Origin of the sequence: Mesorhizobium sp. CO1-1-11 (assembly GCF_020164995.1) — a bacterium.
GTDB lineage: Bacteria > Pseudomonadota > Alphaproteobacteria > Rhizobiales > Rhizobiaceae > Mesorhizobium > Mesorhizobium australicum.
On sequence record NZ_JAIUHE010000001.1, the window covers coordinates 110,805 to 168,066 of the forward strand.

At 63.7% G+C, this 57,262-nt stretch carries 53 protein-coding genes (2 of these 53 only partly in view); 33 read left to right on the plus strand and 20 right to left on the minus strand.

The genetic code is table 11. The features are described 5' to 3' along the window. The 6 genes from hisD to LB554_RS00620 all read left to right on the plus strand — a co-directional run. Positions 1-492, plus strand: partial view of a histidinol dehydrogenase gene (hisD, locus tag LB554_RS00595; RefSeq protein ID WP_224582655.1) — the final stretch only. The gene continues 831 nt to the left of window position 1, outside the view; the window shows 492 of its 1,323 coding nt (coding positions 832-1,323); its start codon lies off the left edge, out of view; the stop codon is at positions 490-492. Between the two features lie 15 nt (positions 493-507). After that, the gene (locus LB554_RS00600; RefSeq protein WP_224582657.1) at positions 508-1,536 is read left to right on the plus strand and encodes a zinc-dependent alcohol dehydrogenase; all 1,029 of its coding nucleotides are present in this window, start codon (positions 508-510) and stop codon (positions 1,534-1,536) included. 1 nt (position 1,537) lies between these two features. Next, positions 1,538-2,269: a histidine utilization repressor gene (gene hutC, locus LB554_RS00605; protein ID WP_224582658.1), complete on the plus strand. Its 732-nt coding sequence runs from the start codon at positions 1,538-1,540 to the stop codon at positions 2,267-2,269. Positions 2,270-2,534: 265 nt separating this feature from the next. Then, on the plus strand, positions 2,535-3,545 hold the full coding sequence (locus LB554_RS00610) for an ABC transporter substrate-binding protein (protein ID WP_015319094.1): 1,011 nt from the start codon (positions 2,535-2,537) through the stop codon (positions 3,543-3,545). A 28-nt stretch (positions 3,546-3,573) separates the two neighbouring features. After that, positions 3,574-4,437: an ABC transporter permease gene (locus LB554_RS00615; RefSeq protein ID WP_041163526.1), complete on the plus strand. Its 864-nt coding sequence runs from the start codon at positions 3,574-3,576 to the stop codon at positions 4,435-4,437. A gap of 10 nt (positions 4,438-4,447) precedes the next feature. Further along, positions 4,448-5,230: an ABC transporter ATP-binding protein gene (locus LB554_RS00620; RefSeq protein WP_015319092.1), complete on the plus strand. Its 783-nt coding sequence runs from the start codon at positions 4,448-4,450 to the stop codon at positions 5,228-5,230. Between the two features lie 35 nt (positions 5,231-5,265). Here LB554_RS00620 and LB554_RS00625 read toward each other — a convergent pair whose 3' ends face one another. Continuing rightward, on the minus strand, positions 5,266-5,595 hold the full coding sequence (locus LB554_RS00625; RefSeq protein WP_224582661.1) for a hypothetical protein: 330 nt from the start codon (positions 5,593-5,595) through the stop codon (positions 5,266-5,268). Positions 5,596-5,875: 280 nt separating this feature from the next. Here LB554_RS00625 and LB554_RS00630 point away from each other — a divergent pair, with 280 nt between their 5' ends. Then, entirely contained in the window at positions 5,876-7,321 is a 1,446-nt protein-coding gene (locus LB554_RS00630) for a DHA2 family efflux MFS transporter permease subunit (protein ID WP_224582663.1), read from the plus strand. 53 nt (positions 7,322-7,374) lie between these two features. Here the strand turns inward: LB554_RS00630 and LB554_RS00635 are convergent, their stop codons facing one another. Then, positions 7,375-9,264: an ABC transporter ATP-binding protein gene (locus LB554_RS00635; RefSeq protein WP_224582665.1), complete on the minus strand. Its 1,890-nt coding sequence runs from the start codon at positions 9,262-9,264 to the stop codon at positions 7,375-7,377. Beyond that, positions 9,264-11,117, minus strand: a complete 1,854-nt coding sequence (locus tag LB554_RS00640) for an ABC transporter ATP-binding protein (protein ID WP_224582668.1) — start codon at positions 11,115-11,117, stop codon at positions 9,264-9,266. The genes LB554_RS00635 and LB554_RS00640 overlap by 1 nt, the downstream gene beginning before the upstream one ends. 262 nt (positions 11,118-11,379) lie before the next feature. Between LB554_RS00640 and LB554_RS00645 the strand changes: the two genes are divergently transcribed. Then, positions 11,380-12,822: an NAD(P)-dependent oxidoreductase gene (locus LB554_RS00645; protein ID WP_224582670.1), complete on the plus strand. Its 1,443-nt coding sequence runs from the start codon at positions 11,380-11,382 to the stop codon at positions 12,820-12,822. A gap of 8 nt (positions 12,823-12,830) precedes the next feature. Here the strand turns inward: LB554_RS00645 and hutH are convergent, their stop codons facing one another. From hutH to LB554_RS00670, 5 genes are all read right to left on the minus strand, one after another. After that, positions 12,831-14,327, minus strand: coding sequence for a histidine ammonia-lyase (gene hutH / locus LB554_RS00650; protein ID WP_224582672.1), 1,497 nt, complete (start codon positions 14,325-14,327; stop codon positions 12,831-12,833). A gap of 148 nt (positions 14,328-14,475) precedes the next feature. Continuing rightward, positions 14,476-15,570, minus strand: coding sequence for an alcohol dehydrogenase family protein (locus LB554_RS00655; RefSeq protein WP_224582675.1), 1,095 nt, complete (start codon positions 15,568-15,570; stop codon positions 14,476-14,478). Positions 15,571-15,578: 8 nt separating this feature from the next. Then, positions 15,579-16,958 (minus strand): aspartate aminotransferase family protein, encoded by a 1,380-nt coding sequence (locus LB554_RS00660; protein ID WP_224582677.1) that lies wholly within the window; start codon positions 16,956-16,958, stop codon positions 15,579-15,581. A gap of 34 nt (positions 16,959-16,992) precedes the next feature. Continuing rightward, entirely contained in the window at positions 16,993-18,486 is a 1,494-nt protein-coding gene (locus LB554_RS00665; RefSeq protein ID WP_224582679.1) for an NAD-dependent succinate-semialdehyde dehydrogenase, read from the minus strand. A gap of 129 nt (positions 18,487-18,615) precedes the next feature. Then, positions 18,616-19,107 (minus strand): Lrp/AsnC family transcriptional regulator, encoded by a 492-nt coding sequence (locus tag LB554_RS00670; protein WP_224582681.1) that lies wholly within the window; start codon positions 19,105-19,107, stop codon positions 18,616-18,618. 83 nt (positions 19,108-19,190) lie between these two features. On the opposite strand from LB554_RS00670, the gene LB554_RS00675 reads away from it, so the two are divergent. From LB554_RS00675 to LB554_RS00735, 13 genes are all read left to right on the plus strand, one after another. Next, a complete protein-coding gene (locus LB554_RS00675) occupies positions 19,191-20,576 on the plus strand; it encodes a PLP-dependent aminotransferase family protein (RefSeq protein ID WP_224582683.1) in 1,386 nt (461 codons plus the stop codon). 179 nt (positions 20,577-20,755) lie between these two features. Beyond that, positions 20,756-21,547: an ectoine/hydroxyectoine ABC transporter ATP-binding protein EhuA gene (ehuA, locus tag LB554_RS00680; RefSeq protein ID WP_015319080.1), complete on the plus strand. Its 792-nt coding sequence runs from the start codon at positions 20,756-20,758 to the stop codon at positions 21,545-21,547. A 91-nt stretch (positions 21,548-21,638) separates the two neighbouring features. After that, positions 21,639-22,490 (plus strand): ectoine/hydroxyectoine ABC transporter substrate-binding protein EhuB, encoded by an 852-nt coding sequence (gene ehuB / locus LB554_RS00685; RefSeq protein WP_224582686.1) that lies wholly within the window; start codon positions 21,639-21,641, stop codon positions 22,488-22,490. 172 nt (positions 22,491-22,662) lie between these two features. Then, positions 22,663-23,322 carry an ectoine/hydroxyectoine ABC transporter permease subunit EhuC gene (gene ehuC, locus LB554_RS00690; protein WP_140791532.1) on the plus strand — a complete coding sequence of 220 codons (660 nt, stop codon included), beginning with the start codon at positions 22,663-22,665 and terminating at the stop codon, positions 23,320-23,322. A 34-nt stretch (positions 23,323-23,356) separates the two neighbouring features. Then, positions 23,357-24,016: an ectoine/hydroxyectoine ABC transporter permease subunit EhuD gene (gene ehuD / locus LB554_RS00695; protein WP_015319077.1), complete on the plus strand. Its 660-nt coding sequence runs from the start codon at positions 23,357-23,359 to the stop codon at positions 24,014-24,016. Between the two features lie 3 nt (positions 24,017-24,019). Further along, the gene (gene eutA / locus LB554_RS00700; RefSeq protein ID WP_224582689.1) at positions 24,020-24,799 is read left to right on the plus strand and encodes an ectoine utilization protein EutA; all 780 of its coding nucleotides are present in this window, start codon (positions 24,020-24,022) and stop codon (positions 24,797-24,799) included. 5 nt (positions 24,800-24,804) lie between these two features. Further along, the gene (gene eutB / locus LB554_RS00705) at positions 24,805-25,797 is read left to right on the plus strand and encodes a hydroxyectoine utilization dehydratase EutB (RefSeq protein ID WP_015319075.1); all 993 of its coding nucleotides are present in this window, start codon (positions 24,805-24,807) and stop codon (positions 25,795-25,797) included. Further along, on the plus strand, positions 25,794-26,786 hold the full coding sequence (gene eutC / locus LB554_RS00710; protein ID WP_224582690.1) for an ectoine utilization protein EutC: 993 nt from the start codon (positions 25,794-25,796) through the stop codon (positions 26,784-26,786). The genes eutB and eutC overlap by 4 nt, the downstream gene beginning before the upstream one ends. 137 nt (positions 26,787-26,923) lie before the next feature. Next, entirely contained in the window at positions 26,924-28,102 is a 1,179-nt protein-coding gene (gene doeA, locus LB554_RS00715; RefSeq protein WP_224582692.1) for an ectoine hydrolase DoeA, read from the plus strand. Between the two features lie 5 nt (positions 28,103-28,107). Beyond that, entirely contained in the window at positions 28,108-29,109 is a 1,002-nt protein-coding gene (gene doeB / locus LB554_RS00720; RefSeq protein WP_224582693.1) for a N(2)-acetyl-L-2,4-diaminobutanoate deacetylase DoeB, read from the plus strand. After that, positions 29,106-29,333 (plus strand): FCD domain-containing protein, encoded by a 228-nt coding sequence (locus tag LB554_RS00725; protein WP_224582694.1) that lies wholly within the window; start codon positions 29,106-29,108, stop codon positions 29,331-29,333. Before doeB ends, LB554_RS00725 begins: the two co-directional genes overlap by 4 nt. 100 nt (positions 29,334-29,433) lie before the next feature. Continuing rightward, complete coding sequence (locus tag LB554_RS00730; protein WP_224582695.1) at positions 29,434-30,222, plus strand: DeoR/GlpR family DNA-binding transcription regulator; 789 nt, start codon at positions 29,434-29,436, stop codon at positions 30,220-30,222. Positions 30,223-30,304: 82 nt separating this feature from the next. Continuing rightward, positions 30,305-32,782: an FAD-dependent oxidoreductase gene (locus LB554_RS00735; RefSeq protein WP_224582696.1), complete on the plus strand. Its 2,478-nt coding sequence runs from the start codon at positions 30,305-30,307 to the stop codon at positions 32,780-32,782. Here the strand turns inward: LB554_RS00735 and LB554_RS00740 are convergent. Then, entirely contained in the window at positions 32,779-33,648 is an 870-nt protein-coding gene (locus tag LB554_RS00740; RefSeq protein WP_015319069.1) for a LysR substrate-binding domain-containing protein, read from the minus strand. The genes LB554_RS00735 and LB554_RS00740 overlap by 4 nt on opposite strands. A 265-nt stretch (positions 33,649-33,913) precedes the next feature. On the opposite strand from LB554_RS00740, the gene LB554_RS00745 reads away from it, so the two are divergent. The 9 genes from LB554_RS00745 to LB554_RS00785 all read left to right on the plus strand — a co-directional run bounded on the left by LB554_RS00745 (position 33,914) and on the right by LB554_RS00785 (position 44,503). Beyond that, a complete protein-coding gene (locus LB554_RS00745) occupies positions 33,914-35,113 on the plus strand; it encodes a 2-aminoethylphosphonate--pyruvate transaminase (protein ID WP_224582697.1) in 1,200 nt (399 codons plus the stop codon). Between the two features lie 24 nt (positions 35,114-35,137). After that, positions 35,138-36,394, plus strand: coding sequence for a phosphonoacetate hydrolase (gene phnA / locus LB554_RS00750; RefSeq protein WP_224582698.1), 1,257 nt, complete (start codon positions 35,138-35,140; stop codon positions 36,392-36,394). 93 nt (positions 36,395-36,487) lie between these two features. Then, complete coding sequence (gene phnY / locus LB554_RS00755; protein ID WP_224582699.1) at positions 36,488-37,945, plus strand: phosphonoacetaldehyde dehydrogenase; 1,458 nt, start codon at positions 36,488-36,490, stop codon at positions 37,943-37,945. A gap of 73 nt (positions 37,946-38,018) precedes the next feature. After that, the gene (locus LB554_RS00760) at positions 38,019-39,377 is read left to right on the plus strand and encodes an aspartate aminotransferase family protein (protein WP_224582700.1); all 1,359 of its coding nucleotides are present in this window, start codon (positions 38,019-38,021) and stop codon (positions 39,375-39,377) included. A gap of 2 nt (positions 39,378-39,379) precedes the next feature. Further along, positions 39,380-40,393 (plus strand): 2-hydroxyacid dehydrogenase, encoded by a 1,014-nt coding sequence (locus LB554_RS00765; RefSeq protein ID WP_140877912.1) that lies wholly within the window; start codon positions 39,380-39,382, stop codon positions 40,391-40,393. A 250-nt stretch (positions 40,394-40,643) separates the two neighbouring features. After that, the gene (locus LB554_RS00770; RefSeq protein ID WP_140724400.1) at positions 40,644-41,672 is read left to right on the plus strand and encodes a 2-aminoethylphosphonate ABC transporter substrate-binding protein; all 1,029 of its coding nucleotides are present in this window, start codon (positions 40,644-40,646) and stop codon (positions 41,670-41,672) included. A 32-nt stretch (positions 41,673-41,704) separates the two neighbouring features. After that, entirely contained in the window at positions 41,705-42,850 is a 1,146-nt protein-coding gene (locus tag LB554_RS00775; protein ID WP_140617479.1) for an ABC transporter ATP-binding protein, read from the plus strand. Further along, on the plus strand, positions 42,843-43,703 hold the full coding sequence (locus tag LB554_RS00780) for a 2-aminoethylphosphonate ABC transporter permease subunit (protein WP_224523802.1): 861 nt from the start codon (positions 42,843-42,845) through the stop codon (positions 43,701-43,703). Before LB554_RS00775 ends, LB554_RS00780 begins: the two co-directional genes overlap by 8 nt. 2 nt (positions 43,704-43,705) lie before the next feature. Continuing rightward, the gene (locus LB554_RS00785) at positions 43,706-44,503 is read left to right on the plus strand and encodes an ABC transporter permease subunit (protein ID WP_224582702.1); all 798 of its coding nucleotides are present in this window, start codon (positions 43,706-43,708) and stop codon (positions 44,501-44,503) included. Positions 44,504-44,514: 11 nt separating this feature from the next. On the opposite strand, the gene LB554_RS00790 is transcribed toward LB554_RS00785, so the two are convergent. The 8 genes from LB554_RS00790 to LB554_RS00825 form a co-directional block, all read right to left on the minus strand. Further along, positions 44,515-44,964 (minus strand): MaoC/PaaZ C-terminal domain-containing protein, encoded by a 450-nt coding sequence (locus tag LB554_RS00790; RefSeq protein ID WP_181171274.1) that lies wholly within the window; start codon positions 44,962-44,964, stop codon positions 44,515-44,517. After that, positions 44,961-46,037 carry a Gfo/Idh/MocA family protein gene (locus LB554_RS00795; RefSeq protein ID WP_224582704.1) on the minus strand — a complete coding sequence of 359 codons (1,077 nt, stop codon included), beginning with the start codon at positions 46,035-46,037 and terminating at the stop codon, positions 44,961-44,963. Before LB554_RS00795 ends, LB554_RS00790 begins: the two co-directional genes overlap by 4 nt. Continuing rightward, on the minus strand, positions 46,030-46,359 hold the full coding sequence (locus LB554_RS00800) for an L-rhamnose mutarotase (RefSeq protein WP_015319057.1): 330 nt from the start codon (positions 46,357-46,359) through the stop codon (positions 46,030-46,032). The genes LB554_RS00795 and LB554_RS00800 overlap by 8 nt, the downstream gene beginning before the upstream one ends. A 9-nt stretch (positions 46,360-46,368) precedes the next feature. Beyond that, positions 46,369-47,481 (minus strand): mandelate racemase/muconate lactonizing enzyme family protein, encoded by a 1,113-nt coding sequence (locus LB554_RS00805; protein WP_224582706.1) that lies wholly within the window; start codon positions 47,479-47,481, stop codon positions 46,369-46,371. Between the two features lie 5 nt (positions 47,482-47,486). Further along, positions 47,487-48,584, minus strand: a complete 1,098-nt coding sequence (locus LB554_RS00810; protein ID WP_140715273.1) for an ABC transporter ATP-binding protein — start codon at positions 48,582-48,584, stop codon at positions 47,487-47,489. Positions 48,585-48,588: 4 nt separating this feature from the next. Continuing rightward, positions 48,589-49,455, minus strand: a complete 867-nt coding sequence (locus LB554_RS00815; protein ID WP_015319054.1) for a carbohydrate ABC transporter permease — start codon at positions 49,453-49,455, stop codon at positions 48,589-48,591. 2 nt (positions 49,456-49,457) lie between these two features. Beyond that, complete coding sequence (locus LB554_RS00820) at positions 49,458-50,354, minus strand: carbohydrate ABC transporter permease (protein ID WP_224582711.1); 897 nt, start codon at positions 50,352-50,354, stop codon at positions 49,458-49,460. 123 nt (positions 50,355-50,477) lie between these two features. Further along, positions 50,478-51,797: an ABC transporter substrate-binding protein gene (locus LB554_RS00825; protein WP_140724430.1), complete on the minus strand. Its 1,320-nt coding sequence runs from the start codon at positions 51,795-51,797 to the stop codon at positions 50,478-50,480. Positions 51,798-51,966: 169 nt separating this feature from the next. Between LB554_RS00825 and LB554_RS00830 the strand changes: the two genes are divergently transcribed. Both LB554_RS00830 and LB554_RS00835 read left to right on the plus strand, forming a co-directional pair. Then, on the plus strand, positions 51,967-52,752 hold the full coding sequence (locus tag LB554_RS00830; protein ID WP_224582713.1) for an IclR family transcriptional regulator: 786 nt from the start codon (positions 51,967-51,969) through the stop codon (positions 52,750-52,752). 63 nt (positions 52,753-52,815) lie between these two features. Continuing rightward, a complete protein-coding gene (locus tag LB554_RS00835) occupies positions 52,816-53,655 on the plus strand; it encodes an amidohydrolase family protein (protein WP_015319050.1) in 840 nt (279 codons plus the stop codon). A gap of 9 nt (positions 53,656-53,664) precedes the next feature. Here LB554_RS00835 and LB554_RS00840 read toward each other — a convergent pair whose 3' ends face one another. From LB554_RS00840 to LB554_RS00850, 3 genes are read right to left on the minus strand one after another with little or no spacing between them, the layout of a single operon-like run. After that, a complete protein-coding gene (locus LB554_RS00840; protein WP_224582715.1) occupies positions 53,665-54,813 on the minus strand; it encodes an extracellular solute-binding protein in 1,149 nt (382 codons plus the stop codon). Then, positions 54,810-55,970 (minus strand): CaiB/BaiF CoA transferase family protein, encoded by a 1,161-nt coding sequence (locus LB554_RS00845; protein ID WP_224582717.1) that lies wholly within the window; start codon positions 55,968-55,970, stop codon positions 54,810-54,812. Before LB554_RS00845 ends, LB554_RS00840 begins: the two co-directional genes overlap by 4 nt. Positions 55,971-55,972: 2 nt before the next feature. After that, positions 55,973-56,524, minus strand: coding sequence for a MaoC family dehydratase (locus tag LB554_RS00850; protein ID WP_224582718.1), 552 nt, complete (start codon positions 56,522-56,524; stop codon positions 55,973-55,975). Between the two features lie 198 nt (positions 56,525-56,722). Here LB554_RS00850 and LB554_RS00855 point away from each other — a divergent pair, with 198 nt between their 5' ends. Next, positions 56,723-57,262: the beginning of a lactonase family protein gene (locus LB554_RS00855; RefSeq protein WP_224582719.1), read on the plus strand. Its footprint extends 558 nt past the window's final position; the window shows 540 of its 1,098 coding nt (coding positions 1-540); it begins with the start codon at positions 56,723-56,725; the stop codon falls past the right edge of the window.

Genomic DNA, 57,262 nt, shown 5'->3' on the forward strand with positions numbered 1-57,262 from the left:
CGAAAGGTCGCCGAGGCAGCCCTTGCTGCACTTCCCGACCACTGGTCGCGGATGACCGAACAGCGTGTGGAATTCTCGCGCGCGGTGCTGACCGGAAAGCGCGGCGGCATCGTGCTGACGGCGTCGCTGGAGGATAGCTATCGCTTCATCAACGACTACGCGCCCGAACATCTGGAAATCCTGTCGAAGGAGCCGTTCGCGCATCTCGGCCACATCACCGAGGCGGCCGAAATCCTCATGGGCCCGCATACGCCGGTAACCATCGCCAACTTCGTCCTCGGGCCGAATGCGGTGCTGCCGACCAGCCGCTGGGCGCGAACCTACGGGCCGCTTTCGGTGACGGATTTCGTCAAGCGCTCTTCGGTCGGCTATGTCACCTCGGCCGCGTATCCGGAACTGGCGCAGCATGCCCGCAGGCTCGCCCGCTACGAAGGCTTCAGCTCGCACGAAAACGCGGTCTCGGAAATCCGCGACCGCTATCTCGCCGGCTGAGCGGAGACGATCGCGATGAAGGCGGCACGACTTTATGGACCGGGCGACCTGCGCGTCGAGGACATCGCCGCGCCGGGTATTCCGGATGCCGGCTGGGTAAAGCTCAGGGTCGATGCCGCCGGCATCTGCGGTTCGGACCTGCACAATTTCCGCACCGGCCAATGGATAAGCCGGGCGCCCTCGACGGCGGGCCACGAGTTGACCGGCACGGTGATCGCGCTGGGCGAGGGCGTCGATACCATTGCCGTCGGCGACAGGGTCGTCGCCGATTCCCGTTTCTGGTGCGGAGACTGCGCGCAATGCCGTGCCGGCAAGCGGCATCTCTGCGCTGCGCTGGGCTTCGTCGGCGAAATCTGCGATGGCGGCTTTGCCGAACAGGCGGTGTTGCCCGCACGTCTGCTGCATGTCATCGATGCGAGCCTTGACGAGAGCGTCGCGGCGATGGCCGAGCCGCTTGCCGTCGCGCTGCACGCGGTGCGGCGTCTGCCGAAGACGGCAGGTTCGGTTCTGGTCATCGGCTGCGGGCCGATCGGCGGTCTTGCCGCGCTGTTGCTTTCGCGAACCTTCGCCGGCACGGTGCTTGTCGCCGACCGCAACCAGGCGCGCTGCGCCCGCGTGGCGCGGGTGACGGGCGCCACGATCGTCGATCTCGACCGCGAGGCCATTGCAGCCGCGACCGCCAATGTCCCGTTGCTGGCGGCCATCGAGGCGACCGGCAGCATCGCGGCGTTCAGCCAGTTGCTCGGCGTTCTCGATCCTGGTGGTGCGATAGCGATGGTCGGCATCTTCCATGGCCGCCTCGACATCGACCCCAATGTTCTTGTCGAACGCGAGATCGCGTTGCTCGGCTGCCATGCTTTCGCGGACGAATTGCCCGACGCTGTCCGGATGCTGGGTGAGCTGAGTGAACCGCTGCTGGCCCTGGTCGATTGCGAGATCGGTCTGGACGACATCCCAGCCGCCTATGAGCGGCTGTTGGCGGGAAGCAGCGATGGCTTGAAAACAATCATCCGCATGCGGCAACCTGCCGGAAAGGATTTTTGAAATGATCGATTTGCCCGACACGGCAAGCCCCCTCTACGAGAAGGTGAAGGACTATATCCTGACCAATATTGGGACGGGCCGGTGGGGCAAGGACCGCAAGCTGCCGTCCGAGAACGAGCTGGTGGCGTCACTGGGCGTGTCGCGGATGACGGTCCACCGGGCTCTGCGGGAGCTGACCTCGGCGGGATTCCTGATCCGGCTGCAGGGTGTGGGAACATTCATCGCGCCGCCCCGGCCGCAGTCGACGCTGATCGAGATCAACAATATCGCGGCGGAGATCGTCGAGCGCGGCAACAGCCACCGCTCCGAAGTCCTCGTTCTCGAAACGATGATGCCGAGCAAGGAATTGGCACTGTCGTTCGAGTTTGCGAAGCGGGTTCCGATCTATCACTCCGTCGTCGTCAATTTCGAGAACGACTTGCCGGTGCAACTGGAGGAGCGTTTCGTCAATCCGGGCCTGATCCCCGACTACGACAAGCAGGACTTCACCAAGACAGCGACCTATGACTACCTGATGCAGAAGACGCCGGTGACCGAGGTCGAGCATATCATCTCCGCCATCCCGGCCGATAAGGAGGCCGCACAGCATCTCGGCATCGATGTCGGCAGTTGCTGCCTTCTCCTGCATCGCCGGACATGGACGGGGGCCATCGTGGCCACGATCAGCAAGCTGACCTATGCCGGCAGCCGCTACTCGCTCGGCAGCCGCTACTCGCCTTCCAAAGCGAGCTGAAGGCGACGGGAGCGAGCTGAAGGCGACGGGCCAATGCAAGCCGCCGAGCTGGATCAACCTGAAATTTGAGTCTCTCCAACTTGTATATGCATGTATGTATTTCAGCCTTGACATCCGCTGCCGCTGCCGCTGAAATATGTCAGCGCTTCAACCATGAAGTGGCGGGCAAGACGCCGAGGCACAGTGCCGCAAGAGCAGAACCCCGCAGTCTCACCAGACCGGATGCCTGGGTAAAAAGCGGTCTGATCATCAAGGGGAACGAAAGATGACGCTTAACCTAGCAGGACAATTTCGCGCGCTCGTGATGGCCGCCGCGATCGGGCTCGCCACCGCCCCGGTGGCCCACGCAGCCGATGCTGCCATCCCGACGACACCTGAAGCTGGATCGTTCAAGATAGGCATCGAGCCCTGGCTTGGATATGGTCAATGGCACGTCGCCGAGGCCAAGGGACTGTTCAAGACAAACGGTCTGTCGGACGTCCAGATCGTCAATTTCGCCGAGGACAAGGACATCAACGCGGCGCTCGCAAGCGGCCAGCTCGACGCCGCCAACATCGCCACCCACACGGCGATGGGCATGGTTGCGGCCGGTCTGCCGGTGAAGATCGTGCTGCTGCTCGATGTCTCCATGACCGCCGACGCCATCGTCGCAGGCAAGGATGTCACCTCCGTCGCCGATCTCAAGGGCAAGCAGGTCGCTTTCGAGGAAGGCACGACGAGCGACATCCTGCTCAAATACGCGCTCGCCAGGAACGGCATGTCGGTCGCCGATATCCAGCCGGTTCCGATGCCTGCCGCCGACGCCGGCGGCGCCCTGATCGCGGGCCAGGTGCCGGTCGCGGTCACCTACGAGCCGTACCTCACTGTCGCCATGGCGCAGAACAAGGACGTCAAGCTGCTGTTCACCGCCGGCGAGGATCCCGGCCTGATCAGCGACGTGCTGGTGGTGCGTGACGAGGTGATCAAATCGCGACCCGGCCAGGTGCTGGCCATGATCAAGAGCTGGGACGCCGCGCTCAAGGATTATAACGCCGACACCGCCGGCGGCCGCGCCATCATCGCCAAGGCGGTCGGTTCCGACGTCAAGGACCTCAACACCGCTTTCGACGGGGTGCGCTACTATTCGCTCGCCGAAAACAAGACGGCGCTCACCGGCGAGTTTACCACCAAGACATTCGCCGATGTCGAAGCGGCCGCCAAGAACGCCAAGCTTCTGCAGGCCGATGTGACGCCGGAGCAGATGATCGATCCGTCCTTCGTCAAGGCGGCGCAGTGACGAGATCCGGATCGCGGTGGTAACGCGGATGTCCGGGGAGCCTCCCGCGAAAACCGGCTTGGCCCGCCCGGCACGAGCGCCCGCCGCAACACAGGCAAGGCGACGCCGATCCTCCGGGATCGGCGTGCCCATCGCCCGGTCGCGTTTCCTTGCGATAGCGGTGGCCGTCTTTGTTGGCCTTGGCCTTGCCTGGTGGGCAGCGACCGGGCTGGGATGGGTGAAACCCATCTTCCTGCCGTCGCCGGGCAGCGTTGCGACCCAGATCGCCAAGCTCGCCGCCGACGGCACCTTGTGGCTCGACCTCAGGGCTTCGATGTACCGCATTTCCATCGGCTTCCTCCTCGCCTCGGCACTGTCCATACCGATCGGCGTGCTGATCGGCAGTTTCCGTTCCTGGGAGGCGGCCATCGAGCCGCTGGTCGATTTCATCCGCTACATGCCGGTTGTCGCCTTCGTGCCGCTCTCCATCCTGTGGGCCGGCACCGGAGATACCCAGAAATTCCTGATCATCTTCATCGGCACTTTCTTCCAGCAGGTGCTGATGATCATGGACAATGTGAAACGGGTTCCCGCCGACTTCATCGGCCTTGGGCGCACGCTCGGCCTGCCGGACCGCAAGATCCTGACGCGCATCGTCGTTCCCAGCGCCTTGCCGGGCATCTGGGACACGCTGCGCATCAGCCTCGGCTGGGCATGGACCTGGCTGGTGCTGGCCGAGCTCGTCGCGGCGACATCCGGCCTCGGCTATCGCATCACCGTGTCGCAGCGCTATTTCCAGACAAACACCATCATCGGCTACATCCTGCTGCTTGGCGTGCTTGGCCTCATCACCGATCAGGTCATGAAGGCCCTGGAGAAGGTGCTGTTTCGGCAGGAAGGCCACCAGCAATGAGGAACCGCCGGTGACTGTTCCCAAATTGCGCATCGCGGGTCTCGACAAGAGCTTCGGCACCGGCGAGCGGCGCACGCAAGTGCTGCGGGACATCAATCTCGACCTCGCCGACAACGAGTTCGTCTCCCTCGTCGGCACGTCGGGCTGCGGCAAGAGCACGCTGCTGTCGATCGTCGCTGGACTGCAGGATTTCGACGCCGGCGATCTCAGCATCGATGGCGCGCCGATCCTGCAGCCGGGCCTCGACCGTGGTGTTGTCTTCCAGTCCTATACGCTGCTCCCCTGGCTGACGGCGCGGCAGAACATCGAGTTTGCTCTCAAGGCCGCCGGCTATGATCGCGCCGCCTGCCGCGAGATCGCGCTCGAGCATCTCGACCTCGTCAAGCTCACGCAAAGCGCCGATCGCTTCCCGTCCGAACTGTCGGGCGGCATGAAGCAGCGCGTCGCCATCGCGCGCGCTCTCTCCTATCGCCCCAAAATGCTGCTGATGGACGAACCCTTCGGCGCGCTCGATGCCTTGACCCGACACCAGATGCAGGAACTGCTGACCCAGATCTGGGAGGAGCACCGGCTCACGGTGCTGTTCGTCACGCATGACGTGGAGGAGGCCGTTTATCTATCGGACCGCATCGTCGTCATGGGGATCGGCCCGGGACGCATCATGCAGACCTTCAACGTCGACATCGAACGCCCGCGCCGGGAAGAAGTGATGGAAACGCCGGCCTTCATGGATTTGCAGCGCGGCGTGCACAAGGCGATTCGCGAGGCGTCGAGACGTCCCGAAATGGCGTGATGCCAGCAACCTTCGTCGGCTCCGGCGGTCAGGCGTTAGGGGCCGTGGGGACCGCACAGGCCGAGCGTCCACTGGATGGTTCCACAGAAGTCGTCGGCACGGCCCCGGTAACTGCCGTAGCCATTGTAGTAGCTGTCCATCCAGTCGTTATTGTCGGCCGAATTCTCGCCGGTCCAGCCCCTGCCGACCCAACCGTCACGGTGGCCGCGTCCGCGGTTCGCGGCGTGCGCGTGGTCATTATGGGCGGCGTTGACGCGGACATAATGGTGCCTGGTGACGGCGGCATCGGCCACAGCGGCAAACGGGACGGCGCTCGCGGCCAACAGCACCACGAGGGAGCCGAGGAATACGCGTCGCTTTCTCATCAGCATGTCTCCTTGCCATTCGAGACATATGGGAAAGAACGCCCGCCTCGCTGCACACGTTCCTTCACGAAATCGGGACGGCGCTCGCTGAAATGGGCAGTGTTTGTCCGCGGCACTCGTGGTGCTGGTCAAGATTTGTTGACTTCCAGCGAAGCGGAAATGACTACCGCTCGCCGATTTGCCGGATCACAAGAGGGCCTGTGATCAGGCCCGGCTGGCCGGCAAGGCAATCTTGCCTTTGAACCGGGACAAGCCACTTTGGCCGATAGAAGCCATCTGCATGACGGAATTGACCAGAGCATTGGAACAGCCTCAATTTGCCACCGAGCGCGACCCGAGGCTGCGGCTGATCATTCCGATCATCGTCGCCATCGCGTTTTTGATGGAGCAGCTCGATTCCACCATCATCACCACCGCGATCCCGGCAATAGCGCAAAGTCTCGACACGACGCCGGTCCGGCTGAACCTTGCGATCACCACCTACATATTGACGCTCGCCGTGTTCATCCCGGTCAGCGGCTGGTTTGCCGACAGGTTCGGCGCGCGCAGGGTGTTCGCACTGGCGCTTTTCACCTTCACCCTTGGCTCGGCGCTGTGCGGCATGGCCGACAGTTTCGGCATGCTGCTGGCGATGCGTGCCCTGCAGGGGCTGGGCGGCGCCATGATGACGCCGGTCGGCCGGCTGATCCTGCTGCGCAGCTTTCCGCGCAGCGGCCTGATCACCGCCATGACCTATATGACCCTGCCGGCCATCATGGGGCCGGTCATCGGGCCGCTGCTCGGCGGCCTGCTGACCACCTACGCGTCGTGGCGCTGGATATTCTATGTCAACGTGCCGTTCGGCTGCCTAGGTATCGTGGCCGCGCTGCGCTTCGTCGACGACTTCCATGGCGAGGCGGTGCAGCATTTCGATGTCCCGGGCTTCCTGATGGTGGGGTTTGGCGTGGCACTACTGCAGTTCGGGCTGGAGAATATCGGCCGGCCGGTCATTCCCGGGTCCGCGACGGTGCTGGTGTTGGCCGCGGCCGCGTTGCTGCTGCTTGCCTTCGGGCGCTATGCACGCCGCGTCGTGGCGCCGGCTGTCGACCTGACGCTGTTTCGGTTCCGCTCGTTCTGGGTCGGCACGCTGGCGGGCGGCCTGTGCCGCGTCGGTCTCAACGGCGTGCCTTTCCTGGTGCCGCTGATGCTGCAGGTCGGCTTCGGCATGAGCCCGGTCACATCAGGCTCGCTGACATTCGTCGGCAGCTTTGGGGCGCTGCTCATGCGGCCGCTGCTGTCGCCGCTGCTGCAGCGCTTTGGCTTCGGTGTGGTGCTGGTCGGCAGCGCGCTCGTCGGCTCCGCCACCGTGGCGGGCTTCGCCCTGATGGGTCCCGATACGCCGCATTGGCTAATCGGTTTCTATGTCTTTCTGTTCGGCATCGTCCGCTCGGCGCAGTTCATGACATCCAACACCCTGTCCTACGCCGATCTTCCGGCCGACAAGCTCAGCCGCGCCACTAGCCTTGGCGGTGTGCTGCAGCAGCTCAGCGTGTCGCTTGGCGTCTCGATCGCCGCCATGCTGCTGGGCCTGATTGCGGGCGAAAGCCATCTCCTCACGCCGGAACGCTTTCACCAGGTGTTCCTGCTGACCGCGATCATCCCGCTGCTCTCGATTCCGGGCTTCCTGTACCTGCGCGCCGAAGACGGCGTTCAAGTTAGCGGCCACGTCAGGGGATCTCGCAAATAGGTCTTGTCGGAGGCATCAGGCAATCCGTCGGCTCGCACCTTGCCAGCACCGGCTCACGTCGCTTTGCCGACCGAAGCGTCCATTCCCATGTCTTCCTCGGAAATGTCGTCGAAGGAAGCGTAGTTCATGTTGTAGAGGCGGGCGTAAAGACCTTTTCTCTTCATCAACTGTTCATGGTTGCCGCTTTCGACGATCTCGCCATTCTGCAGCACGATGATGCGGTCGGCGCCCCTTATGGTCGCCAGCCGGTGCGCGATGACCAACCCGGTGCGCCCTTCGAGCAGCTTGACCAATGCCTTCTGGATCAGCATCTCGGTGTAGGAATCGATGCTGGCGGTGGCTTCGTCGAGCACCAGGATCTTGGCGTCGGCCACCAGCGCCCGCGCGAAGCTGATAAGCTGGCGCTGGCCGAGCGAGAGATTGCCGCCGCGCTGCTCGAGTTCGGTGTCGTAGCCGTCAGGCAGTTGCTCGATGAAGTGGTGCGCGCCGACGGCTTGTGCTGCGCGGACCACCTCTTCGCGGCTGGCGCTGGTCTTGTGATAGCGGATGTTCTCCAGCACCGTGCCGGAGAACAGGAACGGCTCCTGCAGCACCATGGCTACCTGATCGCCGAGCGAATCCTGCGTCAGGTCGCGCACGTCATGGCCGCCGACCAGGACCTCACCCGACCAGACATCGTAGAAGCGGTGCACCAGCGCCATCGAACTCGACTTGCCTGATCCGGTCGGCCCGACAAGCGCGACCGTCTCGCCCGGATTGACGCGGAACGAGATGTTCTTCAGCACCGGCTGGTTCGGCCGGTAGCCGAAGGTGACATTCCGGAACTCGACCGAACCGTCCATGTCGCGCGACAGCGCCACCGCATTTTCCTTGTCGCTGACATCCACGGGCACGTCGAGCACTTCGGAAATGCGCTGGCCTGACGCCATGGCGCGCTGCATGACGCTGTATTGCATGGTGAGCGAGCGGATCGGGTCGAAGAAGCGCTGGATGTAGAACAGGAACGCCACCATCACGCCGATATCGAGACTGTGCGACAGCACCATCGACCCGCCGACGACGATCACGGTCGCCATGGCGATGCCCGTCAGTGTGTCGACGATCGGCACCATCACCTGCGCATATCTCGCCGACCGCAGATGGGCGTTGAGATTGGCCAGCACCTTCTCGTCATAGAGATCGAAATTGACGTGCTGGCGTTCCAGGCTCTGCACCGTACGCACGCCATGGATGCCTTCGGCCAGCGCCCCGTTGGCGATGGAGTTGGTCTCGTGCGCGGCCATGAAGGCGACCTTGGCGCGCGGCAGCCAGAACAGGCGCACGATGAACAGCGCCGGCATGGTCGACAGCGTCAGCAGCCCGAGCCGGAAGTCCAACCACAGCAGGACGGTGACGATGCCGAACAGAAGCACGATGTCGCCAACCGACATCACGGACGTCTCGAGGAATTCCTGCATCGAATTGACGTCGCCCTGCAGGCGCGACATCAGCCGGCCGACCTCGGTCTTGTCCATGAAGCCCAGAGAGACACGCTGCAGGTGGCTGAACATGGCGCGGCGCAGGTCGGACAGCACGTTCTCCGCCACCTTGCCGACGACGCTCTCCTGGACATGGCTGGCGGCGTAGTTGATGAGGATGATCACGGCAAAAGCGGCGATCGCGGTGATCATCACCGAACGGTCGAGCCTGCCTGGCGCCATGCCGTGATCGATGGCGTAGCGGATGACCAGCGGGATCGCCAACTGCGTCAGCGTGAACACCAGCACCGCCGCGACCGAGATGAAGATCCGGCCCCGATATGGTCTGACGAAGCTCCAGATGCGCCTGACGATGCGCGGATCGTAGGCCTTGCCGAAGACCTCTTCCTCATCGCGGTGCGAGCCGACGACGGCCTTGGTCGGGCGTCGGCTTGTGTCTTCCTTCTCGTCGTCCTGTGTCGACATCAGGCGGCTCCCTCGAGCCGATCGTCGTCCGGGCGCAACTGCAGGTCATAAAGCGCGCGGTAGCGTCCGCCGAGCGCCACCAATTCCTCATGCGTGCCGCGCTCCACGATCCGGCCGCCCTCGACGAACAGGATCTGGTCGGCATGCATCAGCGAACTCAGCCGATGCGAAATGATGAGCGTCACGCGATCCCTGGCGAAGCGCTTCATCGCCGCCCGGATCCGCTGCTCGGTGCCGGCGTCGACCGCGGCCGTGGAATCGTCGAAGACCAGCACCGATGGTCTTAGCATCAGGCTGCGCGCGATGGTCAGGCGCTGCCGCTGGCCGCCGGAAAGCGAGGCGCCGCGTTCCCCCACGACCGTGGTGTAGCCGGCCGGAAGCCCGATGATGTAATTGTGCAGCTGGGCATATTCGGCGGCCTGGCCGATGCGGGTCTCGCGCGCCCAGGGATTGCCGTAGGCGATGTTGTTTTCGATCGAGGTCGTGAACAGGAACGCATCCTGCTGCACGACGCCGACCGCCTTGCGCAGCGATTGCAGCGTGACCTTGCGGATGTCCTGTCCGTCGATGGTGATCGCGCCCGAGGTCACGTCGTAGAAGCGCGGGATCAGGTGCGCGATGGTCGACTTGCCGCTGCCTGGCGGCCCGACGATGCCGACGGTCTCGCCGGGCCTTGCTTCGAAGGAAACGCCGGAAAGCGTCGGACGCTCGCCCGCGCCCTGATAGCGAAAACCGACATTGTCGAAGCGCAGCACGCCCTCGGCGATGACGAGCTCCCTGGCGTCGGGCGCGTCCTCGATGTCGAGCTCAGCGTCGAGCAGTTCGAACAGCCGCGTGCCGCAGGTCGAGGCGCGCGCGAAGGAGTTGACCATCAGGCCGAGCTGGCGCACCGGCATCTGCAATATGGTCATGAAGGTGAGGAACTGGGCCAGCGTGCCGACGCTGATCTGACCCGCGATCACCTTCTGGCCGCCGAACCACAGCACCAGGCCCATGGCGGCAAGGAAGGAAAAATTCATGGCGCTGGTGTTCGAGACGCGGATGTCGACACGCTCATTGGCGAGGTCCAGTGCGTCCCGTTTGGCACGGTCGAATTTTGCCAGCTCATGCCGTTGAGCTGCGAAGGCGCGCACGACACGGATGCCGCCGAGATTCTCGTCCATCACCCGGCTCAGCACCGACAGTCGCTCCTGCAGCGTCAGCCAGGTGCTGCGCAGTCGGAGCTGCGTCACTGACGAGCGCCAGGCAACAAATGGCACGAAGCTGAGGCTCAACAATCCGAGCACGAGATCGGTGCTGATCAACAGATAGGCGCCGACACCGATCAGGACGCCAAGCAGCACCACGCGCAGGATACCGGTCGAAAAGAACATGCGCACGCCGTCGAGGTCGAGCAGCCCGAGGGTGATGAGATCGCCGGTATGGACCTTGTCGTGGAAGGAAAAGCTCAGCCGCTGGATCTTCTCGTAGAAGGCGAGCCGCAGCTCATAGCCTGTCCGGTGGCCGACGGCTTCGCCATAGTAATTCTGCGCCATGGTGAAGAGGCCGCGCAGGATGCTGACGACCAACAGCGTCAGTGCCGTATTCCACAGCGCCCGCTCGGCCGCGGTGCCGGCGCCCGCCGCCATCACCCCTTGCGCCTGGTCGATGGCGCGCCCCAGGAGACGCGGAATGAAAAGCTGCAGCGTCGCCGCGATAAAGGTCGAGATGAGGGTGATGGCAACCTGCCAGGGATGGCGCAGCGTCATGCGCACGATGCGCAGCAAGGTGCTGAGGCCCTTGCCCCAGGAGGCTTCCGCCACATGGGCAAATGATTTGCCGCGCTTGGCAGCGCTGGTCGCATCAGTGTGCAAGGAAATACCAGACCAATCCGGACATTAGCCCGAACGAATGTAGCAGACTCAATCAGATAGCGCGATTTTACGCGCGTCCGACCTGCCCGTTCAAGGGACCAATGGCGGCATCGCACTGTACCTGAAACCGGCAAGATCGTGTCGCAACTCGCCGCTGGTCTGCCGCCGGTGATCGATCTCGCGCCGTTCCCGGCGGATAGGTTCTGATTATTCAAAGCCTGCCGGACCAGCAGGACTCCGCTCTTGCACGAAGGAAACCGACGTGATCGCAAATGCCGACACCCGCGCCGTTGAACCGGTCGATCCGCAACGCGCCTACACCGTGCTGGTCTGCGATCTGATCGGCCTGCGCTTCGACGCCGACGGAAAGCCCGACCCGTCGGAGGTGCGTGCGCATATCGAAGCCAAGGGCGGCCGCTTTCATACGGCTGCGCTTGGCGACAAGGCCGCTCTCGAATCTGGCCGCGTGCATTTCTTCTATCAGCCGGACCTCAGCACCCGCGAAGAGCTGATCGAAGTCGCCGGCGATGGACGCTATGATGCCGTCATTGCCGCCGCGACCTTCCTGCCCGCCGAAACCGTCTTTCCGCTCGCCGGCGTCCGCATCGGCACCGGCACCGGCAATATGGGTTCGCACTCCTGGGGCGGCGGCAGCGGCGAAGGCGGTACGGCCGTGCTGATGAATACGCCCGGCATCAACAGCCGCGCCACGGCGCAGATGGTGATGAAGGCGATCCTGAAAGTGCTGCCGGATCTCCCGGTTGACTTGCTTCACAACCGGGTGGCGCGCGGCGCCTTCGACACCGGCAGGGAGCTGCGCGATTTCCCGACCGAAAAGCTCGAAGGCAAGACGATCGCGATCGTCGGCTACGGCAATATCGGCAGGGAGGTGGCCAAACTTGCCCGGGCCTTCGGCATGCGCGTGGTGATCCACGCACGGCCCCGGCATCGGGACTGGATAGAGGCCGAAGGCTTTGTCTATGCGGCGGACCTCCTCGATGCGGCTGATGGTGCCGATGTGTTGAGTGTTCATGTCGGCCTGGGCAAGCAGGATGCGCAGACCGGCCGCTACGCCAATGCCGGGCTCATCGGCGCGGATGTCCTGTCGCGCGTGAACAAAGGCGCGGTGCTGGTCAACTACGATCGCGGCGAGCTTGTCGACGTTGCGGCCCTCGGCGAAGCCTTGTCCTCGGGCAGGGTGCGTCATGCTGCGGTCGATGCCGACCTGTTCAAGGATGCCGCGACCGGTCGCCTTTCCGGACCGATGCTGCCCTATCTGGGCCTCGTCGAGAAGCACAGCGGAAAACTCGAGCTTCTGCCGCATGCGGCAGCCGATACGGATCATCCCTCGCGCGTCGCCGGCGCCAAGCAGGCCGTCGACCAGATTTTCGATGTCATCTGCCGAAAGTCGGTGACGAACGCAAAAGGCAGCGTGCCGCCGGCCTATCTTTCCCTTGGAGCAACCACGCCTCCAGGCATTGGACCGGTGACCTCCGGCCACCTCTTGAAACTGACCGCCAGCGAATGTTCCGATCTGGCGGATCTCTGCGATCGGCAAGGCCGGTTGTGGAAGGCTCTCTCCGATACCTCGCCTGCCGAGCGAGGCGCCGTTGTCGCCGAGCAGGGCGAAGACCTTGTCCGGTTGATCGACCGCTTCTGCCTTCTGGCCGAGAACCTCAATCTCAGGGGACCTTTCCAGCGATAAGCCGGAACTCAGTCTCGGGGACCAGCCACCATCCGGGCGACCCGCGTCATATCCGCGCTCATCTCGCGGTCGTCGTCGAGCGGGCTGACGAGCGCACGCACGGCGGCGTAGGTGCGCCGTGGTCCTTCGCCCATACTGTCGACGACGCCGCGCAACTCCACGCCCGTCGCCGCGAAGATCAGCTCCATCGCCACGAGATAGCGCAGGCGTTCGACAATCTCGGCTGTCTTGGCCACCACCCGTGGTGCCATCGACGACTGGTCCTCGATCCCGTCCGATACGGCAAGCGGGCTGAGCGACATCGGGTTGGCCAGATGCCGGATCTCGGCCTCCAGCGCGGCAAGCGGTTTCTGCAATTCGGCGTAGCCTTGGCGGCTGCCGCCCCTGGCCGACAGGAAGCGCGGCAGTTCCGCCACCGTCGGCGACATCAGCTTCATGCAGCGATTGGCGGTGCCCACGGCGCAATGCGCAAGCGCCTGGCCGAGCTGCTCCCAGGCCAGCGTCATCGCGGTGAGGTCGAAATTGCCGTTCGAGACGACGCGTCCGTCCTCGGGTAGGATCACCGGGTTGTCGCCGGAATGGGCCAGTTCGATCTCCGTTGCCAGCTTCGCCTGTTCGAACGCATGCAACAGGCCGCCCCACACCTGCGGCACGCAACGATAGCTGAGCGGATCCTGGAGCCGCCGCGCGGCGTTCTCCCTCCAGAGCCCGCTTCCAGCGAGTTCCGCCCGCAGCCGCGCCCCGATCTCCCGCTGGCCGAACGCCGGTCGCGCCGACAGCGCAGCTTCATCGATGGCGGTGAGTGACGAGCGGAACGCTTCGTGATTGAGTGCCACCGCGGCCAGCGACCAGCCGATGAGGTGGGCGACATCCTCCAGGCAGAGGCAAGCCGTGCCGGTCGACAGGCTGTTGGCGACGATGATGGCATGGCCGTCCTTCTCGCGCAGGTCGAGCCGTTCGAGCCCGGCGAGCGCGAGCGCCTCGGCCGACGGCATGATCCTGCCCTGGAACTCCGTCTCGCCGTCGCCGCGCAGCGCTCGCGCCATGTGGCCGAGATGGGCAAGGTCCGCCGCTCCGATCGATCCCCAGGTCGGGATCACCGGATGGACGCCGGCGTTGAGTGCCGCCACAAGGCCCACCACCACGCGTTCGGAAGTGCCGGTGCCGCCGGCGGCCATGCCCGAAATGCGCGCGGCCATCAGCGCGCGGACTGCCTCGGTCGGAAGGGCCGGGCCGATGCCCATGCTGTGGCTGAGCGGCACGCTGTGCTGGAAGGCGATCAGATCGGCCTGCGCGAGCGGCGTGTCGACACAGGCGCCGAGGCCAGTGGTGACGCCGTACATCGGCTTGCCGAGTTGCGTCAGCTGCTCGATGAGCGTGCGGCTCGCCCGGATGCGGCGCATCGCCTCCTCGCCCAACATCAGCCGCGCATTGCGCCGCGCGATCTCGGCGACATCCTCGATGCCAAGCGGCTTGGCGTCGAGCAGTATCATTCGGGCTGTCATGTCTCGCCTGTATCCGTGACCGTATGCCCGGGCCGACGGCGCGGCGGGCGTCACCGTTTGTGGCGGCTTACCGGCTGGTCTGCAAGCCATTCCGATTGTGGCGGCAGCAGGCGAGGGGAGCTTCAGGCGAAATGCAGGTTTCGGCAGGTCACCTCGCGACGGCGTCGGGCACCACCACCAGCTTGCCAACGAAATCCTTGGCGACGAAATCGGCCTGCGCGTGGTGGAAATCGGAGAGTTTGTAGACGCCGCCGACAAGCGGCCGGATCTTGCCCTCTTCGATATAGCGAACGATGCGGCGGAAGTCGGCGCGCGAGCCCTGGCTCGAGCCGTGCAGCTGCAACTGTTTCAGATACATGGTCCTGAGATCGAGCTGGACGACCGGACCTGCGATCGCGCCGGCGGTCGTGTAGCGGCCCTCGGGCCTCAGGATGCGCAGCAGATCGTTGAAGATCGCGCCGCCAACGAGATCGGCGACCACATCGATCGGCTGGCCGCCGGTCGCCTCGCTCACGGCTTGCGGCAGGTCCGCGACGCCACGGGTGACGACCGCCTCGGCGCCGATGTCGAGCACCGCCTGTTCCTTGCCCTTGCCGACGACGGCATAGGGAATGGCGCCGCGCGCCCGCGCCAGTTGCACGATGCCGGAGCCGACGCCGCCCGACGCGCCGGTGACCAGCACCCGCTCGCCTGCCTTGAGGTTGGCCCGTTCCAGCATCTGTTCGCCGGTGAGATAGGCGCAGCAGAAGGTGGCGAGTTCGACGTCGCTCAAAATGGTGTCGACAACATGCGCGTTGTCGGCCGGCACGGTCTGATACTCGGCATAGCCGCCGTCGCGGCCATGGCCCATATAGTCGATGTCGGCCAGGGAATCGTCGTCGCGGTTGTAGATGGAGAAATCGACCATCACCCGTTCGCCGATTCGATCCGACGAAACGCCTTCGCCGACGGCAACGATGGTGCCGACAGTGTCGGTGCCCTGGATGCGCGGGAAGGTCAGCGTGTTGCCCTGGCGGCGCCAAGTCGAAACGGCGGCCGCGTCCTCTTCAGTGCCATAGGCGCCCTGGCGCACCCAGACATCGGTATTGTTCATGCCGCAAGCGGTGACTTTCACCAGTACTTCCCCTGACGCAGGCGCGGGCACTTTCACATCGGTTCGGTAGACGAGCTTTTCCGGTCCGCCGTGCCCGGTGAGCAGCACGGCGGCCATGGTGGCGGGGAGGGTTTTGGTCATGACATTCATCGGTCGTCTCAGAGATTGGCAAATACGCTGTTCACGGCATCGGCGGTCTTGGCCACCACGATGTCGGCTTCCTCTCGGGTCAGGCACAACGGCGGCGCGAAGCCAAGAATGTCGCCCTGCGGCATGGCGCGGCCGATGACGCCGCTCGCGGCAAGGGCCGTGGCAATTTGCGGCCCGATCTTCAGCGAAGCATCGAAGAAGACACGGTCGTCACGGTCTTTGACGAATTCCACTGCCGCCAGCATGCCGTCGCCGCGCACCTCACCGACGTGTTTGTGACCCCCGACGGCCTTGGCCAGTTCGGCACGGAAATAAGCGCCGGTCTCGCCGGCATTCCGCACCAGGTCCATCTCATCGATCAGTTCGAGATTGGCGACGCCGGCGGCAACGCAGATCGGATGCGCCGAATAGGTCCAGCCATGGCCGAGCGAGCCGAGCTTGTCGGAGCCTTGCACCAGCACCTGCCACATCTTGTCGGCCACGATGACGCCCGACAGCGGCGCATAGGCCGAGGTCAGGCCCTTGGCGATGGTGATAAGGTCGGGCTTCATGCCGTAATGGTCGGAGCCGAACATGGTGCCCAGCCGGCCGAAGCCCGTCACCACCTCGTCGGCGACCAGGAGCACATCATACTTCTTCAGCACCGCCTGGATCTTTTCCCAATAGCCGGCGGGCGGCGGCACGATGCCGCCGGTGCCGAGGATCGGCTCGCCGATGAAGGCGGCGACGGTTTCGGGCCCTTCGGCGAGGATCATCTCCTCGAGCTTGTCGGCGCAATGCTGCGAGAACTGCTCCTCGCTCATCGAGCGGTCGGCGCGGCGGAAATAGTAGGGCGCCTCGGTGTGCAGGATCGGCGCGCGCGGCAGGTCGAAGGCATTGTGGAAGAGGTCCAGCCCGGTCAGCGAGCCCGTCATGACACCCGAGCCGTGATAGCCGCGCCAGCGCGAGATGATCTTCTTCTTCTCCGGCCGCCCCAGCACATTGTTGTAGTACCAGATCAGCTTGATGTTGGTTTCGTTGGCATCCGAACCGGAGAGGCCGAAATAGACCCTCGACATGCCTTTCGGCGCGCGGTCGATGATCATCTTGGCGAGCGTGATCGACGCCTCGGTGCCGTGCCCGACATAGGCGTGGTAATAGGCCAGGTTCTTCGCCTGGGTCGCGATGGCATCTGATATCTTCTGGCGGCCATAGCCGACATTGACGCAATAGAGGCCGGCGAAGGCATCGATGCTCTTCCTGCCATTGTTGTCCCAGACGGTGACGCCTTCACCGCCGGCCATGATCCGCGTCGGCGATTCACCGCGTGCGTGCGTGCCCATATGCGTTGAGGGATGGAAGAAATGGTCGCGATCCCATGCGGCGAGTTCGTTGGATTGGTCGAGCATTTTTTAACTCCTTGAAAGAGATCCGGGTGCGAGCCTACGCCACATCCAGGCAAAGGTATTTGAGGTCGGTGAAAGCTTCTAGCCCGTGGCGCGAACCTTCGCGGCCGATGCCGGACTGCTTGACGCCACCGAACGGGATCGGCGCGCCGGTGATCTTCACACGGTTGATGGCGACCATGCCGTAGTCAAGCGCGCGGCCCATGCGCTGCTGGAGCGCGCCGTTCTCGGTCACCACATAGGCGACCAGGCCATATTCGGTCGCATTGGCGCGTGCGATGACTTCGTCCTCGCTGTCGAAAGGCGTGACGGAGGCGACCGGACCAAAGGTCTCTTCGCGCATGATCAGCGCGTCGTCGGCGACATCGGCCAGCAGCGTCGGCTGGTAGAAGAGCGGTCCGGCCTGATGGCGCTTGCCGCCGGCGAGGCAACGCGCGCCGAGGACCACGGCGTCGGCGACCTGTTCCTCGACCTTCTTGACGGCGCGCTCATGCATCAGCGGCCCGATGTCGATGTCATCGGCCAAGCCATTGCCGGCCCGCAGCGCCTCGACGCGCTTGGCGAAAGCGGCGCAGAAGCGGTCATAGAGCAGACGCTGGACATAGATGCGGTTGGCCGCAAGGCAGTCCTGGCCTGATGTGGCGAATTTGGCGTCGATGGCAATGGTCACCGCTTTGCTGAGATCGGCATCGGCAAAGACGATCAGCGGCGCGTGACCACCAAGCTCCATCACCAGCCGCTTCATCGTCGGCGCGCTTTGGGCGGCGATCAGCCGGCCGATCTCGGTCGAGCCGGTAAAACTCATGGCGCGCACGCGCGCATCTTCGCACATGCGCCCAACGATCGTCGCGGCCTTGCCGGTGACGATGTTGAAAACGCCGGCCGGCAGTCCGGCGCGTTCGCCGAGTTCGGCCAGCGCCAGCGCCGAAAGTGGTGTCTCAGAAGACGGGTGCGCAACGATGGTGCAGCCGGCGGCAAGTGCGGCGGCTGCCTTGCGGGTCAGCATCGCCGAAGGAAAATTCCACGGCGTGACCACGCCGACGACACCGAGCGGTTCGCGCCGCACCATCATTTCCGCGTTCGGCAGATGGCTGGTGACGCTCTCGGCGTTGAGGCGTTTTGCTTCCTCGGCATACCACTCGATGAAAGAGGCGGCGTAGTCGATTTCGCCAAGCGACTCCTTGAGCGGTTTGCCCTGCTCAAGCGTCATGAGCAAAGCGAGGTCGTCTTTCGCTGCGATGATCAGCTCGAACCATTTTCGCAGAATTTTGGAGCGCTCCTGCGGCAGCAGCGCCCGCCAGGCCGGAAAGGCGCGCGCGGCGGCGTCGATGGCTTTTGTCGTCTGGCCGGCATCGAGCGCTGCGACGAAGGCCACGGTGGTGCCGGTCGCGGGATCGGTGACCTCGAAACTCTCGGCCGCCTCGCTTGCCGTCCAGTGGCCGTCGATATAGGCGAGTTCGCGCAGCAGCCGGCGGTCGGCGAGCCGGTCGAGCGCTTCGTGGCGATGCGAGCGGGCGAAATGCGCGGACATGGTCTAAGCCTCCCGGTTCGGTTTGATGCGGGGAGACTACCCATCACCGGCAGACAGAGAGGCTGTTTGGACGCCTGGCCGTAGAGAGAGTCTCTCTATTGCGGCGAGGGGGCAGTCGATCTCTCCGGTCTAGATCGACGCCGGCAGCAGGTCCGCTATCGGCAGCGCGATGTCATCCTTCACCGTCTTGATGACGATGTAGGTGAAGTAGCGGTCGATGCCGATCTCGCGATCGAGCAAGCCGTCGACCAGCCGCTGATAGGCGTCGATGTCGCGCGCCATCACCTTCAGCACATAGTCGACGCCGCCGCCCACCGACCAGCAGGCGACGATCTCGGGAATGTCGCGGACGACGCGCTCGAAGCGGTCGAAATCGGCCTGGCGATGGCTGGCCAGCGTCACCTCCATCAGCACGGTGGCGACTGGCGCCACAACGCGCATGGCGATCCGGGCATGATAACCCGAGACGATGCCGGCCTTTTCCAGCTTGCGCAGCCGCATCCAGCACGGCGTCGGCGACAGCCCGACCTGCTCGGCCAACGCCAGCTTGGTGATGCGTCCATCACGCTGGATGGCGTCGAGGATTTTGAGGTCGATCGCGTCGAGTTTCGCAGCAGTCATCAGCGCTCACTTTTTCGTCGATCGTACCATGACGGCGCATTATTTCGATTGTCAATTGCACTGATTTCGATCTCTAATAAGTCATGACATTGTGGCACCCTGATCCCACGCTCATCCGGCGGCCGGCCTATCAATCGTTGGCCGACCAGTTCGCGCGCGCCATCCACGACGGCCGCCTCGCCAACGGCACGCGGTTGCCGACCCATCGCCGCCTGGCCGACGACCTCAAGCTTTCAGTGCAGACGGTCAGTCGTGCCTATGAGGAACTGATCCGGCGCGGCCTAATTTCGGGCGAGATCGGCCGCGGCAGCTTTGTGCAGACGCAGCGCCGCGAACCGGAGCCGCCTTATCTGCCGGAGCGCCTGGGCGAAGTCATCGACCTGTCGATCCTGAAGCCGGTCTGCGAGCCGATGCACCTGGAGCGGATGAAGCAGGCGCTGGGCTGGCTCGCCGAAAACCTGCCGTCGAGTTCGGCACTGTCGTTCCGGCCAAATATGGTGTTCCCGCGCCACCGTGCCGTGGCGGTCGAATGGCTGAAGCTGTGCGGACTGGACGCCTCCGCGCAGAATATCAGCCTCACCAATGGCGCCACCGCCGGCATGACGGTGGCGCTGATGAGCGTGGCGCCGCCCGGCTCCACCGTTGCCACCGAGGCGATCGGTCATCATACGCTGGTGCCGCTGGCGCGCTATCTCGGCTTCAATCTTCAAGGCCTGCCGATCGATGGCAATGGCCTGATTCCGGAAGCGCTGGACGAAGCCTGCCGGCTGTCCGACATCCGCGCCGTCTTCGTGCAGCCTTCGGTAATCAATCCCACGGCAACGCTCATGGATGCGGAGCGTCGCGAGCAGATCGCGGCGGTGGCGCGCAAGCACGACATCGCCATCATCGAGAACGACGTGCTGGGTCCCTTGGTCGAGGATCGACCGCCGCCGGTCGCCGCTTTCGCGCCGGAACGGACGCTCTACGTCACCTCCTTCACCAAGATCACCGTGCCCGGCCTGCGCATCGGCTATCTCGCCGCGCCCGATCGCTACGTTGCCGCTGTCGCCAACCGGCATCTCGTCTCGAACTGGATGGCGACACCGCTGGTGGCCGAGATCGCCACCAAATGGGTGACCGACGGCACCGCGATGGAGCTGGTGCGCTGGCAGCGCGCGGCGTTGCGGCGGCGACAGGACATCGCGGGCGAGGTGCTGGCCGGCGTCGACTACCGTGCCCGTCGCGACGGGTTGCATATCTGGCTGCAACTGCCGGCCGACCGTTCCGAGGAAAGCTTTGTCGCCCAGGCTCGGCTGCAAGGCGTGGCCATTGCGCCGGGCACCTCCTTCCGTATTTCGGATACCCCCTGGCATCCGGCGGTGCGCATTTCGCTGGGTTCGACCACCGAGGGGGAACTGCGCGCGGGTCTCGGCGTTGTCACCAAGCTCTTGCTTGGCGATCCGGAGCATCTGCTGCTTGCAATCTGAGCATGCCGCCCAATACACCAAGGCGTTCTGACAAAGGCATGTCCAAAAAGCCGGCTGGGATTGACCGGAAAATGTGCGCAATCAGAATAATTGTCATGATATTATTTTCCCAATTGACATGATTTGGCGCGTTCCGCATCGTTAGGGGCACCAGGCTTCTCCAGCACGGGGAAATTCATTTGTCCGCAACCGCGCCCATCATCAAGATCGACAGCATCTCGAAGAGCTTTGGCAGCTTCAAGGTTCTGGACGGCCTGTCGATGCAGGTCATGCCGCGTGAGAAGCTGGCGCTGATCGGCCCCTCCGGCTCGGGCAAGACGACGATCCTGCGCATCCTGATGACGCTGGAGCGCATCGACGGCGGTCACATCCAGATCGACGGCGAGCAACTCTACCACATGGAGCGCAACGGTCAGCTGCTGCCGGCCGACGAGCGCCACCTGGCGCGAATGCGCCAGAAGACCGGCATGGTCTTCCAGCTGTTCAACCTGTTTCCGCACAAGAGCGTCATCGATAATGTGACCCTGGCGCCGATGCTGACCAAGGGCACGCCGCGCGCCGCGGCGCAGAAGCGGGCGATGGAACTGCTCGAGATGGTCGGCATGGCCGACAAGGCGAAGGCGATGCCGGCGCAGTTGTCAGGCGGTCAGAAGCAGCGCGTGGCGATCGCCCGTGCGCTTGCTTTGCAGCCGAAGATCATGCTGTTCGATGAGGTGACGTCGGCGCTCGACCCGGAACTGGTCGAGGAGGTGCTCAGTGTCTTGTGGCGGCTCTGCGCCGAGACCGACATGACCATGCTGCTGGTCACCCACGAGATGGGTTTCGCCCACGACTTCGCCGACCGGGTGCTGTTCTTCGATCGCGGCAGAATAGTCGAGGAAGGCAAGCCCGACGAGATTTTCCGCAATCCCAAGCAGGAGCGCACGCAAGGGTTCCTGAAGAAGATCATCGCAGCCGGACATCGTGTCTGACCGCATGCCAAAGGCGGCAATGCCGTCCCCATGGGCGGTTGAGCCGTCCTAAGATCACGCAAACCAAGACAAGAACAAGGAGTTGGGAACAATGAAGAAACTTGGCACTCTGGCCGGCGTCGCCGGTCTCGCGCTTTCGGCGGTTCTGGCCGCCTCGATCCCGGGTTCGGCCGACGACAGCAAGCTCGAACAGCTGAAGTCGCAAGGCTTCGCTCGCTTGGCCATCGCCAATGAGCCGCCCTATACGGCTGTCGCCGCCGACGGCAAGGTTTCGGGTGCCGCGCCCGACGTCGCGCGCGAGATATTCAAGCGGCTGGGCGTTGCCGATGTCGCCGCCTCGATCTCGGAATATGGCGCCATGATTCCCGGCCTGCAGGCCGGCCGCTTCGACGTCGTCACCGCCGGCCTGTTCATGAAGCCGGAGCGTTGCGCCGCGGTTGCCTATTCCGAGCCGGTTCTGTGCGACGCCGAAGCGATGCTGGTGAAGAAGGGCAATCCGAAAGGCTTCAAGAGCTACGAGGATGTCGCCAAGGACACGTCAGCCACCATCGGCGCGCCGGGCGGCGGCACCGAGGAGAAGCTTGCGCTCAACGCCGGCGTGCCACGCGAACGCGTCATCGTCGTGCCGGACGGCCAGAGTGGCCTGAAGATGGTGCAGGACGGCCGCATCGACGCCTATTCACTGCCTGTCCTTTCGATCAACGACCTGATGAAGAAGGCCGCCGATCCGAACCTCGAAGTCATCGCCCCGGTGCAGGGCGCGCCGGTCTATTGCGACGGCGCGGCCTTCAAGAAAGGCGACGAGGCGTTGCGCAATGCCTTCGACGTCGAACTCGCCAAGATGAAGAAGTCGGGTGAGTTCGCAAAGATTATCGAGCCCTACGGCTTCTCGGCGGCGGCGGCTATGTCGACCACGCGCGACAAGCTCTGCGCGGCGAAATAAGGGCGTCTTTCTTGCCTTCTCCCCGTTCACGGGGAGAAGGTGTCACGAAGTGACGGATGAGGGGCGGCGCCATATTTGGACAAGCTAGCGCTGCCCCTCATCTGCCTGCCGGCATCTTCTCCCCATAAACGGGGAGAAGGAAGCTGAAACCAACGTTGGAAACTTCAACTCTATGACCCAGTGGTCCGGCTATTTCGGCCTGATATTGCAGGGAGCGCTTGTCACCATCGAGCTGACGCTGATGGGGTCGGTGCTCGCCCTGATCATGGCCTTTTTCGCCGGCATGGGGCGCCTGTCGCGCTTCTTCGTGCTGCGGGCCCTGGCCACGGCCTATATCGAGTTCTTCCGCGGCACCTCGATCTTCGTGCAGCTGTTCTTCGCCTATTTCGTGTTGCCGCTGGTGGGTTTCGAACTGACCCCGCTGCAGGCCGGTGTGTTGGCGCTGGGCTTGAACGTGGGCGCCTATGCAGCCGAGGTGGTGCGCGGCGCCGTGCAGTCGATCGGCCGCGAACAGCATGAGGCCTGCGTCGCGCTCAATCTCGGCCGTTGGCAAGGCATGCGCCACGTCATCCTGCCGCAGGCGTTTCTGGTGATGCTGCCGACCTTCGGCAACAATGCCATCGAGCTGCTCAAGGCGACATCGGTGGTCTCGCTGATTTCGCTCGCCGACCTGACGTTCCAGGCACAGGTGGTGCGTGCCCAGACCGGCAACACCATGGTGCCGTTCACCACGATCCTCATCATCTATTTCATCCTGGCGCTGCTCATCTCGTGGGGTGTGCGCTCGCTGGAACACCGCATGGCGCGCGGCCTCGACGGAGTGCGCGTCTGATGGCCAGAGCATTCCTGATGAATTGGGTCCACTGATGGATTGGGACTGGGACTTTGTCCGGCAGATCCTGCCGACCCTGATCCAGGGGGTGAAGATCACCATCCTGGCGACGCTGCTCGGCTCGGTACTGGCCGCGATCGTCGGTCTGGGCATCGCGCTGGCGCGCCGCTCGCCGAACAAGGCGCTGTCGCGCACCGTCGGTTGGGTGGCCGAATTCATCCGCGGCACACCGCTCCTGGTGCAGCTCTATTTCATCTTCTACGTCTTGCCCGACATCGGCATTCTCTTGCCGCCGCTGGTCGCCGGCGTCATCGGACTTGGCTTGCACTACGGCACCTACACGGCGGAGGTCTACCGCGCCGGCATCGACAATGTGCCGCGTGGTCAGTGGGAAGCCGCCAAGGCGTGCAATCTCAGCGCGCGGCAGACCTGGTCCCACATCATCATCCCGCAGGCTATTCCGCCGATGATCCCGGCGCTGGCCAATTACTTCATCGCCATGTTCAAGGAGACGCCGCTGCTCTCGGCGATCACAGTGCTGGAGCTGATGAACCAGGCGAAAAGCGTCGCCAACACCTACTATCGCTACCTCGAGCCGATCACGCTGGTCGGCGCCTTCTTCCTCGCCATCAGCCTGATTTCGGTCGTGCTGCTGCGCTGGCTGGAACGCCGCTACGGCAAGATCGAAAGATAAAAGATGAAGCCCTTGTCCGAGATCAAGCTTGTGCCCGACCGGCCAGCGCTCGATGAGCGTCCGCTGGAGCGGCGTGTCGGGCTGATCATCCTGGCCACCGACCACACGACCGAGCCGGATTTTCGCCGCATGGTGGCGAGCGAACGGATCGGCGTCTATGTCGCGCGCATTCCCTACGCCAACCCGACGACGCCTGAGAACCTGCGCAAGATGCAGCCGGCGCTGACGGCGGGCGCTGCCTTGATCCTGCCCGACGAGCCGCTCGACGCCATCTGCTACTCCTGCACGTCGGCCTCGGTGGTGATTGGCGATGCCGAGATCGAGACGGCGATCCAGGCCGCCAAGTCAGGTATACCCGTTGTCACTCCTCCGATGGCTGGCGTGCGCGGGCTGAACGCCTTCGGCGTGCGCCGGATCAGCATCCTCACGCCCTATACCGTGGAAACCTCCAGACCGATGGCGACCTATTTCGCCGAACGTGGCTTCGAAGTCCTAAGCTTCACCTGTCTCGGCTTCGAGGACGACCGCGAGATGGCGCGCATTGCCCCGGCAGCCCTCATCGATCTCGCGCGCCAGGCGACGCATCCGCAAGCCGATGCGCTGTTCGTGTCGTGCACGGCACTGCGCGGCGCGCTGGCGGTTACCGGCATGGAAGAGGCGATCGGCCGCCCGGTGGTGACCAGCAACCAGGCGACCGCCTGGAATTGTCTGCGCCTTTGCGGTGATGAGACAGCCCATCCCGAATTCGGCCGTCTGATGACGCTGCCCTTGCCGCGCGGTTGACGACCATGGCGACCGTCACCCTTGGCGATATCCGTGCCGCGGGCGAGCGAATTGCCGGCAAGATCGAGCGCACGTCGATCGTGCTTTCGGCAAGTCTCTCCGAAAGGCTGGGCGTCCCGGTTCAACTCAAGCTCGAGCACCGCCAGACCACCGGCAGCTTCAAATTGCGGGGCGCTTCCAACGCCGTCGCTTCGCTCAGCGCAAGGGAGAAGGCGCGCGGCGTCGTCGCGGCATCGACCGGCAATCATGGCCGTGCGCTTGCGCATGCGGCAAAGCTCGAGGGCATGCGTGCTGTGATCTGCATGTCTCGACTGGTACCCAGGAATAAGCTGGACGAAATTCGCCGCCTCGGCGCGGAAATCCGTATCGTCGGCAACAGCCAGGACGATGCCCAGCACGAGGTCGAGCGGCTGGTGACGGAGGAGGGGCTTGTCATGCTGCCGCCCTTCGACCATCCGGCCATCATAGCCGGTCAAGGCACGCTCGGGCTGGAGGTGATGGACCAGGTCCCGGATGCAGCTCTGGTGCTGGTGCAACTGTCCGGAGGTGGGTTGGCCTCGGGTGTAGCGGCGGCCGTCAAAAGTGTCCGTCCCGGAACAAGAGTCGTCGGCGTGTCGATGGCGCGGGGCGCCGCGATGAAGGCCAGCCTCGATGCGGGCCGCCCTGTGCTGGTCGAGGAACTGCCGACGCTGGCGGATTCGCTCGGCGGCGGCATCGGCCTCGACAACCGGCTGACCTTCGCCATGTGCCGCGACCTGCTCGACGATGTCGTCCTGCTCAGCGAGGATGAAATCGCTGCCGGCATTCGCCACGCCTATGAACAGGAACGCGAGATCGTCGAGGGAGCCGGTGCGGTAGGCATCGCGGCGCTGCTCGCCGGCAAGGTCAAGGCGGAGGGGCCGGTTGTGGTTCTGCTTTCCGGCCGCAACATCGACATGCAACTGCACAGGAAGATTGTCTGCGGGGAAATGCCATCGATTTCGGAGCGCGCCGCATGAGCAGGATGACCATCCTCACCGAAGCTGAACTGCGCGCAATCGTGACGCTCGATCTCGACGCCGTCGCCTGTGTCGAGAACGCTTTTCGTGCGCTCGCCACGCTGCCGGTGGCGATGCCGCCGATCCTGCGGCTCGATATCCCGCAGCATCGCGGCGAGGTTGACGTCAAGACCGCCTATGTGCCTGGTATCGATGGCTTCGCCATCAAGATCAGCCCCGGCTTCTTCGACAATCCCAAACTTGGCCTGCCCAGCGTCAACGGCATGATGGTGCTGCTGTCGTCGAAGACAGGGTTGGTCGAGGCTTTGCTGCTCGACAACGGCTATCTCACCGATGTCCGCACCGCTGCTGCGGGAGCCGTCGCGGCCAAGCATCTGTCGCGGCCGGACTCGTCGGTCGCCTCGATCTTCGGCGCCGGCGTGCAGGCTGGGCTGCAACTGCAAGCGCTGATGCTGGTGCGGCCGATCACGCAGGCCCGCATCTGGGCGCGCGATGCCGCCAAGGCCGAAGTGACCGCGGCCACCTTACGCGAAAGGCTCGGCATCGACGTGCGCGCCGAGACTGACGCAGCCAACGCTGTTGCCGGTGCCGACATCATCGTCACGACCACCCCGTCGACCGAACCACTGATCAAGGCAGGGTTTGTCTCGGCCGGCCAGCACATCACCGCCATGGGTTCGGACGCCGAGCACAAGAACGAGATAGCGCCGGCGATCCTGCGCATGGCCGATCTCTATGTCGCCGACAGCGCGAAACAGACGCGGCGCCTGGGCGAATTGCACCATGCCATCGCGGCGGGCTTGATGGCTGGAGACGCGGAGGTGACCGAGCTCGGCCGGATCATCGCCGGCGCGAGGCATGGCCGGCGCTCGGCTGGCGACATCACCATCGCCGATCTGACCGGCACGGGCGTGCAGGATACGGCGATCGCCACGCTCGCCCGCGACCGTGCGCTGGCCGCGAAAGCCGGAACGATCTTTGAAAGCTGACGCCCGCCGCAGGAGCATGATCCGGAAAATGGCAACCGGTTTTCCCCCGCAGATTATGCTCAATCAAAAAATTCCCTGGAGCCGGATTCAACGGAGTTGAAACCGGGCTCCAGCCCCAACAAACGAGGACCAACAAAATGCTGCCAAACCTGAAATTCTCGCGAAGCGAATATGCGGAACGCCTCGCCAAGACGCGGAAAGCCATGGAGGCGAAAGGCGTCGATCTTTTGATCGTCAGCGATCCCTCCAACATGGCCTGGCTCACCGGCTATGACGGCTGGTCGTTCTACGTCCACCAGGCGGTCATCGTGCCGCCATCGGGCGAGCCGGTCTGGTACGGCCGTGGCCAGGACGCCAATGGCGCCAAGCGTACCGCATACCTCGCCCATGACAACATCGTCGGCTATGCCGACCACTATGTGCAGTCGACCGAGCGCCACCCGATGGATTTCCTGTCGAGTGTGCTGACCGATCGCGGCTGGGGCAAGCTCACCGTCGGCGTCGAGATGGACAACTACTGGTTCTCCGCCGCCGCCTTCGCCTCGCTGCAGAAGCATCTGCCCAACGCCCGTTTCGTCGATGCCACCGCGCTGGTCAACTGGCAGCGCGCGGTGAAGAGCCCAACCGAGATCGACTATATGCGCAAGGCCGCTCGCGTCGTCGAGGCGATGCACCAGCGCATCGTCGACAAGATCGAAGTCGGCATGCGTAAGAACGATCTCGTCGCCGAGATCTACGATGCCGGCACGCGCGGCGTCGACGGCATTGGCGGTGACTACCCCGCGATCGTGCCGCTGCTGCCCTCGGGCGTCGACGCCTCGGCGCCGCACCTGACCTGGGACGATAAGCCGATGAAGTCGGGCGAGGGCACTTTCTTCGAGATCGCCGGCTGCTACAACAGGTACCATTGCCCGCTGTCGCGCACCGTTTTCCTCGGCAAGCCGACGCAGGAATTCCTCGATGCCGAGAAGGCAACGCTGGAAGGCATGGAAGCTGGCCTTGCCGCGGCAAAGCCGGGTAATGCCTGCGAGGACATCGCCAATGCCTTCTTCGCCGTGTTGAAGAAATACGGCATCGTCAAGGACAACCGCACCGGCTATTCGATCGGGCTTTCCTATCCACCGGACTGGGGCGAGCGCACGATGAGCCTGCGCCCCGGCGATCGCACCGAACTCAAGCCCGGCATGACCTTCCATTTCATGACCGGCCTGTGGCTGGAGACGATGGGGCTGGAGATCACTGAATCCATCCTGATCACCGAAACCGGTGTGGAGTGCCTGGCCAACGTGCCGCGCAAGCTGGTGGTGAAGGATTGAGCCCGATGTCCAGTCTTCGCCCGTCGCCGGTCACGCCGACCGTCGATTTCGATCGTGACGGCGTCCAGCATGGTTTCCTGCGCTTGCCTTATAGCCGCGACGACTCGGCCTGGGGCTCGGTGATGATCCCGATCTGCGTCATCCGCAACGGCAAGGGGCCGGCGGCGCTGCTGACCGGCGGCAATCATGGCGACGAGTATGAAGGGCCGCTGGCGCTCTACGAACTCGCCCGCACGCTCGATCCCAGCCAGGTCAGCGGCACCGTCATCATCGTGCCGGCGATGAACTATCCTGCTTTTCGGGCCGGCACGCGCACCTCGCCGATCGACAAGGGCAACATGAACCGCAGTTTCCCCGGCCGGCCCGACGGCACGGTGACGCAGAAGATCGCCGATTATTTCCAACGCGAGCTGCTTCCCCGCGCCGACATCGTCTTCGACTTCCATTCCGGCGGCAGGACGCTGGATTTCGTACCGTTCTGTGCCGCCCACACTTTGCCCGACAAGGCGCTGGAGCAGAAAGCCTTTGCCGCGGTGGCGGCATTTTGGGCACCATTCTCGATGCGCATGACCGAGATCGATGCGATCGGCATGTATGACACGGCGGCCGAAGAGATGGGCAAGGTCTTCGTCACGACCGAGCTCGGCGGTGGCGGTACGTCGCGAGCCGAGACGGTGCGGATCGCGCGGCGCGGCATCCTCAACGTGCTGCGTCATGAGGGTATCGTCGCCGGGGCGGCCGAGACGGGCGGAACGCAGTGGCTGGACATGCCCTCGGGCGATTGCTTCTGCTTCGCCGAGGATGACGGCATGATCGAAACCATGGTCGATCTAGGCGAACCTGTCGAGGAGGGCGCGGTGGTGGCCCGCATCCATTCCACCGGCCGCACCGGCGTCGCGCCGCAGGAAATCCGGGCCAAAATGTCGGGCATGCTGGCGGCGCGGCATTTCCCTGGCCTGGTCAAGGCCGGCGACTGCGCCGCGGTGGTCGCCGTAAAGGTCGATTGACTGATTTCTCCGCCCGGACCATGCCGGGCGGACCCACTCTTCTGCTCGAGCTGTTGAATCCGGATTATCGCACCCGCTCGCAGAGCGAACACCGCGATCTGCTGGCCGCCTGCCGCCGGCGCGACGGCAAGAAGGCGGTGAGCGTTCTGAGACAGCATCTTCGCGAGGGAAGCGACACGCTGGTCAACGCGACGGAGGGCGGCGGGCTGGGGCGAAAATCCTAGGCCCGAGGGAAAGGGGGCAGCCCGCAAGCGTGGCGCGTGGTTGCCACCGCGCCGGTTCGCTGCCACATATTGCAACATCAATACTCGACACGAGGATGCCATGTCTCCCGTCAGCCACCTGCCGGCACGTGCCCTTGCCCCGCGCCGCCATGACGAGATCCTGCGGCGGCTGGGCGCCCAGGGTTCCGTTAGCGTCGCCGAACTGGCTGGGTTCTTCGACGTCTCGCGCGAAACCATCCGCCGCGATTTGAAGCTGCTTTCCGACCAGGGCAGGCTCGGCATCGTGCATGGCGGGGCCGCCCGCTTCGAACCGAGTGAACCCGCGATGACCCAGCGCAGCCAGGAAAATGCCCAGGGCAAGGCCGCGATCGGCAGGGCGGCCGCCAGGCTCGTCAGGGACGGCATGGTGGTCTTTCTCGATTCCGGCACCACCACTTTGGCCATCGCGCATGCAATGACGGAACTGCGCGATCTGACGATCTGCACGGCCAGCCTGAAGATAGCGCTGCACCTATGCCATGTTCCCGGCATGCGCGTGCACATGCTGGGCGGCGAAGTCGACCCGGGCGAGGAGGCGGCTTCCGGCATCGACACGCTCGATGCGATGGCGCGCTTTCGCGTCGATATGGCCTTTCTGGGTGGCGGAGCGCTGTCTCCGGTCGGCGAGGTGACCGATTTCACCCGCGCCGGGGCCGAACAGCGGGGCCGGATGATTAGCCTCGCCGGCAAGGCCTATTTCGTGCTCGACAGCAGCAAATTCGGCAAGCTGACGCCGCTCAGAATTCCGAATTTCGAACGTGCCGCTGGGGTAATCGTCGACACCGACCCCGAATTCGCGCTTGCCGAGGCGCTTTCGCATAGGGGGCCTGAACTCATCGTTGCAGCTTGATGTGATATTTTGTGATATTGTGAGTTGATATTTGGTTTTCCCATGGTAATGTCTCGACCATCCCTTAAATGGCGGAACGCTCATGGCACATGAATTTCCCACACAGGCTCGAATTGTCATCGTCGGCGGCGGCATCATCGGCTGCTCGGTCGCCTATCATCTGACCAAGCTGGGCTGGAGCGATGTGGTGCTGCTCGAGCAGGGACAACTCAGCGGCGGCACCACCTGGCACGCGGCCGGTCTTGTCGGTCAGCTGCGCAGCCATTCCAACATGACCAGCCTGATCCGGTACTCCACGCAGCTCTACAGCGAACTGGAGGCCGAGACCGGCCTCGCCACCGGCTGGAAGAACTGCGGTTCGCTATCCGTCGCGCGCACCACCGACCGCATGGCGGTGTTGAAGCGCACGGCCGCGTCGGCGCGTGCCCAAGGGGTCGAGATCGACGTCATCTCGCCTCGCGAGGCAGCCGAGCTCTGGCCGGTGATGGCGACAGACGATCTGGTCGGTGCCGTCTGGCTGCCCGGAGACGGCAAGGCCAATCCCACCGATCTCACGCAATCGCTGGCCAAGGGCGCGCGCAATGGTGGCGTCAAAATCTTCGAGCGGGTGCAGGTCACCGGCATCACGGTGAAAAACGGCGTCGCCTGCGGCGTCGAGACGGACCGCGGCGACATCGCCGCCGAGATCGTCGTCAACTGCGCCGGCCAATGGGCCCGCAAGGTCGGGCTGATGTGCGGCGTCTCGGTGCCGCTGCATTCGGCCGAGCACATGTACATCGTCACCGGCCGGATCGAGGGTGTGCATCCGGACCTGCCTGTCATGCGCGACCCCGATGGCTTCATCTACTTCAAGGAGGAGGTCGGCGGTCTGGTGATGGGTGGCTTCGAGCCGCACGCCAAGCCGTGGGGCATGAACGGCATTCCCGAAAATTTCGAATTCGCGCTGCTGCCCGACGACTGGGACCAGTTCGAGATCCTGATGGAAAACGCGCTGGTGCGCGTGCCGCAGCTGGCGCAGGCCGAAGTCAAGAAATTCTACAACGGACCCGAAAGCTTCACGCCGGACAACAATTTCCTCCTCGGCGAGGCGCCGGAGTTGAAGAATTTCTATGTCGGCGCCGGCTTCAATTCGATGGGCATTGCCAGTGCCGGTGGCGCCGGCAAGGCATTGGCCGAATGGATCGTCAACGGCGCGCCGACCATGGATCTGTGGCCGGTCGACATCAGGCGCTTCGCTGCTTTCAACAACAATCCGCGCTGGCTGCATGACCGCGTCAAGGAGACGCTCGGCCTGCATTACGCCATGCCGTGGCCGAACCGCGAATTGGATACCGCGCGGCCGTTCCGCCGCTCGCCGCTCTATGATCGGCTCACCGCCAAGGGCGCCTGCTTCGGTTCCAAGATGGGCTGGGAGCGTGCCAACTGGTTCGCTGCGCCAGGAGAGAAAGCCGGGAACGACTATGCCTTCGGTCGCCAGAACTGGCACGAGGCCGTGCGGCGCGAGATGAAGGCGACGCGCGAAGCCGTCGCCATCTTCGACCAGACCTCCTTCGCCAAGCTTCTTGTCCAGGGCCGCGATGCCTGTGCCGTGTTGAACCGCATCTGCGCCGGCGACATCGATGTGCCGGTCGGCACGTCGGTCTACACCGGCGTGCTCAATGCGCGCGGCGGCTACGAAAGCGATCTCACTGTGATGCGGCTTGGCGCGGAAAAATTCCTCATCGTTACCGGTTCCGCCCAGGCGGTCCACGATGCCGACTGGATCGTCAAGAACATTCCGGCCCATGCCCACGCCGTCCTGACCGACGTTACCTCTGCTTACGCGGTGCTGGCGTTGATGGGGCCGCGTTCGCGCGATCTCCTCTGCAAACTGTCGTCGGCCGATCTTTCCAACGCCGGCTTCCCCTTCGCCAGCATTCGCGAAATCGATATCGGCTACGCCACTGCCTATGCCAACCGCATGACCTATGTCGGCGAACTCGGCTGGGAACTGATCGTGCCGGCCGAATTCGCCGTCGGCGTCTACGAGGCGTTGCACGAGGCCGGCCGTGAATTCGGCTTGGCCGACGCCGGCTACTACGCGCTCGACGCCTTGCGCATCGAAAAAGGTTTTCGAGCCTGGGGTCGGGAACTGACGCCTGATATCAATCCCTGGCAGGCGGGGCTTGGCTTCGCCGTTGCTATGGACAAGCTGGGTGGGTTCATCGGCCATGACGCGCTTGTTGAGGCAAAGTCGTCGTCGGCACCGGCAAAGCGTATCGTGCTCCTTACGCTCGACGATACCGAGCCGATGCTGTGGGGCGGCGAGTTGGTCCTGCGCGACGGCAAGCCGGTCGGCGAGGTTCGCTCGGCCGCCTACGGCCATACGCTTGGCCGGTCAGTGGCGCTCGGCTTGATCGAAAACGAAACCGGCGTGGATGCTGTGTTCCTGAGCGGCGGCCATTTCGAGATCGATCTAGCCTGCGTACGCCATGCGGCTACCGTGCATCTGCGCAGCCCCTACGATCCGAAGTCGGAGCGGGTGAAAGCCGATGCAATGGAGATCAGGGCCGCGGCTTAATCCGTCGACATAGAGCGCGCCATGTCGAGAAAGGCGCGCACCAGTTTGCCGCCGCTGCGCTCGCGCAGGCAGATCAGCGCCTCGTCCATCAAGGTCTCGGGCGCGTCGATGGTGATTGGGACGAGCCGCGAATCCTGGCCGAATTCGGCCGCCGAGACAAAGCCGATACCGGCGCCCGAGGCGACGATTTCGCGCACGGCTTCGCGGCCTTCTGCCTCGATCACAGGCCTGAGTTCGACCTTCGACGCGGCGGCCAGGTCTTCGAGCTTCTGGCGCGTCTTCGAGCCGCGCTCGCGCATGACCAGGGATTCCTGTGCGAGCTGCGCGAGCGTCAGCGATTTCTTCCCCGACAGCGGATGATCGATCGAGGTGAAGGCTATGATCGGCGTCGAGTTCAGTTTCAGCACCTCGAAGTCGCGTCCGGCGGGCACCTCGCCCAGCACGCCGATATCGGCATCGTAGCTGTAGAGGCTGCTGATCACCGTCTCGGTGTTTCCGGCACGCACCGAGACCTGCACTCCGGGATAGCGGGCGCGGAAGCTGCCGAGAATGTGAAGCAGATGATGCGCGGCGTCGGCGACGATGCGCAGCGTTCCGGAGCGCAGCGCGCGCGACTCAGTCAGAAGCTCAAGCGCCTGCTGCTCGGTGTCGAACATGCGGTGGGTTATTTCGAGCAGTTTCTGGCCGGAATGGGTCAGCGTGACCTGCTTCTTGTTACGATTGAACAGCAGGACATCATACTCTTCCTCGAGCTTGCGGACCTGATCCGATATCGCCGGCTGGGTCAGGAACAGCGCTTCGGCCGCCCGCGAAAAGCCGCCGGAGATCGCCACCTGATGAAAGGCCCGCAACTGAACATAGCGCATCTTCTTCGCTCCCGAGCCTCTCTGGTTACCAGCAGCCTATCATAAGCCCTGCTATGCAAAAGCCGGAAACAAACGATTCGGTTTATGTCTTGGAATGGGCCTGCCGGGTTTCACGAAGCTGTCACGAGCGCCATGCAGCTTCTGCTGTCTGGATCGGATCATCACTGAAATCGATACGTCGATACAAAATAACGATTTTACAAATATGTGCCCTCAGCCAACAATGGCGCCAGATCAAAAAAGCAGCGACCTGTCGGAGGACATCATGCTCGCCGAAACGAAATTTGCCGCGGAGCCGCTGGCCAAGCCGGCGCTGGGCGAGCCCTATCTGTTGACCCCCGGGCCGCTCACCACGGCCTATTCGGTCAAGGAGGCGATGCTGCGCGACTGGGGATCGTGGGACGGCGACTTCCGCGCCATGACATCAGATATGCGCCGCCGCCTGCTGGCGCTGACCGGCGACACCAACGGCGAGTTCGACTGCGTGCCGATGCAGGGCTCAGGCTCGTTCTGCGTCGAGGCGATGCTGGGGTCGTTCGTGCCTAGGGATGGCAAGGTTCTGGTGCTGGCCAATGGTGCCTACGGCCTTCGTGCCGCACAGACCATGCAGTATCTCGGCCGGGCCTATACGCTGATCGACAAGGGCGATTACCTGCCGCCGCGCGGCGACGAGGTGGCGGCAGCGCTCGAAGCCGACCACGCCATCACCCACGTCATAGCCATTCATTGCGAGACCAGCTCCGGCATTTTGAACCCGGTCGCCGAGATCGCCGAGGCGGTGCACACCAAGGGCCGCAAGCTGCTGGTCGATTCCATGAGCGCGTTCGGCGCCGTCGCGCTCGACGTCAACGAGATCCGCTATGAGGCGATGGTCTCGTCGGCCAATAAATGCATCGAGGGCGTGCCCGGCTTCGGCTTCATCATCGCCCGCAAGAGCGAACTCGAGGCAGCCAAGGGGCGCAGCCATTCCCTGTCGCTCGACGTCCACGCGCAGTGGGCGCACATGAACAAGACCGGCCAGTGGCGCTACACGCCGCCGACGCATGTCGTCGCCGCTTTCCTGGAGGCGCTGCGCCAGCATGAGGCTGAAGGCGGCGTCGCCGGCCGTGGTGCCCGCTACACCAGGAACCGCGACGTCATGGTGTCGGGCATGCGCGAACTCGGCTTTGAGACATTGCTCAAGGACCGCTGGCTGTCGCCGATCATCGTCACCTTCTTCAACCCGGCCCACGCCAACTTCGCCTTCGATCGCTTCTACGAACTGATGAAGGACAAGGGCTTTATCATCTACCCCGGCAAGCTGACGGTCGTGGACTCCTTCCGTGTCGGCTGCATCGGCCAGATGGACGAACATGTCATGCGTCGCGTCGTCGAGGCGGCGGCGCAGTCGCTTGATGAAATGGGCGTCGACACCGCCGCTCCACCCGCCGCGGCAATCGCCGAGCGCGCTAAACTCGCCGCCTGAAGCGGCCGATTTCGAGGATTTTTGATGAACCAGATGTCTCCCATCAACGTCGCGGTCAACGGCCGCACCTACGCCTGGCCGCGCGTGCCGGCGATCGCCATCTGCCTCGACGGCTGCGAGCCGGCCTATATCGATGAAGCGGTCAAGGCCGGGCTGATGCCGGCCCTGGTCAGGATCAAGGAGAAGGGCACGGTGCGTTTCGCACACTCGGTCATTCCGAGCTTTACCAATCCCAACAATTTGTCGATCGCCACCGGTCGCCCGCCCTCGGTGCACGGTATTTGCGGCAACTATCTCTACGAGCGCGAGACCGGCAAGGAAGTGATGATGAACGACCCGCGCTTCCTGCGCGCGCCGACCATTTTTCAGGCCTTCTATGATGCGGGCGCCAAGGTTGCCGTTGTGACCGCCAAAGACAAGCTGCGTGCGCTGCTCGGCAAGGGTCTGTCTTTCGACGAAGGGCGCGCGCTGTGCTTTTCGGCGGAGAAGTCCGATACAACCACGGTTGGCGAGCACGGCATCGACAATGCCTCGAAGCATTTCGGCCTGCCTGTGCCGGAAGTCTATTCGGCCGAATTGTCGGAATTCGTCTTCGCCGCCGGCGTCCAGTTGCTGAGGGAATTCCGCCCCGACATCATGTACCTGACGACGACGGACTACGTGCAGCACAAATACGCACCGGGCGTGCCGCAGGCCAACGCCTTCTACGAGATGTTCGACAAGTACCTGACCGAACTCGATGCGCTGGGCGCCGCGATCGTTGTCACCGCCGACCATGGCATGAAGCCCAAGCACAAGGCCGGCGGTGCGCCCGACGTCGTCTACGTCCAGGACCTGCTTGACGAATGGCTGGGCAAGGATGCCGCGCGCGTCATCCTGCCGATCACCGACCCCTATGTCGTGCACCATGGCGCGCTGGGCTCTTTCGCCACCGCCTATTTGCCTGATGGCGCGGACCAGGCGGGCATCATGGCGCGGCTGGCCAAGGTTGACGGCATCATGCTGGTCGTCGATAGCCGGACGGCCTGCGAGCGCTTCGAACTGCCGGCTGACCGCATCGGCGACATCGTGCTGGTCTCGACCGAGAACAAGACGATCGGCACATCGGAACATCGCCATGATCTGGCGGCGCTGAACGAGCCGCTGCGCTCGCATGGCGGACTGACCGAGCAGGAAGTGCCGTTCATCGTCAACCGCGTGCTGCCGGATTTGCCTGATGAGCCGGCGCTGAGGAACTTCGACGCCTTCTACTACGCCACGCTTGCCGCGGCGCTCGCGTGACGGATGGGTCGGGTGCCGGTAGGTGTCGCCTCCATGATGGCGCTGGTCGACCCCTCGCCGCGACGTACCCAAGAATCTGCTGGAGCAGAGCACATGACCCAACTTGACCCCGCCATCAAAGTTCGCCACGAGCCGATGCGCATCGCCGGCAGGAAGATCGATGCCGATGGTGTCGTGGAGGTGCGTTACCCCTGGAACGACACCGTCATCGGCACCGTCCCTGCCGGCCGCGCCGAGCATGCCCGCCAGGCCTTCGAGATCGCTGCCGGTTACAGGTCGAAGCTGACGCGCTACGAGCGCCAGCAGATCCTGTTTCGCACAGCCGAAGCACTGGCGTCGCGTCGGGAGGAAATCTCCGATCTCATCACGCTCGAGCTCGGCATCTCCAAGGCGGATTCGCTCTATGAGGTCGGCCGCGCCTATGACGTGTTCACATTGTCGGCGCAGATGTGCATCCAGGATGACGGCCAGATATTCTCCTGCGATCTCACCCCGCACGGCAAGGCACGCAAGATCTTCACCACGCGTGAGCCGCTGAAGGCTATCTCGGCGATCACGCCATTCAACCATCCGCTCAACATGGTCTCGCACAAGGTGGCGCCGGCCATCGCCACCAACAATTGCGTGGTGGTGAAGCCGACCGAACTGACGCCGATGACGGCGTTGGTGCTGGCCGACATTCTTTATGAAGCCGGCCTGCCGCCGGAAATGCTTTCGGTGGTGACCGGCTGGCCGGTCGACATCGGCAACGAGATGATCACCAACGAGAATATCGACTTGATCACCTTCACCGGCGGCGTGCCGGTCGGCAAGATGATCGCCCGCACCGCCGGTTACAGGCGCCAGGTGCTGGAACTCGGCGGCAACGATCCGCTGATCATCCTCAACGATCTCTCCGATGACGATCTGGCCAAGGCCGCCGATCTCGCGGTCGCCGGTGCGACCAAAAACTCCGGCCAGCGCTGCACGGCGGTCAAGCGCATCCTCGTCCAGGAAAGCGTCGCCGACCGCTTCGTGCCGCTGGTGCTGGAGCGGGCCAAGAAGATCCGCTTCGGCGATCCGATGGACCGCTCGACCGATCTCGGCACCGTCGTGCATGAGAAGGCGGCGGCGTTGTTCGAAGCGCGCGTCCACATGGCGGCCGAGCAGGGGGCAGAGATCCTCTATAATCCGGGTCGTCAGGGTGCGCTGCTGCCGCCAATCGTCGTCGACCGCGTGCCGCACACATCCGAACTGGTGATGGAAGAAACGTTCGGGCCGATCATCCCGATCGTGCGCGCGCCGGATGACGATGAAGCACTGATCGCGTTGTCCAACTCGACCGCCTTCGGCCTGTCGTCGGGCGTCTGCACCAACTCGTTTCCCCGCATGCAGAAATACATCGCCGGCCTGCAGGTCGGCACGGTGAACATCTGGGAAGTGCCGGGCTACCGCATCGAGATGTCGCCCTTCGGCGGCATCAAGGACAGCGGCAATGGCTACAAGGAAGGCGTCATCGAGGCGATGAAGAGCTACACCAACGTGAAGACATTTTCGCTGCCTTGGTCCTGACCGGATCACATAAGCTGGCAGAACAAACCGAGGGAGCGTCCCACGCTCCCTCATTCGCATTTCGGAGACAATGATGGCCGCGATATCAGAGCTTGTGCATACCGAAGGCGATTCCAACACGACGGCGGCGCGCGGCCGCTGGGATGCCGGCCAGGACGATCCCCGCATTCGCGGCCTGCTCGATCGCGACGCCGCCGCCTTCATGCACCAGAGCCTGTCCAGCCCCTGTCTTTCGACGATCGCTAGGGCGGAAGGCATCTGGATCGAGGACACCGCCGGCCGCCGCTTCATGGATTTCCACGGCAACAGCGTGCATCACCTCGGCTACGGCCACCCGAGATTGGTGGCGGCGATCAAGAAGCAGCTCGATGACCTCTGCTTCGCGCCGCGCCGCTTTACCTGCGAGCCCGCCGTCGAATTGGCCGAGAAGCTGGCCGCGCTGGCTCCCGGCGATCTCGGCAAGGTGCTGTTCACCACCGGTGGCTCCGATGCCATCGAGGTCGCGCTGAAGATCGCGCGCGCCGCCACCGGCCGTTTCAAGACGGTGTCGTTCTGGGATGCTTTCCATGGCGCCGGCTTCGGCGCTGCCAGCGTCGGCGGCGAGGCGACGTTCCGCTCGCATATATCAGGCCCAATGATGACCGGCGCCGAGCATGTCGCGCCCTGGGATGGCTATCGCTGCCCCTATGGTCACGATTCCCTGGAGGCATCGGGGCTCGCTTGCGCCAACATGATCGCCTATGTGCTCGGCCGCGAGCAGGACGTGGCGGCGGTCGTTGCCGAGCCGATGCGCGCGACGCCCAATCCGCCGCCAGCCGGCTTCTGGAAGCGGGTGCGCGAGGCCTGCGACATGCACGGCACGCTGCTGATCTTCGACGAGATCCCGACCGGCCTCGGCAAGACCGGAAAATTTTTCGCCCATGAGCATGACGGCGTAACGCCCGACATCGTTGTCCTCGGCAAATCACTCGGCGGCGGCATCCTGCCGATCGCCGCCGTCATCGCGCGCCGCGACCTCGACGTCACTGGCGGCTTTGCCATCGGTCACTACACCCATGAGAAAAACCCGGTCACGACGCGTGCGGCGCTGACGACCATCGACATCATCCTGGAGGAGGGGCTGGTCGAGCGTTCGGCTGAGCTTGGCGGCCATATGCTTGCACGTATGCAGGACCTGATGGCGCGCTCGCCCCATGTCGGCGACGTCAGGGGCAGGGGGCTGATGGTCGGCGTCGAACTCGTCGAGGACCGTGCTTCACGCCAGCCGGCGCGGGACCTCGCCGAACGTGTCTTCTACGCTTGCCTGGAACAAGGCCTGAGCTTCAAGGTCAGCCACGGCAACGTGCTGACGCTCTCGCCGCCGTTGGTTATTTCCAAGACCGATCTCGACCGCGCGCTCGACATTGTCGAGGACGCCGTGATGGCCGCCTGATCATGAAGGCCGTCCGCACCGACCGCGAACTCGAATGCCCTGAAATTGATGCCGGCTTGCGGGCGAAGGGCGTCGACCTGGTGACGCTGCCGGATGGCATTCCCGAAGCCGATCTCGCCAACGCGGTGGCCGACGCGGATCTCCTGCTCATGTGCTACACGCCGATCACGGCGCGGGTGATCGATGCCGCTCCCAGGCTGAAGGGTATCGTCAAATACGGCGTCGGCATCGATGCCATCGATATTCCCGCAGCGATGCGGCGCGGCATTCCCGTGGTCAACGTGCCCGACTATGCCGAGGAAACCGTCGCCGAAGGCGCCTTCGCGCTGATGATTGCGCTCGCCAAGCGGCTGCCGGGGATCACCCAGGCAATGACGCGAGACGGCTGGATCTGGCCCGAACAGCGCTGGCTGGGACGCGATATATCAGGCGCCACGCTTGGGCTGGTCGGCTGCGGCAAGATCGGCCGCAGCATGGCGCGCATGGCCGGCCGGGGATTTCGCGCGCGCGTCGTTGGTTTTGATCCCGGTGTCGATGCCGCGACGATGCGCGCCGCGGGCATCGAGAAGGCCGACGACCTGCACGCCATGTTGCGTGCCTGTGATTTCGTTTCGTTGCATTGCGTGCTGAATGACCAGACACGCGGCCTGATCGGCAAGCATGAGCTCGCCTGCCTGAAACCGTCGGCCATCATCGTCAATGTCTCGCGCGGTGCGCTGATCGATGAGGCGGCGCTCGTCGAGGCGATCGTTGCCGGTCGCATCGGTGGTGCCGGGCTCGACGTCTATTCGGTCGAGCCGCTGGCGAGGTCAGGCCATCCGATGAGCGCATTGTTCGGTCGCGACAATGTGATCCTGTTTCCGCATCTTACCTTCTTCACCTACGAGGCGATGCGCCGGCTGGAAGACGACACGCTCGCGCGCTGTTTCGAAATTCTCGAAGGCCGGCCAGTGACCATCCGCTCGCATGATCCGCGATTGCGGGCGCAGACCGCAGGCATTGTGTTCGGCCGATAACCTATATTTTCAAACCGATAGCCGCCATCGGCGCAGCATATTTGTATCCACGACATCGATGCGACAGTTCCATGACAAATATCAGAGAAAGTTTGGGTCTCATAAAATAAATAGATTTTACTTATCGATGCCCAATCCCCAGAGTTGTCACAACGAAGACATCCAACCGGCTCAACGTCCGCCAGAGACCCAAAGGCCGGTTGGTCCTAGTGCATCGCAGAATGTGCCTTCAATCAAAGGGGAACTGGTTATGAAATCAAGAAACGCAACCATGGTCGGGGCCTTCGCCGCATTGCTCGCGTCGGCGGCTCTCATTGGGCCGGCACTCGCCGACGGCGTCGTTACCGTCTACTCCGCCGATGGGCTGCATGATGGCAATGGCAGCTGGTACGAGACCGAATTCGCAGCCTTCACCAAGGCCACCGGCATCACCGTTCAGTATATCGAGGCAGGCTCGGGCGGCGTCGTCGAGCGCGTCGCCAAGGAAAAGTCGAACCCGCAGGCCGACGTGCTGGTGACCTTGCCGCCCTTCATCCAGCGCGCCGCCGCGGACGGTCTGCTGCAGGATTACAAACCCGAAGCCGCATCCCAGATCGACGGCGGCACCGACAAGTATCGGCCGCTGGTCAATAACTATATGAATTTCATCTACAACAGCGCCGTGCTGTCCGAAGCGCCGAAGAGCTATAACGATCTGCTCGATCCGAAGTTCAAGGGCAAGATCCAGTACTCGACCCCCGGCCAGGCTGGAGACGGGACGGCCGTCATGCTGCAGATCATCCATGCCTTTGGCGGCGAGGATGCCGGCTTCGAATTCATGAAGAAGCTGCAGGACAACAATGTCGGCCCGTCCGCCTCGACCGGCAAGCTGACCGCGCTGGTCAACAAGGGCGAGCTGCATGTGGCCAATGGCGACCTGCAGATGAACATGTCGCAGATGGCAGACAATCCCAACATCAAGGTGTTCTGGCCCGCTGGCCCCGATGGCACCCGCTCCACCTTTGCGCTGCCCTATGAAATCGGCCTGGTCACCGGTGCGCCAAATAGCGACAACGGCAAGAAGCTGATCGACTTCCTGCTGTCCAAGGAGGCACAGTCGACTGTAAGTTCCGTTGCCCTCGGCATGCCGGCCCGCAAGGACGTGACGCCGTCCGACGCCAATTTCGCCAAGCTGCAGGAGGCGATGAAAGGCCTGACCATCTGGTCGCCGAACTGGGACGAGGCGCTGAGCAAGCTTCCCGACTACGTCAAGAAGTGGAACGAAGCGACCGGAAGTTGATCCGCACGGGAAGCAATCCGGAGAACAATGCCATGTCGGCCGCCGCCTTCACGGGCCCTAGTGTCACGGACATCGACGCCGCGAAGGTTCGCGGCGCCGGCTCGAACGTCCACTTCGACAAGGTCGTTGTCGCCTATGGCGCCCATGTCGTCCTGCATCCGCTGACCCTCGACATCGCGCCTGGCGAAATCCTGGCGATGATAGGCCCGTCCGGCTCCGGCAAGACGACCGCTCTGCGTGCCGTTGCCGGCTTCGTGCGGCCGGCAAGCGGCCGCATCCGCATCGGCGCCACCGATGTCACTGATCTGCCGCCCTATGAGCGGGGGCTCGGCATGGTGGTGCAGAACTACGCGCTGTTCCCGCATATGCGGGTCGAGGACAACGTCGCCTTTGGCCTCAGGGCACAAGGCGCCGACAAGGCGCTGATCGGCGAACGGGTGAAGGATGCGCTCGCCACCGTCGGTATGGCGACGTTTGCCCGGCGTTATCCGCGCGAGCTTTCGGGGGGCCAGCAGCAGCGCGTCGCGATTGCGCGGGCGCTTGCCGTGCGGCCGCGCGTGCTCCTGCTCGACGAACCGCTTTCGGCGCTCGACGCGCAGATCCGCCGCAACATGGTCGAGGAGATCGCCCGTCTGCACCGCAGCCTGCCGGGCCTGACGATCCTCTACGTCACCCACGACCAGACCGAGGCGCTGACGCTTGCCGACAAGATCGCCATCATGCGCGACGGCAGGGTCTGTTCGCATGGGCCGACGACCGAACTCTATCGCCGTCCGCCAAACCGCTTCACCGCCGAGTTTCTCGGTCGTGCCAACCTTCTGCCGGTGACGGTTGCCGATGCTGCCGGCCCGAAAGGCTTTGCCATGGCCAGGCATGGCGATGCCGTGCTCGCCGGTGCCGGTCGCGGCGAGAAGGTTGGCGACAAGAGCCTGCTTTGCATCAGGCCGCAGCATCTGAGCCTGACGGCCGACAGCGAGCACACCAACCGCATTGTCGGCACGCTCAGGGAAGTGCACTGGCAGGGTGAACTCACGCATCTGGTGCTCGATGTCGACGGCACGCCGGTGCGCGTCTCGGCAACGAAACTGCCAATGGCCTTGCCGGAACCCGGCACAGAGGTGCCGCTGTTCTTTGCGCCGGCCGATACGTCGCTTCTTCCGGAAGACGCCGGTGTCTGAAGCGCTCGCCATTGGTATGCCGACGGCCAGAAAGCGAGAGCCGGGCCGGCTGTGGATCGTGCCGCCGGCGGCCCTGCTGGCACTGCTGTTCTTCTACCCGCTGGCGTTGATTGTACGCCAGGCCTTCCTCGACGACAGCGGCGTCGCCAATGTCGCCGAGATCGTCCGCGTCCTGCATTCGCGCTTCTTCCTCAACGCGCTGGTCAACACGGTGACGATCTCGGTCACGGCGACGGCCGGATGCCTGGTCGTTGGCCTGGTGCTGGCGCTGATCCTTGCCTTCGTGCCGTTTCCAGGCAGCGGCTTCATCGCCAGGCTGATCGACACTTTCATCGCCCTGCCGACCTTCCTGGTGACGCTGGCCTTCACCTTCCTTTACGGCTCCGCCGGCATGCTCAACTCCGGGCTGATGGAAGCCTTCTCGCTGCCGCTGCCGCCGGTCGACTTCCTTTATTCGACATGGGGCGTCGTTCTGGCCGAGGTCACGGTCTACACGCCCTTCATCCTGCGGCCGCTGCTTGCCGCCTTTTCGCTGGTCGATCGCGGCCAGATCGAAGCGGCAAGCGTGCTTGGCGCGCGACCGTTCCGCATTGTCCGCCAGGTCATTCTGCCGGCGGCGGTACCCGCGCTCATCGCCGGCGGCAGCCTCTGCCTGCTCCTCACCGTCAACGAATTCGGCATCGTCCTGTTCATCGGCGCCAAGGGCGTCATCACGCTGCCGCTGCTGATCTATGGCAAGGCGATCCAGGAATCGGCCTACCAGGTCGCCTGCATCATCGCCGTGGTCAACATAGCCCTGTCGCTCGGCCTGTTCGGTCTCTACCGGTTCGCTGCCGGCCGGTGGGGAGTCTAGCGATGCTGGTCTGGTCGCGTTCCGGTCGCTTCGTCATCTGGGTGATCTTCGCGCTGATCTTCGGCGTGCTGTTCCTGGCGCCGCTGGCGGTGATCCTGCTGTCCAGCTTGGCCGACCAGTGGAACGGCGTGCTGCCCAATGGCTTGACCACGGAGCACTACACCGATGTCGCGCGCGGCGCGGCCTGGAACGCGGTCAAGGCCAGCCTTGTCACCGGCTTCCTGGCCAGCGCGCTGGCGCTGGTCAGCGGCACCTGGGCAGCACTTGCGCTGCGCATCCAGGGCGCCACGCTGGCGAGGGCACTCGGCCTGCTGTTCTTCATCCCGAGCGCTGTGCCTTCGGTGTCGGTCGGCCTTGGCCTGCTGGTTGCGTTCAGCCATCCGCCGCTGTTGCTCAACGGCACGATCGCAGTCGTCATGATCGCGCATTTCGTGCTGATCTCGGCTTTCACCTTCGGCAATGTCTCGGCCGGGCTTGCGCGGCTGTCGCCCGATTTCGAGCAGGTCGCGTCGAGCCTTGGCGCACGCCCTGCCTATCGGCTCCGGCATGTCACGCTGCCCTTGCTCGCACCCTATCTGGTCGCGGCCTTCGGGCTGAGCTTCGCGCTGTCCATGGGCGAGCTTGGCGCGACCGTGATGGTCTATCCGCCGGGTTGGGTGACGCTGCCGGTGTCGATTTTCTCACTGACCGATCGCGGCGACATCTTTGCCGGGGCGGCGCTCACCATGATCCTGGTGGCGGCAACGCTGGTCCTGCTGCTCGGTCTGGAGCGCATCACCAAGCGCGCTACCGGCGCATAGCGGACATTGCCTCAGGCCGGCTGGCGTTCGACGATGTAGATGTGGTCGGCCGCCAGCACCACCTCGCCGCGCTGGTTGATCACTTCGCAGCGCTCGATCACGCGTCCGGAACCCGGTCGCTTGGGGTCGTCCTCCTTGGCCGCGATGGTGGTGCGTGTGCGGATCGTGTCGCCGATGAACACGGGCTTGATGAAGCGCAGCCGGTCGTAGCCATAGGAAAAGGCGACGGGATTGATGACCGTTGCCGTCAGCCCGATGCCGACCGAGAACACCAGCGTGCCATGCGCGATGCGCTGGCCGAACGGTGTTGTCTTCATGAACTCGGCGTCCATGTGGTGCGGGAAGAAATCGCCGGTGTGACCGGCATGGACAATGAAGTCGGTCTCGGTAATCGTGCGGCCGTTGGTCAGCCGCGTCGAGCCGATCTCGTACTCCTCGAAATACTGGATCTGTTCCATCAGGGCCTTTCCGCGACCGGCGTCGCCGGCGCCGCGCTTGAACGATAGGCGGCTTCCACCAGCGCCATTGTGTTCCATGCATCCTCGACCGAACTGATCAGTTCGGCGTCTTCGCCGGATGCAAAGCGCTGGACATTTGCCATGCGCCCGACAAAGGCGTCGGGAAACCACTCGCCGGCCAAGGGCACCGCGATCCAGTCCGATCCGCCCTTCGGATAGATTTCCAGAATATCCGGCTCGCCCCGGGGATAATCGAGATTGAGACCGAGCTTGAGATAGGCGGCACCCTCGGTGCCGCAGACGCGAAATTCGCAGGCTTGATGCCGGCGCCCGAACTTGTGGTCGTGGTTGATCGACAGCGCGCAGCGCACGGTGTCGCCATAGTCGAGAATGGCGCTGGTGCGCGTCTGCGCCACGGAATGATTGGGATGGCCGAGCGTCTTGGCATGCACGCCCTTGGGGTCACCGAGCAACTGCCGGATCAGGTCGAGATAGTGGATCGAGTGCATGGCGATCTCGACGCGCGGCGCCTTGAGCAGGAATTCCCACAACTGCCACGGCGTCGCCAGCGCCAGCCAGGCGTCGAAATCGACGACCTCGCCGAGCCAGCCCTTGGCGATGGCGTCCTTCAGCGCCAGCATCATCGGCGCGAAGCGGAGCTGGAAATTCACAGCCGCCTTGAGCTTCTTGGCGCGGCAGATTTCGAGGATTTCGCTTGCCTCCCCGAGGTAATTGCCCATCGGCTTCTGGATCAGGGCGACCGCACCGCCGGGCAGCGCCTTCAGGATATCGGCGTGCCGCCCCGGTGGGGTTGCCAGATCGAAGATCGCGTCCTTAACTCCAGCGGCTTCTTGCACCGAACGGAACGCCGTCACGTCCCATTTATCGGCCAGGGCCTGCGCCTTGGCCTGGTCCGGATCGTAAAGACCGGCGATCGGAAATCCCGCTTTTCGGTAGGCCGGGAAATGCGCGTCGCCGACAATCGACCCTGCACCGAAAGTGACGATCGGTCGGGGTCGTGAGGGTTTGGCCCAGGCCTGGACGAGTGAGGCAGGGTCGAAACCGGCCTCAGTCATGGTGGAAGACCTCGTCCATCGAAGCCCACCATTCACCCTCCTTTCGGGTCGCAAGCGGCTCCTGGCAAGGTATGCAGACGGCCCACCATTCCTGCGTCCTCGGATCGGCCGCCATCTTGGCCATGTCGGCCTCGTAGTCGGTGCCGTGGTATTCGAAGGTGCTGAACAGCAGGTTCTCCGGCCGCTTCAGGTAAATGGAATAGTTCTTGATGTTGCATGCCGAAATCATGGTCAGCACGTCAGGCCAGACGGCGGCATGGAGGCGAACATAGTCCTCGACCTTCTCCGGCTTCAGCCCAAGCACAAATCCCATCCGCTGCATATCAGCTCCTTATCTCGTGATCGCCGTGGTGAATTCGGCGATGCTCATGGCCTTGACCGCGTCCCAGTCCCAATCGATGCCGATACCGGGCTCGTCGGGCGCCAGCGCATGCCCATCCTCGATGCGCATGTGCTTGCCGGTCAACTGGTCGAGTTGCGGAATGTACTCGACATACCTGCCGTTCTGAACAGCGCAGGTCAGGCTGACATGCAATTCCATCAGGAAATGCGGGCAGACCGGAATGTCGAAGGCCTCCGCCGCATGGGCGATCTTGAGCCAGGGCGTGATGCCGCCGATGCGGCCGACATCGACCTGCACGATCGAGCAGGCGCCTTTCTGCATGTATTCGCGGAAGTGCCTGACGGAATAGAGCGACTCGCCGATGGCGATCGGCGTCGGCGTCGAATTCGACAGCCTGATATGCCCGTCTATGTCGTCGGCCGGCAGCGGCTCCTCGATCCAGGCGAGATCGAGTTCTCGAAGCCTCGCCGCACGCCGGATCGCCTCGTCGACGGAGAAACCCTGATTGGCGTCGGTCATGATCTCGTAGCCGTCGCCCACCGCCTTGCGCACCGCCGACAGCCGCGCGAGATCCTCGGAGCCATGCGGCCTGCCGATCTTCACTTTCGAGCCGCGAAACCCCTTGGCCTTGGCGGCCACCGCATCGTCGACCAGCGCCTGCGTCTCGATGTGCAGCCAGCCGCCTTCTGTCGTGTAAAGCGGGCAGCGGTCCTTGGCGCCGCCGGCGAGCTTCCATAGCGGCAGGCTCTGTTTCTTCGCCCTGAGGTCCCAGAGCGCCGTGTCGATCGCCGCGATGGCGATTGCCGTGATGGCGCCGATCGTGGTGGCGTGGGTGGCGAATTCGAGATCGTGCCAGATCGCTTCGATCATATCAGGATCGCGGCCGATCAGGCGCGGCGCCAGGTGATCGGACAGGAGCCGCATCACCGACGAGCCGCCGGTGCCGATCGTGTAGCTGTAGCCAGTTCCGACCGCGCCATCGGAATCGGTGATGGTGACGATTGGCGTCTCTTGGCTGACGAAGCTCTGGATCGCGTCGGTGCGCTTGACCTTGGGCACAAGGTCGACCATGCGCAATTCTATCTTTTCGATCTTGGCCATGTCGGTCAGCTCCGCAATGTCTTTCCGGTCTCAGCGGCAAACAGATGCGCCTGCGACAGGTCGAGGCTCATGGCGACGCGCTCGCCTGGCTTCAGCGGCCTGGGGTTCAGCATGCGAGACACCCAGTCACTGCCGTTGAACTCGACGAACACCAACGTCTCGTTGCCGAGCGGCTCGGTGACGGTGATCGGCAGTTCGATCTGATGCACGTCGGCCGCGCCGCCGGAGCTGATACCATGGCCGGTCGGATAGATGTCGTCTGGCCGCAACCCGAACACGACCTTGGCGCCGCCAGCGACGTTGGCCTTGAACTGACCGGGCAGGGGCAGCTTGGCGCCGCTGGCGAAAACCAGCTGGCCGTCGTCGACCGTCGCCTCGTGCAAATTCATCGGCGGTGAGCCGATGAAGCCGGCAACGAAGCGCGTGGCTGGCCGGCGGAACACTTCATCTGGGGTGCCAACCTGTTCGATATGTCCGTCGCGCATGATAACGATACGATCGGCAAGCGTCATCGCCTCGACCTGGTCGTGGGTGACGTAGATCACCGTCGATTGCACCTTGGCGTGCAGCTTCTTGATCTCGGTGCGCATCTGCGTTCTGAGCTTGGCATCGAGATTGGAAAGCGGCTCGTCGAACAGGAAGACGTCGGGGTCGCGCACGATGGCACGACCCATGGCGACGCGCTGGCGCTGGCCGCCGGACAGTTGCGACGGCCGACGGTCGAGCAAAGCATCGAGCCCCAGGATAGCCGAGGCCTCGGCGACGCGGCGATCCATGTCGTCCTTGGCGGCGCCGGCGATCTTCAAGGAGAAGCCGAGGTTTTCGCGCACCGTCATATGCGGGTAGAGCGCATAGGACTGGAACACCATCGAGATGTTGCGCGAACGCGGCGGCAAATCGTTGACGACGCGCCCGCCAATCTCGATCGAACCGGCGCTGATCTCTTCCAGCCCGGCTATCATGCGCAGCGTCGTCGACTTGCCGCAGCCGGAAGGACCGACCAGCGCGATGAATTCGCGGTCGGTGATGTCGAGGTCGATGCCATGCACGATCTCGATATTGCCGTAGCGCTTGGTCAGCTTTTTGAGGGAAACCGTTGCCATGAGATCAGCCTTTCACCGCGCCGGAGGTCAGGCCGCCGACAAGGTGCTTCTGGACGATGAAAGTGAGGGTGAGCGCCGGAATGATCATCACCACGGCGAGCGCGCACATGCCGCGCCAGTCGATGGTGAACTCGGCCGTGTAGTCGAGCAGGCCTACCGGCAGCGTCTTGGCGCTGACCGAGCGCGTCAGTTGGGAGGCGAGCGCGAACTCGTTCCAGCAGGTCAGGAAGGCGAAGATCGCGGCTGATGCGATGCCTGGTCCGGCGAGCGGGAACTCGACCTGCCAAAAGGCCTGCCAGCGCGTGCAGCCGTCGATTTGTGCGGCTTCGGCGAGATCCTTCGGCACCTGGCGGAAGAAGCCGTCGATCAGCCAGATGGTGAAAGGCACGTTGAGCGCGACATAGGCGAGGATCAGCCCGAAATGCGTGTCGATGATACCGAGCCGCACATAGAGGAAGAACAGCGGCAGCGACAGCGCGATACCGGGCACCGTGCGTGTCAGCATCAGGCCGAGGAAGGCGCTCGATTTACCGCGAAAGCGATAGCGCGCGAAGGCATAGCCGCCCGCCATGCCGATGGCGACCGCGATCACCGTCGAAGTCACCGATATGATCAGCGAGTTGCGGAAATATTCGATGACAGGGATGCCGCCCTTGCCGATGCCTGAGAACATCGCGACATAGGCGTCGAACGAAATATCCTGCGGGATCCACACCGGCGGCTTGGCCATGATCTCGACCGTCGGCCGCAGCGACGACAGCACGATCCACAGGCCCGGCAGGCAGATGGTCAGCATCGCCAGGAACAGGCCGATGCGATAGACGATATCAAGCAGCCTGCGCTTAAGGCGGGCGGAAGAATTCTCGTCCATCTTCACCACTCCGCGCCGATTTGCGTGCGCGCCGCGGCGAGCTTGTTGAAGAAATAGACGGTGAAGGCGATCGACAGCAGGATCGAGAAATAGGCCATGGCGTTGGCCATGCCCATGCGCCCGTCGCTGTAGGCGGTGCGCGCCACGAGTGTCCAGAGCAGCTCGGTACGGCCGGCCGGACCGCCATCGGTCATGATCTTGACGATGTCATAGGCACGCGCCACGTCGAGCGAGCGGATGGTCATGGCGATGTAGGCGAAGGGCATGACGAACGGCCAGGTCACATAGCGGAAGGTCTGCCAAGGCGTGCAGCCATCGACGCGCGCCGCCTCGATCGGCTCCTTGGGCATGGCGAGCAGCCCGGCGAGGATCAGGATGGCGAAGATCGCCGTCGACGACCAGATCTCGGCAACCGAGATGGCGATGAAGGCGAGGTGGCCCTCGATCAGCCACGGAATGGCGTCGCTGGTGATGCCAAGCGACTGCAGCGCATTGTTCACCAGGCCGATATTATCGTTGAACATGAACTTGAACTGGAAGCCGACGAGGATCGGCGAGAACATCATCGGAAACATCATTAGCGTGCGCAGGATGCGCTGGCCGCGCGTCGCCTTCTCAACCAGCATGGCGAGACCAAGGCCAAGCAGCATTTCAAGATTGAGCGCGATCGTCAGCAACAGGACGGTACGGCCGAATGCCCACCAGAAATCGGTGTTGGCCAGGATCGACAGGTAATTCCTGAGGCCGATGAAGACGAAGAACGTCTCGGGCTTGGTCAGGCGGAACGGCGTGAAGCTTGAATAGAGCGACAGAAGCAGCGGCACCACGACGACCGCCGCCAGAACGACGATGGCCGGAAGCAGCAGCAGGAACGGCGCGGGTGGCTTGAGGCCCTTCATCGGGCTCCTCTGGTGTCTGGCATTCAAATTTGGGCAGAGGCCCGACATGATGAAACGGGCAACGCCGGCAAAGGCGATCGCCTCCCCCATTCACGATGGGGAAGGCAATCTTGGGAGCAATGCTTACAGTTTGCCAGCGTCCTGCAGGATCTGCGTCGCCTTGGCGGCGGCTTCGTCCAGTGCCTGCTTGGAGGTCTTGTCGCCGAGAATCGCGGCCTGCAACTCGGGATAGACGGCGTTCGAGATCTCGATCCACTCAGGCGTCTGCGGCACGGCGAAGGCGTGCTTGGCTTCTTCCTGGAAAGCCGACAGAACCTCCTTCTTGTAAGGGTCGTTGGCGGCTTGCTGCAGGTCCCAATCCCAGACCGCGGTGCGCGTTGGCAGCGGGCCGGCGGTGGCCTCGAGCTTCTGGCTGTCCTCGTTGGTCAGCCACCATACGAGCGATGCCGCTGCCTCCTTGTTCGGGCAGTTCTCGGTCACCGAGAAGCCATGGAAGCCCGACCAGCCGGTGCGCACCCCGGCGGAGCCTTTCGGCGCGACCTTGACGCCGACATTGCCCGCGACTTTCGACGATTTCGGATCGTTGAAGAAGCCAGCCCAGCCCGGCCAGTCCAGATTGATGGCGACGGTGCCCGAGGCAAAGCCCTGGCCGAGATCGTCCCAGAGGTAGTTGGTGGTTCCGGCCGGCACGGCCTTGGCCTTGTAGAGGTTGACGAACCAGTCGAGCGCCCGGATGCCGGCTTCGGAATTGAAGACCGGCTTGCCGTCCTTGTCGAGATATTCGCCGCCCTCGGCGACGACCATTTCGTAGAAGCGGCCATTGATCGCCTCTTCCTTGCCGGCAAACTGCGTGCCGTAGAAATTCGGCGGGTTGGCGAAGAACTCAGCCTGGTCGGTGACTTCCTTCCAGGTGTCCGGCGGCACCAGATCATAGCCGTATTTGGCCTTGAACTTGGTCTTGTTGTCGGCGTTCTCGTACAGGCTCTTCTGGTAGTAGAGCGCCGAGACGTCGAACTGCGCACGCGGCAGCATTTCCAGCTTGCCGTCGATGGTTGCCGCCTTGATCGTCGACGGCACGAAGGCGTCGATCTCCGACTTCGGCAGGAGCTTGCTGAGGTCGGTGTAGAGGCCGGTGTATTGCGGCGCGAAGGAGGAATGATTCCAGCCGACGCACCAGTTGGTGCTGCCCGAGGCGATGTCGGACTTCAATTCCTTGTCGATGTCGAAGCCGTTCTTCTTGGTCAGGATGTTGACCTTGGCGCCGGTCGCCTTCTCCCATTCGGGAATGCGCTCGTAGAGCTTTTCATATTGCTGGCCGCCGATCAGCTTCACGTCGACGGTCACGCCGTCGAACTTGCCGGGCAGGTCGCCGGCAAGGGCGGTGCCTGCGCCTGACGCAAGCATCAATGCGCCGGCGCATACGCCGGAAAGCAGTCTGTTCATTGGTATCCTCCCTGGGTACGCCTCGGTGGCGCCCGCAACTCGTCACGTGACAAGAAATGCTACATTCATATACAAACAAAACATTCATCAGTACGTCAAGGCGAAATTTGTTTCCGCCTGGCCGCGTTCCTGCGTATATGAAGAGTTGAATTCACTGGAGGGATGAGCCATGGACGACAGCGAAGACGAACGTTATCGCGCGCCGGCGCTCGACAAGGGGCTCGACATCCTTGAGCTTCTAGCGGGCGTGGACGGTGGCCTGACCCAAGCGGAAATCGCCAAGAAGCTCGACCGCAGCCCCAATGAATTCTACCGCATGCTGGACCGGCTGGTGCGGCGCGGCTACGTCACGCGGCTCGATGGCGACCGCTATTCGCTGACGCTCAAGCTGTTTGGCCTGGCACAATTGCACGCGCCGGTGCGGCGGCTGGTTTCCTATGCGACGCCGCTGATGCGCGAACTGGCCGAGACCTCGCAGCAGGCCAATCAACTCGTTGTTTTTGATCGCGGTTCCGCCGTGGTGATAGGCCAGCAGGAGGCGCCGAACTACTGGGGGATTTCGATCCGAGTCGGCTCCCACATCAGCCTGTTCGACACCGGTTCGGGACATGTGCTGCTCGCCTTCCGTTCGCAGGAGGAGCGCCAGATGATGATCTCCGAACATGTCCGCAGCACCGACAAGACCGCGCAGCCGCCCGAGTTCTTTGCCCGCCTCGACCAGATCAGGGAACGGGGATATGAGATGATGGCCTCGATGCAGACCGCCGGCGTCTACAATCTGTCGGCACCGGTGCGCAGTTCCGACGGCAAGGCCATCGCGGCGCTTTCAATTCCTTACATCACCGTCGTCAACGCTCCGTCCGCGCCGGACATAACGCGCACCATCGAGCTGCTGCTGGCAACGTGTGAGAAGCTTTCGCGTTTGGCCGGGTCGGCCGTCGGCTCATCGACATAATTCTTATTTGAATGAAGAATTCCTTCGTGAGAGGATCGAAAAAGCTACAGGGAGGAGCCCGCCATGATCATCGACACCCATTTGCATCTCATCGATCGCTCGGCGCTTCGCTACCCCTGGCTTGCCGGCGTACCGGCACTGAACCGCGATTTCTCCTATGAGGAATACGCCACGGAGGCAAAGCGTGCCGGTGTCGAACGCGTGCTGCACATGGAGGTCGATGTCGACCCGGCCGACATCGAGGCGGAGACCGCCCGTGTCGAGGGCCTCTCGCGGCAAGCGGGCAGCATGCTCTCTGGGACAATAGCATCCTGCCGTCCCGAAGACGCTGACTTTGCCGTTTATCTCGAACGCCAGCGGACAAACCCCTTCGTCAAGGGTTTCCGCCGCGTCCTTCACGTCGTGCCGGACGATCTTTCGGAAGGCGCGCTGTTCCGTGACAACATCAAGCGGCTTGGCGGCACCGGCCTGACCTTCGACCTCGTCGTGCTGCCGCATCAGATTCCCAAGGCGATCGCGCTCGCCGAACTGGCGCCCGACGTCCAGTTCGTCCTCGACCATTGCGGCGTTCCCGACATCAAGGGCGGAGCCGAGCATCCCTGGCGCGAACACATGAGCGAGATCGCACGGCGCCCGAACGTGATGGCCAAGATTTCCGGCGTGGTCGCCTATGCCGACGCCGCCAATTGGACCGTCGATACGCTGCGGCCTTACGTCGAACACACCATCAATTCGTTCGGCTGGGACCGTGTCGTCTGGGGCAGCGACTGGCCGGTCTGCACGCTTGGTGGCGGTCTCTCGACCTGGGTGGCGGCGACCCATGCGCTGCTCTCGGGTTGCAGCGTTTCGGAGCGTGACAGGCTGTTGTCGGGCAATGCCCGCAAGCTTTGGCGGTTGAAATAGCGACCTCGCTCAGCTCTCGCCAGGCGAGGGGGAACTGGCCCGGAACAGGCTGATGAGATCGGCGACGACCCGGCCGGCAGGATGGCCGGAGGTCAGGCCGGAATTGATGCGGTCTGACGCCGCCTGCTGGAACGCCATGTAGCCGTCATGGCGCGGCCGCACCCAGGCGCCCTCCAGCGTCGCGCGCGTGCCTCGATAGAAGTTGCCGGCCACTTCATTGATAGTCTGGTCTTCCCAGGCAGCCGCATGGCCCGGCTGGCCGCCGGCGGCGGCATAGATGCCACGCTGGACATCGCCGCTGGCGACCCAATAGGCAAAATCGATCGCTGCCTCTTTAGCCTTGGAGAAGGCTGATACCGCTATGCCTGTGCCGCCGAGCGCCGAGCCGATCGGACCATTGGAACCGACCGCCGGGATGTCGGCAAAAGCCAACCTGTTGGCGCGAAAACCCGACGCCGCATAAGAGACGTAGCCATAGATCAGCGGCGCGCAGACAATGCGGGAACCAGCCTCGGCCATGCGTTCCGAAACGGCGATCGGGTCCATGTCGAAGCACGTCGGGTCGACCAGCGCGGCGATCTCACGCATCGTCTCGAAGACTTCGCAGCCCGTCTCGACAGCGATGAGATCGCCCGACGGATCGGTCGCGCAGGGATGCCCGAGATTACCGGCCAGCGTGTAGAAGGTCATCAGGCAATGCGGCGGTCGCAGCGGCAGCAGCACGCGGCCTTGCCGGGCGAGATCGAGCACTTCGCTCCACGTCGCTGCCGGCGCATCGAGCGCGTCCGGCCGCCAGGCCTGCACTTGGCTGGCCGCATCGATCGGAAACGCCCATTGCCGGTCTTGCCATGTGTAACTCGGATAGGACTGGCCAACGCTCCCCGACGCAAGCGCGGCGCGTTCCGCCTCGCGGCCGGCGACGTCGAGAGGCTCGAGGCAGCGCTCCGCGGTGATCTGGCCGACATGCGGATGGTCGATGACGATGAGGTCGTAGGCGCGCGCCAACTCCTCGACCGGGAAGGACTCGAAATCCTGCAGCGAACGCTTGTCCCATTCGATGGCAACTCCTGTCCGCTCGCGCCATAGCGCCGAGCAGGCAGCCATGGGATCATAGCCACGCGGATGGCTCCAGGTCATACCCCTAAGCTTGAGGCTCACAGGTCGAACTCCTCGCGGATTTTTGCGCTGTGCTCGCCGATACGGGGTGCCGCGCGGTCGACCTTGGCCCTGATACCGTCGACCCTCAGCGGCGAACTGGTGGTGAGGATCGAGACGTCGTCCTCGCGCGTCACCGTCTGCAGCATGTCGAGGGCCTGAAAACCCTCGCTTGCCAGCATCTCCGGCCAGGTCAGCACCTTGGCGCACCAGATGTCGGCGGGTTCGACAATGGCCAGCCAATCGTCGATGGTCTTGGTCGCGATCCTCTGGGCGATGATTGCCTTGATATCGTCGCGCGCGGTGAACCAGGATGCCGGCTTGTCGCGATAGGGAGCCAATTCATCGAGCGACAAAAGGTCGGCCAACTTGGGGATCGGCGTCATGGCGATGGCGAGATAGCCGTCCTTGGCCGGATAGACTCCGTAAGGCGCCGAGAGATAGGCATGCGCGCTGCGGAAGCTCGAGCGCCTAGGCAGGCGGCGCCCGTCATTGAGATGTGTGGTCAGCACCTCGAACTGGAAGTCGACCAGCGCTTCCAGAAGGCTGGTCTCGATATGGCTGCCCTGGCCTGTGATGCCGCGCCGCACCAGTGCGGCCAGGATGCCTTGCGCGCAGGCCGCACCCGCCAGCATGTCGCCGATGGCGAGGCCGAACGGCACCGGTCCCTGGTCTTCGTCGCCGTTCAGCCACATCACGCCGGAGCGCGACTGCGCCAGCAGATCCTGGCCCGGGCGCTTCACCCACGGGCCATCCTCGCCATAGCCGCTGATCGAGGCATAGACCAGGCGCGGATTGATCTGGCGGACGGTCTCGTAGTCGAGCCCAAGGCGCTCGATGACGCCCGGTCGGAAATTCTGGATCAGCACATCGGCCTTGGCCAGCAGCCCGCGCAATGTATTGAGGTCCGCCTCGTTCTTCAGATCGATGGCGAGGCTTTCCTTGGCCCGGTTGATGGCATGGAAGATGGTGGAATCGCCGCCGATCTCGGTGTCGCTGAGATAGAGCCGGCGCGACAGGTCGCCGCCGTCAGGACGCTCTATCTTGATGACGCGGGCGCCGAGATCGAGCAGCCTGAGCGAGCAGTAGGGTCCGGACAGGAATTGGCTCATGTCGACGACGACGAGACCGGCAAGCGGCAATTCGGCTGCTGCCGGCATTTCTACTTCTCCGTCTTGCCGACGAAATCGGCAGGGTTGCGGTACTTCACCGTCTGCAGATGCTCGCAATGAAGAACGAGCTCGCCTTCGCCCTTGAACACCTCGTAGCTGGCGCGGATCAGCCCCATCTCCTTGTAGCGGGGGTGTTTGTCGAGGTTGGAACGGATCGAATAGATCGTGTCGCCGATGAAGACAGGCTTTATGAATCGTAGCTTGTCATAGCCATAGGAAAAAGCGTTGACGCAGTTGGTGGCGACCAGCCCGAGGCCCGCCGAGAAGACGAACGCGCCGGCAATCAGCCGCTTGCCGAAAATGCCCTCGCTCTCGGCAAACATCTGGTCCTGCACGTAAGGATGGATGTCGAGCACCAGCGTGTTGAAAAGGTGACTGTCGCCCTCGGCCATGGTGCGACGCAGCGAGCGGATTTTCTGGCCGACCGGCCAGTCCTCATAGAACCAGTTCTCGGCGTTCCACACCGGCAGGGCGGCATGATCGGCGGGCATATTCCTGGGATGCGTCGAGACAACGCCAACGGTTGGCGCGAAATCGCTCATGGCGTAGTCCACCGGGCTCGCGAGAGCGCCCATCCAGCCATTCGAGCACGCTTCAAAGCGCCTGGGTGCACGACGTCTCCTCCCGTCAATCTTCTTTTGTAAATACTATTTTCACATATGAGGTTGCGTTGCAAGCGAGGACAAGCGAAATTTTGGCGGTCCCACGGTACTGAGCACCGGCGGGCAGGGAGGGAAAACATGCGCAAAGCCTGTCTGGTCTTCGTCGGCAGCCTGAACCGCGAAGCGCCTTATTTTCAGGGTGCGCGAGGCGTCGGCCTTGGTGTCTACGGCTTCGACGAGGAAACGCTGGAAACAAGAAAGCTGGCCGAGACGAATGATATTGACAACCCGACCTTCCTGTCGTTGACGCCGGATGGCTCGCGCATCTACGCCAATTCGGAAGTCTTCTCCTGGCGCGAGGGCACGGTCTCGGCCTACAGCTTCGATCGCGGCTCGGGCACGCTCGCCTATTTGAACAAACAGCCATCGCTGGGCAGCATCACGGCGCACAATACCGTCACGCGCGACGGCACCAAACTCCTCGTCGCCAATTACGGCATGGGCGAGGGTGGTCCGGACCGAGCGGTGGCTGTGTATGGTTTCGACGGGGAGGGCGCACTGTCCGCGCCATTGGCCAGCGTTTCGCACAAGGGCACCGGCCCCAACGCGGCGCGGCAGGAACGCTCGCATGCCCACAGCGTCACCGAAACCATTGCCGGTGGAACGGCAATCGTCGCC

What these genes read in the sequence shown, in the direction of transcription:
- doeB (WP_224582693.1), top strand. Translation starts at nt 28,108, where the DNA reads ATGTCCAGTCTTCGCCCGTCGCCGGTCACGCCGACCGTCGATTTCGAT.
- LB554_RS00730 (WP_224582695.1), top strand. Translation starts at nt 29,434, where the DNA reads ATGTCTCCCGTCAGCCACCTGCCGGCACGTGCCCTTGCCCCGCGCCGC.
- LB554_RS00740 (WP_015319069.1), bottom strand. Translation starts at nt 33,648, where the DNA reads ATGCGCTATGTTCAGTTGCGGGCCTTTCATCAGGTGGCGATCTCCGGC.
- hutC (WP_224582658.1), top strand. Translation starts at nt 1,538, where the DNA reads ATGATCGATTTGCCCGACACGGCAAGCCCCCTCTACGAGAAGGTGAAG.
- LB554_RS00815 (WP_015319054.1), bottom strand. Translation starts at nt 49,455, where the DNA reads ATGGACGAGAATTCTTCCGCCCGCCTTAAGCGCAGGCTGCTTGATATC.
- LB554_RS00630 (WP_224582663.1), top strand. Translation starts at nt 5,876, where the DNA reads ATGACGGAATTGACCAGAGCATTGGAACAGCCTCAATTTGCCACCGAG.
- phnY (WP_224582699.1), top strand. Translation starts at nt 36,488, where the DNA reads ATGACCCAACTTGACCCCGCCATCAAAGTTCGCCACGAGCCGATGCGC.
- LB554_RS00635 (WP_224582665.1), bottom strand. Translation starts at nt 9,264, where the DNA reads ATGTCGACACAGGACGACGAGAAGGAAGACACAAGCCGACGCCCGACC.
- LB554_RS00845 (WP_224582717.1), bottom strand. Translation starts at nt 55,970, where the DNA reads ATGCCGGCAGCAGCCGAATTGCCGCTTGCCGGTCTCGTCGTCGTCGAC.
- LB554_RS00775 (WP_140617479.1), top strand. Translation starts at nt 41,705, where the DNA reads ATGTCGGCCGCCGCCTTCACGGGCCCTAGTGTCACGGACATCGACGCC.
- doeA (WP_224582692.1), top strand. Translation starts at nt 26,924, where the DNA reads ATGCTGCCAAACCTGAAATTCTCGCGAAGCGAATATGCGGAACGCCTC.
- LB554_RS00745 (WP_224582697.1), top strand. Translation starts at nt 33,914, where the DNA reads ATGCTCGCCGAAACGAAATTTGCCGCGGAGCCGCTGGCCAAGCCGGCG.
- eutC (WP_224582690.1), top strand. Translation starts at nt 25,794, where the DNA reads ATGAGCAGGATGACCATCCTCACCGAAGCTGAACTGCGCGCAATCGTG.
- LB554_RS00675 (WP_224582683.1), top strand. Translation starts at nt 19,191, where the DNA reads ATGACATTGTGGCACCCTGATCCCACGCTCATCCGGCGGCCGGCCTAT.
- ehuC (WP_140791532.1), top strand. Translation starts at nt 22,663, where the DNA reads ATGACCCAGTGGTCCGGCTATTTCGGCCTGATATTGCAGGGAGCGCTT.
- hutH (WP_224582672.1), bottom strand. Translation starts at nt 14,327, where the DNA reads ATGACAGCCCGAATGATACTGCTCGACGCCAAGCCGCTTGGCATCGAG.
- LB554_RS00850 (WP_224582718.1), bottom strand. Translation starts at nt 56,524, where the DNA reads ATGAGCGATTTCGCGCCAACCGTTGGCGTTGTCTCGACGCATCCCAGG.
- LB554_RS00765 (WP_140877912.1), top strand. Translation starts at nt 39,380, where the DNA reads ATGAAGGCCGTCCGCACCGACCGCGAACTCGAATGCCCTGAAATTGAT.
- LB554_RS00830 (WP_224582713.1), top strand. Translation starts at nt 51,967, where the DNA reads ATGGACGACAGCGAAGACGAACGTTATCGCGCGCCGGCGCTCGACAAG.
- eutB (WP_015319075.1), top strand. Translation starts at nt 24,805, where the DNA reads ATGGCGACCGTCACCCTTGGCGATATCCGTGCCGCGGGCGAGCGAATT.
- LB554_RS00800 (WP_015319057.1), bottom strand. Translation starts at nt 46,359, where the DNA reads ATGCAGCGGATGGGATTTGTGCTTGGGCTGAAGCCGGAGAAGGTCGAG.
- ehuB (WP_224582686.1), top strand. Translation starts at nt 21,639, where the DNA reads ATGAAGAAACTTGGCACTCTGGCCGGCGTCGCCGGTCTCGCGCTTTCG.
- LB554_RS00820 (WP_224582711.1), bottom strand. Translation starts at nt 50,354, where the DNA reads ATGAAGGGCCTCAAGCCACCCGCGCCGTTCCTGCTGCTGCTTCCGGCC.
- LB554_RS00785 (WP_224582702.1), top strand. Translation starts at nt 43,706, where the DNA reads ATGCTGGTCTGGTCGCGTTCCGGTCGCTTCGTCATCTGGGTGATCTTC.
- LB554_RS00610 (WP_015319094.1), top strand. Translation starts at nt 2,535, where the DNA reads ATGACGCTTAACCTAGCAGGACAATTTCGCGCGCTCGTGATGGCCGCC.
- eutA (WP_224582689.1), top strand. Translation starts at nt 24,020, where the DNA reads ATGAAGCCCTTGTCCGAGATCAAGCTTGTGCCCGACCGGCCAGCGCTC.
- LB554_RS00655 (WP_224582675.1), bottom strand. Translation starts at nt 15,570, where the DNA reads ATGAATGTCATGACCAAAACCCTCCCCGCCACCATGGCCGCCGTGCTG.
- LB554_RS00615 (WP_041163526.1), top strand. Translation starts at nt 3,574, where the DNA reads ATGTCCGGGGAGCCTCCCGCGAAAACCGGCTTGGCCCGCCCGGCACGA.
- LB554_RS00665 (WP_224582679.1), bottom strand. Translation starts at nt 18,486, where the DNA reads ATGTCCGCGCATTTCGCCCGCTCGCATCGCCACGAAGCGCTCGACCGG.
- LB554_RS00670 (WP_224582681.1), bottom strand. Translation starts at nt 19,107, where the DNA reads ATGACTGCTGCGAAACTCGACGCGATCGACCTCAAAATCCTCGACGCC.
- LB554_RS00760 (WP_224582700.1), top strand. Translation starts at nt 38,019, where the DNA reads ATGGCCGCGATATCAGAGCTTGTGCATACCGAAGGCGATTCCAACACG.
- LB554_RS00805 (WP_224582706.1), bottom strand. Translation starts at nt 47,481, where the DNA reads ATGGCCAAGATCGAAAAGATAGAATTGCGCATGGTCGACCTTGTGCCC.
- phnA (WP_224582698.1), top strand. Translation starts at nt 35,138, where the DNA reads ATGAACCAGATGTCTCCCATCAACGTCGCGGTCAACGGCCGCACCTAC.
- LB554_RS00735 (WP_224582696.1), top strand. Translation starts at nt 30,305, where the DNA reads ATGGCACATGAATTTCCCACACAGGCTCGAATTGTCATCGTCGGCGGC.
- LB554_RS00625 (WP_224582661.1), bottom strand. Translation starts at nt 5,595, where the DNA reads ATGAGAAAGCGACGCGTATTCCTCGGCTCCCTCGTGGTGCTGTTGGCC.
- LB554_RS00600 (WP_224582657.1), top strand. Translation starts at nt 508, where the DNA reads ATGAAGGCGGCACGACTTTATGGACCGGGCGACCTGCGCGTCGAGGAC.
- LB554_RS00835 (WP_015319050.1), top strand. Translation starts at nt 52,816, where the DNA reads ATGATCATCGACACCCATTTGCATCTCATCGATCGCTCGGCGCTTCGC.
- LB554_RS00660 (WP_224582677.1), bottom strand. Translation starts at nt 16,958, where the DNA reads ATGCTCGACCAATCCAACGAACTCGCCGCATGGGATCGCGACCATTTC.
- LB554_RS00770 (WP_140724400.1), top strand. Translation starts at nt 40,644, where the DNA reads ATGAAATCAAGAAACGCAACCATGGTCGGGGCCTTCGCCGCATTGCTC.
- LB554_RS00795 (WP_224582704.1), bottom strand. Translation starts at nt 46,037, where the DNA reads ATGACTGAGGCCGGTTTCGACCCTGCCTCACTCGTCCAGGCCTGGGCC.
- ehuD (WP_015319077.1), top strand. Translation starts at nt 23,357, where the DNA reads ATGGATTGGGACTGGGACTTTGTCCGGCAGATCCTGCCGACCCTGATC.
- LB554_RS00825 (WP_140724430.1), bottom strand. Translation starts at nt 51,797, where the DNA reads ATGAACAGACTGCTTTCCGGCGTATGCGCCGGCGCATTGATGCTTGCG.
- LB554_RS00810 (WP_140715273.1), bottom strand. Translation starts at nt 48,584, where the DNA reads ATGGCAACGGTTTCCCTCAAAAAGCTGACCAAGCGCTACGGCAATATC.